The organism is Novosphingobium sp. Fuku2-ISO-50 (assembly GCF_001519055.1).
Lineage (GTDB): Bacteria > Pseudomonadota > Alphaproteobacteria > Sphingomonadales > Sphingomonadaceae > Novosphingobium.
On sequence record NZ_KQ954295.1, the window covers coordinates 56,642 to 114,312 of the forward strand.

Genomic DNA, 57,671 nt, shown 5'->3' on the forward strand with positions numbered 1-57,671 from the left:
CCGACGGCGCGGATTCTCGATGGCGCCGAAGTCAAGGCCGGGACCGACCTGTTCTTCCTGTCGGGCCAGCTTGCCTCGCCGATCGACCCGAAGAAGAGCTTTGCCGATGTGAAGTCGGTCGAGGATCTGGGCGATACCAAAACGCAGACGATCAGCGCGCTGGCCAAGATCAAGACCCTGCTGGAAAGCAAGGGCTACACGATGGCCGATCTGGTCAAGCTGACGCTGTTCATCGCGCCCGATCCAAAGCTGGGCAAGCTCGATTTTGCAGGCGCCAACGAAGGCTTCCTGCAGTTCTTCCGAACGAAGGACAACCCCACCACCGTGGCGCGTTCGGCGTTTCAGGTGGCCGCGCTCGCCGGCCCCTATTTCCTGATCGAAGTCGAAGGTATCGCTGCGAAGAAGAAGTAATATCCCGCGCTCCGGGGCATCGCGCCCCGGAGCGTTTCAAACTTCGGTGGAACGGATCGCTATGGCCGCAGCCGCAGCGCGGGTTTCGACGCCGAGCTTTTCATAGATCCGCTCGAGGTGCTTTTGCACGGTACGCGGGCTGATTTCGAGCACGTCGCTGATGTCGGCGTTGGACTTGCCATAGCTGATCCACAGCAGGACTTCGGCTTCGCGCTCGGTCAGCCCGAGCCGCGCCTGCAATCGCGTGGCATCGCCTGCGGGATCGACCTGATTGAGCCGGATCAGCACTTCGTTGTCGCGATATTGCGCGATCAGCACGAGTTCGAGCGCGAGTTCGCCGCCGTCCTCTCCAAAATCGATGCGCAGCGAATTGCCCGGCGTTTCGCGCCGTTGCAACAGCCGCTCGATCGTCTGGCGCACCTGATCGGGCAAATGCCCGCTTTCGCGATTCCAGCCCGGCGCCAGCCGCGCGATCGCGCGCTCGGCCATCGGCGTGCACCACAGGAACTGTCCGCCAAGGTCGGTCGACAGCATCATCCGCCCGGTCGCATCAAGCCCGACCGTGCTCGCCTGAACCACGCGGGCATGGCCCATGTGGACCCGCACCCGCGCCAGCAATTCATGAACATTGACCGGCTTGCGCACATAATCGACGCCGCCGACCTCAAACCCCTCGATAACGTGCTCGCTTTCGGTGAGGCCGGTCATGAAGATCACCGGGACATGGCGGCTGGCCGGATTGGCCTTGATCCGTACCGTTGCTTCAAACCCGTCCATCCCCGGCATGACCGCGTCCATCAGCACGAGGTCGGGGACAATATGGCCGATCAGGTCGAGCGCGGCCTGCCCCGAAGTCGCCACCAATACGGTAATCCCGCTGGCTTCGAGCGTGTCGGTCAGCATGCGCAGCGATTCCGGCTGGTCATCGACCACCAGTACCGTATCGCGATGAAGCGGAACGTCGGTCATTGTCAGGCCTTTTCCAACATGCGGGCGAGCCCTGAAAGATCGAAGCGGTCAAGGCAGTCATAAAGTTTCGATACGAACGCGCAATCCTTGCCTACGATCGCCTCGACCGCGCGGATTTCCGCCTCGATCCCGCGCACATGGCCAATCCGCACCCGTTCGCGCAAGCGGTCAAGATGGACCAATGCCGCATCGGGCAAGTCATCGCGTTCCGACTTCGCGGCGATCGCCCCGACTTTCGGTTCTGCCGGAACGGCCTGTGCCGTCGCCGACGCGAAGGTCCAGGTCAGGCCGAGCAATTCGCCGATCGTGTCGGCAAGCGTATCGATGTCGACCGGCTTGACCAGAAAACGGTCGTGCGCGGCGTCATCGGTCGGATCGGCCTGGCCGTGGCGCTCGTGGGCATTGGCCGAAAGCATGACGATACGCATGTCGTTTCCACCCAGCTTGCGCAGCGCGGCGGCTGTTTCCCAGCCTGACCAGCCCGGCATGGCAATGTCGAGCAAGGCAAGATCGAAACGCTGCGCCCGCGCCATCGCCAGCGCCGTCTCCCCATCCGCGACCGCCACGACATCGAAACCGAGATCGCCCAGCACCTGCCGGACAAAGGAAAGCTGGCGCGGATCGTCATCGGCGGCCAGAATCGAACGGCGCGGACCGGCATAGCCCGTCGCCACGCGCCGCGCACCGCCGACACCTTCGCCGGGCCCGTCGCGATGCCCGACCACTTGCCCCAGCATGACGCGCACGCGAAAGCACGAGCCCTGCCCCGGCACGCTTTCAAGCTCCAGCTCGCCGCCCAGGATCTGAATGATCGCGCGTGTGATCGGCAGGCCGAGCCCGATGCCGCCTGCCCGCGCGCCTTCGACACCGCGATCGAACGGTGCAAAAATGGCCTCTTGCGATTCGGGCGCAATGCCGGGGCCTGTATCGCGCACTTCGAACGTCGCGATTTGCGCGGCATAGCGCACCACCAGCACGACTTCGCCAGCCTGGGTATACTTGATCGCGTTGGAAATGAGATTGATCAGCGCCTGGCGCAGACGTTTCTGGTCGGCGCGAACATAATCGGGCAGCCGTCCGATGATTTCCGTGCGAAATGTCAGCCCTTTGGCTTCGGCTGCGGGGCGGAACATGCGGCCCACCTGATCGATGAACGACGGCAGCCGCACCGTGTCGGTCGATACGCGCATGATCCCGTTTTCGACCAGCGAGATGTCGAGCAGACCCTCGACCAGATCGTTCAAATGCTCCGCGCTGCGCCGGATCACGCGCGCGGCTTCGACCGTATCGATCGCCGAGCCGCGCTCAAGCAGTTGGGCATAGCCGTAAATGGCATTGAGCGGCGAACGGATCTCGTGGCTGACATTGGCGAGATAGCGGCTTTTGGCGGCACTGGCCGCTTCGGCGGCATCCCTTTCGCGCTGCAAAGTGCTGAGCGTGATATCTTTCGCGGGCGCACCCCAGCCGTTCATCCCATTGGTGCCGTCCATCCCGTCAGGACCGCGCGCCGCTTCGGCAAGAGAGCCGGGGGCAAGAGAATGCACCGTGGCAGCACGGGGCAGCCCCGTGCGTGCGCGGCGCTTCTCACAAGCGAGCGACCTGCGCAAACGGGACATTTTGCCAGGATTGCGATCGCAGTGCGTCATGGTCGGAATGCGATCTGCAACCGATGCCTGCGCTTCAAACGCGATATGGGGGCTTGGCGAACAAGCGCCTGCCCCGATCCGGCATATCCCATTCTTTTGTATTCGACCCCGTTCAATCCCGGGCCGTCACCAACTGCGACCCTGGCAACCGCCGGGATTGTGTGCACTGCAAACGTTACCGCTTCAACACCAAACCGCGCTGAACCGCCCCATGCATACGTGCGATGGCCGCAAGTTTGATGCGACAGCGTCTTTTTGTGATCCCTGTTTTTCTGTCTGCCGCCCTTGCCCGGGCGATCCGCCGCCTAGCGCCGCCCGTTTCCGGCATGCGCATTGCGCGGATGTCCTGCCGGAAAACGGGCACGGTTCAAATCAATTCCTCCTTTTGCAGGCGCTGCAGCAAGCGCACGGCCACCGAATGACGGATAGCCTTGCCTTCACGCAGCTTTACCCAGGTGTTCAGCCCGATCCCGAAATGGCTCTGAATCACTTCGGGTTTCTGGCATTGGATAATCGAGCGCATCTTGTCGACGACATTGGGCTCAACATAAGTCAGTTTCTGAACGCGCATCTTCCCTCATCTCGATAGCGTTGCGATGCCAGATTATGCGGCATTGCGTCATCGCCCATACGCATTTTGGCCCATGCCAACGGCGCCGACGACGCGGTATCAAGCGACACTTTACCAAATTCCGGGCCACATTCCGGAGTCGCCACATTCCGGAGTCGCCACATTCCGGAGTCGACTGTTCGATACGCTCCGATGCCCTGGCCCTCCCACTCCCCCGCCATCGCGCCAATTCGGCAATTGGCCTTGTGGCCGGGGTGACTTGCTTCACCGCGCTGGCTAGGGTCCACGTTCAGACGGGGGGCAAAGGCACGAGCGATGCCAAACACGAAACGAGTCCGGGCCGGATCAGGGCCGGGCTCGATCGGGGATCGCAACCAACGTTTCCCCCGCGCCATGATTGCGCCAGCCGGTCGAACGGACTGGATCAACGATTTGTGACGGGAACCTGGATGTCTGCCCTTTTGCTTCTTGCCGCGGCGCCCGCCGCCCTTGCCGCTTCGCTGGCGAATGCCGCACCGGCCCCTGCGCCCGGCACCGGCCCTGACACTGGCGCTGACACCGGCGCTGACACCGGCAATACGTCGTCGATCATCGTGACCGGACGCGCGCTGCCCGATCTGCCGACCAGCGCGGCCTATGAAGTGTCCGCGATCGACGCGGCGCGGATCGAGCAAGTGCCTTCGGGCCGGCTGGAAGATGCGTTGGCCGATGTCGCCGGGCTGCAACTGTTTCGCCGTTCCGACAGCCGCGCGGCCAACCCCTCGGCCGATGGCTTTACCTTGCGCGGGCTCGGCGGCAACGCGGCCAGCCGCACGCTGGTCCTGCTCGACGGCGTGCCGCAGGCCGATCCCTTCTTCGGTTCGGTGCCGCTGACCGCGATAAACCCGGCCCAGATCGCCGACATCCGCGTGATTCATGGCGGGGGCAGCGGCGCATTCGGCGCAGGCGCGGTGGCCGGGACGATCGACATGACCAGCGCCGGCGCATCCGATCGCGGGCTGGTTACCGGCGAAGCGCTGATCGACGATCGCGGCGACACGAGCGTCTCGGCCGGTGTCGCCCCGAAACTGGGCAACGGCTTTGCCGTGGTCTCGGGCCGTTGGGATCGCGGCCCCGGCTTCTGGACCACGCCGGTCAGCCAGCGCGTATCGGCCAGCGCCAAGGCCAGATATGGAAGCTGGTCGCTGGCCTTGCGCGGGGTGACCCAGGTCACGCCCGACATCGAACTGCAAAGCCGGATCGCCGCATTCGGCGACGCCCAGACGCTGCGCTATGCCCAGGCGCTGACCGGCATGAGCGGCGAAGATGCCTCGCTCCGGCTGGTCGGTCGCGGACCATGGCAGTTCGACGCGCTGATCTATGGCCAGTTGCGCAATTTCAACAGCATGACCTTGAGTTCGTCGACCACCCTGCCGGTCGACAACCAGTACGACACGCCCTCAAGCGGGGTCGGCGGCAAGATCGAGATACGCCCGCCGCTGGGCAAGGCCCATGCGCTGCGCCTCGGCGCCGATGCGCGCGAAGTGACCGGCTATGAAAGCGAAGATCTTTACACCAAGGGCGCGATCAGCAGCCGTCGCCGCGAAGGCGGCACCAACGACGATCTCGGATTCTATGCCGAAGAAGCCTGGACGATCGGCATTCTGCAATTGACGGCAGGCGGCCGGGCCGATCGCTGGACCATCCGCGATGGCGAGATCCAGACCTCTTCGCTGGCCGGAACGACACTGACCGACACCCGCTATCCCACCCGTTCGGGGTGGACCGGATCGTTTCGCGGCGGTGCGCTGCTGCACGCGACGGGCGCGCTCGATCTGCGCGGATCGGCCTATTCGGGAATGCGTCAGCCGACGCTCAACGAATTGTACCGCGCCTTTACCGTCTATCCGGTGACCACCCTGGCCAATCCCAATCTGGTCAACGAACAGTTGCGCGGGATCGAAGGCGGCTTTGACTGGCGCGCGCTCAAGGGGCTCCGGCTCAGCGTGACCGCGTTTGACAACAAGGTCGACAACGCGATCGCCAATATCACGATCAACGCCACGACCCAGATCCGCCAGAACGTTCCGGCCATCCATGCCCATGGCCTCGAAGCCGGGGCCGACGCGCATTTCGGCACCATTTCGCTGGGCGGATCGCTGGCCTGGACGATCGCCCGGATGGAAGCGCCGGGGCAGGCCTATGACGGTTTGCGCCCGCAGCAGGTTCCGCGCCTGTCGGCCAGCGCCAATGCCGCATGGACGCCGCGTCCGGGCTATACGCTGGGGGCAACGCTGCGCCATGTCGGCGTCGCTTTCGAAGACAGCCTGGCAACGGCCGCGCTGCCTGCGGCAACAACGCTCGGCGCCTATGCCTCGATGCCGCTGGCGGGGCCGTTCAGTCTGGTGCTGCGCGGCGAAAACCTGACCAACGTGACCGTCGTCACACGCAATTCGGGCGGCACCGTCGACATCGGCACCCCGCGCACCGTCTGGGCGGGGGTTCGCGTCGGAATCTGACGCTTTAACCATACGAATGCGCCCTTGCGAACGATTGCAGGGGTGATAGCAATCCTCTCGGTCAGACAATGCCGGTACGCGGCGAAAACCGCGAACCGGCATTTTTTTGCCCGGCCACCACTTGTTCGCTTGAAAGGCTGGTGAAAGCTGGCCTACCCAAGCCGAGGGAGAGGCTGCCGCTTTGCGCATCGTTCGATCCAGGAACAAGCGCGGCGCGGCTGCCGAAAAAGGCCGTGAACATCAGTCTGCTGGTGGGTGGCGCCCTGTTGCGCGACCGATTCGCAGGCGCTTGCCGAGGAACCGCGCCGCATGAGCCTTGACGTCCCGCTGAGCCCAGGCTCCAAAGCCGCCGATATCGACATCCATATCATCGACGTGCTGCGCCACAGGGTCGGCAAGGACGAACGCGCGGCCAAACCGCACGACTGGTATACCGCGACCGTGCTCACGCTGCGCGATGCGATCATCGACGTGTGGATGGAATCGACGCGCCACACTTATGAAACCGGGGGCAAGCGGGTCTATTACCTCAGCCTCGAATTCCTGATCGGGCGGCTGTTGCGCGACGCGCTGTCCAACATGGGCCTGACCCGCGAAATGGAACTGGCGCTGCGCGAACACGGCTTCGATCTTGCCGCGCTCGAAGAGCTTGAGCCCGACGCCGCGCTCGGCAACGGCGGTCTTGGTCGGCTGGCAGCGTGTTTCATGGAAAGCCTCGCCAGCCTCGACATTCCCGCTTACGGCTATGGCATCCGCTACAAGAACGGCATGTTCCGGCAGCGGATCGACGAAGGCTGGCAGGTGGAGCTGCCCGAAACCTGGCTGAGCCACGGCAACCCCTGGGAATTTCCCCGCCGCGAGAGCGCCTATCTGATCGGCTTTGGCGGCGAAGTGGTCGATCGCGGCGAAACGGTCGAATGGATTCCCGCCGAACAAGTCGAAGCCAGCGCCTATGACACCCCCGTCGTCGGCTGGCGCGGCAAGCGTATCAACACGCTGCGGCTGTGGACGGCGCGCGCGCTCGATCCGATTCAGCTCGACGCGTTCAATGCCGGCGATCACGTCGGCGCGCTCGTCGAAGAAGCGCGCGCCGATGCGCTGGTGCGCGTGCTCTATCCGGCAGACAACACCCCCGCCGGGCTGGAACTGCGCCTGAGGCAAGAGTTCTTTTTCACCTCGGCCTCGATTCAGGACATCGTGCGGCGCCATATCCAGTTCCACGGCGATGTGCGCACGCTGGCGGACAAGGCGGCGATCCAGCTCAACGACACGCACCCCTCGGTCGCGGTCGCCGAGCTGATGCGCCTGCTGGTCGATAGCCACGGGCTCGAATTCAACGAAGCGTGGGAAGTCACCAAAAAGACCATCGGCTATACCAATCACACGCTGCTGCCCGAAGCGCTCGAATCCTGGCAATTGCCGCTGTTCGAACGTTTGCTGCCCCGGCACATGCAGATCATCTATGCGATCAACAGCCGCGTCCTGCGCGAAGCGCGCCGCGCCGGCCTGAGCGATCAGCAGATTTCCGCGATCAGCCTGATCGACGAACATGGCGATCGCCGCGTGCGCATGGCCAATCTCGCCTTTGTCGGCGCGCACAGCGTCAACGGCGTCGCCGCGTTGCACACCGAACTGATGAAATCGACGGTTTTCGCCGATCTTCACGCGCTCTATCCGACGCGGATCAACAACAAGACCAACGGCGTCACGCCGCGCCGCTGGCTGCTTCAGTGCAACCCCGGCCTGGTTACCGTGATCAAGGACGCGATCGGCGACGCTTTCCTCGATGATGTGGAAAAGCTGGCCGATCTCAATGCGCTGGCGAACGACCCCGCGCTGGGCGAGCGCATTGCCGAAGTCAAGCGGTCGAACAAGGTCGCGCTTGCCGCGCATCTCAAGCAATTGACCGGGGTGCGGCTCGATCCCGACGCATTGTTCGACGTCCACATCAAGCGTATCCACGAATACAAGCGCCAGTTGCTCAATCTGATCGAGACGGTCGCGCTCTATGACCAGATCCGCAGCCATCCCGAACGCGACTGGGTGCCCCGCGTCAAGATCTTTGGCGGCAAGGCGGCGCCGAGCTATCACAACGCCAAACTGATCATCAAGCTGGCCAACGACATCGCCCGCCGGGTCAATTCCGACCCCTCGGTCGGCGGCTTGCTCAAAGTCGTGTTCGTGCCCAATTACAACGTTTCGCTGGCCGAACGGCTGATCCCCGCCGCCGACTTGTCGGAACAGATTTCGACCGCCGGAATGGAAGCTTCGGGCACCGGCAACATGAAATTCGCGCTCAACGGCGCATTGACCATCGGCACGCTCGACGGCGCCAATATCGAGATCAAGGATCATGTCGGCGATGACAACATCGTGATCTTTGGCCTGACCGCAGAACAGGTCGCCGAAAAGCGGGCCAACGGATACAACCCGCGCGCGGTGATCGATGGTTCGCGCGAATTGCGGCAGGCCGTCTCGGCGATTGCCAGCGGCGTGTTCAGCCCCGACGAGCCCGACCGCTATGCCTCGCTGATGGGTGGGCTCTACGACAGCGACTGGTTCATGGTCGCCGCCGATTTCGATTCCTATCATGCCGCGCAGCGCTCGATCGACGCCCGCTGGGAAGACCAGACAGCCTGGCGCGCCAGCGCGATCCGCAACATTGCCAATGTCGGATGGTTTTCATCCGATCGTACCATTCGCGAATACGCCACCGACATCTGGGGCGTCTGATACCCGTCCGCCCGCGCGGACAGGGAGAGGAAACAAGACCATGAAGCCGCCGGCCACCGCCATCGAAGCCTTGCTCGAGGGCACGCACGCCGATCCCTTTTCGCTCCTGGGAATTCACGAAGGGCCCGGCGGCAGCTTTGCCCGCGCCGTCCTGCCCGGCGCGGCCGAGGCAGAGGCGCAAAGCCTGTCGGGCGAGGTCTTGGGCACGCTTGCGCGGGTCGATGCGCGCGGCCTGTTCGAAGGGCCGGTTGCGGGCGCGCGCCAGCCGGTGCGCTATCGCTGTCGCAACGGCATTCATGAATGGTGGGTCACCGATCCCTATTCATTTGGCCCGGTGTTGGGGCCGACCGACGATTTCCTGATCGGCGAAGGCACGCATTACCGCCTGTTCGACAAGATGGGCGCGCATGTCATCGATCATGAAGGCGCGCGCGGCGTGCATTTCGCCGTCTGGGCGCCCAATGCGCGGCTGGTCGCGGTGGTCGGCGATTTCAACGACTGGGATTCACGGCGTCACCCGATGCGGCGGCGACAGGACACCGGGATCTGGGAAGTGTTCATCCCCGACATCGGCCTTGGCCGCGCCTACAAGTTCCGCGTGACCGGCCCCGACGGCGTGGTGCAACCGTTGAAAGCCGATCCCTTTGCGTTCTTTTCGGAACTGCGCCCCGCAACCGCCTCGATCGTCGCCGCGCCGGGCAAGCCCGAATGGGGCGATGCGCCGCACCGCGCCCATTGGGCGAAAACCGATCCCCGGCGCGAGGCGATTGCGATCTATGAAGTCCATCCCGGATCATGGCGCTACAGCCCGGGCCGCCTGTTCCCGACCTGGGACGAGCTGGCCGATCAACTGATCCCTTATGTCGTCGACATGGGGTTTACCCATATCGAGTTCCTGCCGGTCAGCGAACATCCCTATGACCCGAGCTGGGGCTATCAGACCACCGGGCTCTATGCCCCGACCGCGCGGTTTGGCGGGCCCGACGGCTTTGCCCGGTTTGTCGACGGGGCGCATCGCGCCGGGATCGGCGTGCTGATCGACTGGGTGCCGGCGCATTTCCCGACCGACGCGCATGGTCTGGCCCGGTTCGACGGCACCAGCCTTTATGAACACGCCGACCCGCGCCAGGGGTTTCATCCCGACTGGAACACCGCGATCTACAATTTCGGGCGGCGCGAGGTCGAAGCTTTCCTGACCAACAATGCGCTGTTCTGGGCCGAAGTCTATCATGTCGATGGCTTGCGCGTCGATGCGGTCGCCTCGATGCTCTATCGCGATTATTCGCGCAAGGCCGGCGAATGGATTCCCAACGAACAGGGCGGGCGCGAAAACTGGGAAGCGGTCCATTTTCTGCAAGGAATGAACCGCGCGGTCTATGGCCGTCATCCCGGTGTCATGACCATTGCCGAAGAGAGCACGTCATGGCCCGGCGTATGCCTGCCGGCGCATGAGGGCGGGCTCGGATTCGGGTTCAAATGGAACATGGGCTTCATGCATGACACGCTGAAATACATGGCGCGCGATCCGGTGCATCGTCGCTATCACCATGACGAGATCACGTTTGGCCTGGTCTATGCTTTTGCCGAGAATTTCGTCCTGCCGCTGAGCCATGACGAAGTGGTCCACGGCAAGGGTTCGCTGCTGACCAAGATGAGCGGCGATGACTGGCAGAAGTTTGCGAGCCTGCGCGCCTATTACGGGCTGATGTGGGGCTATCCGGGCAAGAAGCTGTTGTTCATGGGCCAGGAATTTGCCCAGCGCCGCGAATGGAGCGAAGCGCGCGAGCTGGATTGGGATCTGCTCGGCCATGCAGCCCATGCCGGGGTGCAGGCCTGGGTCCGCGATTGCAACCATGCCTATCGCCGCCTTCCCGCGCTTCACGCCCGGGATTGCGAAGGCGACGGCTTTGCCTGGCTGGTCGTCGACGACGCGGCGGCGAGCGTGTTTGCCTGGGTGCGCAAGGCGCCGGGCGCCAATCCGGTCGCCGTGGTCTGTAATTTCACCCCGGCGGTCCATGGTCATTATCGCCTGCCGCTGCCGCTCGACGGCGCATGGCACGAAGTGCTCAACAGCGATTCCGCCCTCTATGGCGGTTCGGGTCAGGGCAATCAGGGGATGATCGAGGTCAAGGACGGCGCGGCGCTGGTAGTGTTGCCTCCGCTGGCGACAGTGATGTTCGAATATGCCGGTCAGCAAGCATAGAGGTGGGGATGAGGGACAGGACAATTGGACAGCCGCTGGCGCGCGACGCCATGGCTTATGTACTTGCCGGCGGGCGCGGCAGCCGATTGAAGGAATTGACCGACAATCGCGCCAAGCCGGCGGTCTATTTCGGCGGGGTCAGCCGGATCATCGATTTTGCCCTGTCGAATGCGCTCAATTCGGGCATTCGCCGCATCGGCGTGGCCACGCAGTACAAGGCGCATTCGCTGATCCGCCACATGAACCGCGCGTGGAATTTCATGCGTCCGGAGCGCAACGAAAGCTTTGACATCCTGCCCGCCTCGCAGCGCATTTCAGAGCTGTTGTGGTATGAAGGCACGGCCGATGCGGTGTTTCAGAACATCGACATCATCGAAAGCCATGCGCCCAAATACATGGTCATTCTGGCGGGCGATCACATCTACAAGATGGACTACGAATTGATGCTGCAACAGCACGTCAATTCGGGCGCGGATGTCACCATCGGCTGCCTCGTGGTGGACAAGAAGGAAGCGTCCGGGTTTGGCGTGATGGCTGTCGACGAAGACAGCCAGATCACCGCCTTTGTCGAAAAACCGGCCGATCCGCCGACCATTCCGGGCGATGCGGCGCACAGCCTCGCCTCGATGGGGATCTATGTCTTCGAGACGAAGTTCCTGTTCGAACAATTGCGCCGCGATGCCGAAACGCCGGGATCGAGCCGCGATTTCGGCAACGACATCATCCCCTATATCGTCCGGCACGGCAAAGCGGTCGCCCATCGCTTTACCGACAGCTGCGTGCGCGCGTCCGAACAGACCGGCGAATACTGGCGCGACGTCGGCACGCTCGACGCCTATTTCGATGCCAATCTCGACCTGACCGACACGGTCCCCCATCTCAACATGTACGACCGCAACTGGCCGATCTGGACCGATCAGATCATCGCGGCCCCGGCCAAGTTCGTCCATGACGAGGATGGTCGGCGCGGCATGGCGATCTCCTCGCTGATCAGCCAGGATTGCATCGTCTCGGGCGCGCTCGCGCGGCGCAGCATGCTGTTTACCGGGGTCAAGATGGGGTCGTGGTCCTCGGTCGAAGAGGCGGTGATCCTGCCCTATTGCAACATCGGGCGTCACGCGCGGCTGAAACGGGTGATCCTCGATTCGGGCGTGCGCATTCCCGAAGGACTGGTCGTCGGCGAAGATCCCGAACTCGACGCACGTCGTTTCCGCCGTACCGAAAACGGGGTATGCCTGATCACCAAATCGATGATCGAGCGCATTGTCGAAGAACGCTGAACAGCCCCCATCCTCCGCGCCGCCCCGATCCGGGGAGGCCGATCCGGGGAGAATTGCGAAGGAATGCCATGACCATCCGGGTGCTGTCGATCGCTTCCGAAGCGGTGCCGCTGATCAAGACCGGCGGGCTCGCCGATGTCGTCGGCGCCTTGCCCGCGGCAGTTGCCGATCATGGCGTGGCGATGACCACGATGCTGCCCGGTTACCCGGCCGTCATGGCTGCGCTGGGCCATGAAAAGGCGGGCCGGGTAAAACATGTTCACGCATGGCCCTCGCTGATCGGCGAACCGGCGCGGCTGATCGCGGGCACGATCGGCGATCATCCGCTGCTGGTGCTCGATGCGCCGGGCCTGTTCGGGCGTGACGGCGGGCCCTATGTCGATGGCACGGGGCGCGACTGGGCGGACAACGGGCTGCGCTTTGCCGCCTTTGCCCGCGCGGCTGCCGATGTCGCCTGCGGCGCGGTGCCGGGCATGACGTTCGACTTGGCCCATGCCCATGACTGGCAGGCCGCGCTTGTGCCTGCCTATTTGCGCTTTGCCCCGGCGGGCGATGCCCCGCCGAGCGTCATAACCATTCACAACATGGCGTTTCAGGGGCACTATCCCGCCGCACTGTTCCCCCGGCTTGGCCTGCCCGATGCGGCCTGGTCGATCCATGGTGTCGAATACCACGGCGGCGTCGGGTTTCTCAAAGCCGGGCTCGAATCCGCCTGGGCCATCACCACGGTCAGCCCGACCTATGCGCGCGAGATCCGCACCGCAGAATTCGGCATGGGGCTCGAAGGGCTGATCCGCGCGCGCGCGGGCCACGTCCACGGCATTGTCAACGGTATCGACAGCCGCGAATGGAATCCCGCCGACGATCTTGCGCTCGCCAGTCCGTTTACCGCGCGCACGCTCGCCCGTCGCGCCGCCAACAAGACCGCGCTCGAAGCCGAATTCGACCTCGAACCGGGGACCGGCCCGCTGTTCGTGGTGATCAGCCGGCTGACCTGGCAAAAGGGCATGGACGAACTGCTCCACGTGCTCGACCACCTCGTCGCCTCGGGCGCACGGCTCGCGCTGCTGGGATCGGGCGACCGCGCGCTTGAGGCGGGGTTCGTGGCGGCAGCCGGGCGCCATCCCCGGCGCATCGGCGTGCGCATCGGCTATGATGAAAACCTGTCGCACCGCATGCAGGGCGGCGGCGATGCGATTCTCGTGCCCAGCCGCTTCGAGCCGTGCGGGCTGACCCAGTTGTATGGCCTCGCCTACGGGTGCGTGCCGGTCGTGGCGCGCACGGGGGGGCTGGCCGACACGGTGATCGATGCCAATCTGGCCGCGCTGGCCACCGGCTGCGCCACCGGCATTCAATTCAACGCGGTGACTCATAACGCGCTGGTCGAAGCGATCGACCGCACGGGTGAGCTGTATCGCGATCCCCGCGTCTGGCAACAGGTCCAGCGCGCCGGGATGAAGTCCGATTTCTCGTGGGGTCGCAGCGGCAAGGCCTATGCCGACCTCTATGCCAGTCTGGTGGAGGCCCGATGATCGTTACCGTCCCGAGCACGCCATTTGCGGGGCAAAAACCCGGAACGTCGGGCCTGCGCAAGAAAGTGCGCGTGTTTGCGCAGCCCAATTATGCCGAAAATTTCATCCAGTCGGTGTTCGACGTGGTCGAACGCGCGCCGGGCGCCACATTGGCGATCGGCGGCGACGGACGCTATCACAACCGCACCGTGATCCAGGCCGCGATCCGTATCGCCGCCGCCAATGGCTATGGCCGCGTGCTGGTCGGGCGCGGCGGCATCCTGTCGACCCCTGCCGCCAGCCACATCATTCGCAAATACGGCGCGAGCGGGGGCCTTATCCTCTCGGCCAGCCACAATCCCGGCGGGCCCGATGAAGATTTCGGCATCAAGTACAACATCGCCAACGGCGGCCCCGCGCCCGAAAGCGTGACCGAGGCGATCTATGCCCGCACGCAAACGATCGACCGCTGGCTGACTGTCAAAGCCGACGATGTCGATCTCGATACGTTGGGCGATACGCGGATCGAAGGCCTGGTCGTCAGCGTGATCGATCCGGTGGCCGATTATGCCGACCTGATGGAGACACTGTTCGACTTTGCGGCGATCCGCGCGGCGGTTGCCAACGGGCTGACCATGACATTCGATGCGATGAGCGCGGTGACCGGCCCTTATGGCATCGAGATTCTCGAACGTCGGCTCGGCTTTCCGGCGGGCACCGTGAAAAACGGCGTCCCGCTCGAAGATTTCGGCGGGCACCACCCCGACCCCAACATGGTCCATGCCAAAGACCTGTTCGACACGATGTTCGGCCCCGAGGCCCCCGATTTCGGTGCGGCCTCGGATGGCGATGGCGATCGCAACCTGATCGTCGGGCGCGGTCGTTTCATCACCCCGTCGGACAGCCTCGCCATGCTCGCGGCCAATGCCCATCTGGCGCCCGGCTATGCGGCGGGGCTCAAGGGCATTGCCCGCTCGATGCCGACGAGCGCGGCGGCGGATCGCGTCGCTGCGGCTCTGGGCATACCCTGCTACGAAACGCCGACCGGCTGGAAATTCTTCGGCAATCTGCTCGACGCCGGCATGGCGACGATCTGCGGCGAGGAAAGCGCAGGCACCGGGTCAGACCACGTCCGCGAAAAGGACGGGCTGTGGGCCGTGTTGCTGTGGCTGAATATCCTCAGCGTGCGACGGATCAGCGTCGATGAGATCGCCCGCGAACATTGGGCGACTTATGGCCGCAACTATTACGCGCGCCACGATTACGAGGCGCTGCCGACCGAGGCTGCCGATGCGCTGATCGCCGAGCTGACGGCGAGCCTGCCCGACCTGCCCGGCACCGTGCCGGGCCCGTTGACCGTCGCCGTCGCCGACAGCTTTTCCTATCTCGACCCGGTCGACGGCTCGATCAGCGCCAAACAGGGCCTGCGCATTCTGTTCGAAGGCGGATCGCGCATCGTGTTTCGCCTGTCGGGCACCGGCACCGAAGGCGCGACGCTGCGCGTCTATCTCGAACGCTATGAACCGGCGGACGGCGCGCTCGATCGCGATACCGGCGTCATGCTGGCCGACCTGATCGCGGCGGCCGAAACGCTCGCCGGGATTGCGCGCCACACCGGTCGCACGCAGCCCAGCGTGATCACATGACCGCAGTATCCGGGCCGGGCTCGACCCGGTTCCAGGTACGAGCCCCGCGTGCCGAGGCGGTGTGGCTGTGCCTGTTTGCCGACGATGCGGAGCGCCGCGTGCCGATGGCGCGCAGCGATGATGACTGGATCGTCGATGTGCCCGGCGATCTTGCGGGCGCGGCTTACGGCTTTCGTGCGCAAGGGCCGTGGGCACCCGAACAAGGGCTGTGGTTCGATCCGGCCAAGCTGTTGGTCGATCCGCACGCGGTCGAGCTCGATCGTCCGTTTCGGCAGAACCCTGCGCTCGCGCAGCATGGCGTCGACACCGCGCCATGGGTGCCGCGCGCGCTGGTCCCTGGCGTCCTGCCCCCCGGTGCCCTGCCCGAAGCGCCCCCTGCCCCGCCGCTGTTTACCCCCGGCGGGCTGATCTATGAAGTCAATGTGCGCGGCCTGACCATGCTTCACCCGGCTGTGCCCGAGGCGCTGCGCGGCACGATTGCGGCGCTGGCGCATCCGGCGATCATCGCGCATCTCAAAAAACTGCATGTCGCCGCCATCGAACTGATGCCGATCGTCGCCTGGATCGACGAGCGCCACTTGCCCCCGCTCGGCCTTGCCAATGCCTGGGGCTACAATCCGGTCGTGCCTATGGCGCTCGATCCGCGCCTGTGTCCCGGCGGTGTGGCCGAACTCGCCGCCACGGTTGCCGCGCTCAGAGCCGAAGGGATCGGGGTCCTTCTCGATCTGGTGTTCAACCATACCGGCGAAAGCGACGAACACGGCCCGGTGCTGTCATTGCGCGGGCTCGACAATGCGGCCTATGCCCATGCGGACGACGGCTCGCTGATCAATGACACCGGCTGCGGCAACACGCTCGACTTTGCCAATCCGGCGGTCCGCGCGCTGGTGCTCGATACCTTGCGCCATTTCGTGCGTCATGCGGGTGTCGACGGATTCCGCTTTGACCTCGCCCCGGTCATGGCGCGCGGCCCCGGCTTTGCCGCCGACGCCCCGATCTTTGCCGAAATCGCCGCCGATCCCGCCTTGCGCGACCGGGTGCTGATCGCCGAACCATGGGACATCGGCCCCGGCGGGTATCAGCTCGGGCAGTTTCCGGCGAACTGGCTCGAATGGAACGACCGCTGGCGCGACGACGTGCGGCGGTTCTGGCGCGGCGACTCAGGGGTCGGCCTGCTCGCCCGGCGCATGGCCGGATCGTCGGACCTGTTCGGGCCTTGCGCCCATGTTCCGTGCCGCTCGGTCAATTTCCTCGCCGCGCATGACGGCTTCACGCTCGCCGACACGCTCGCCTATGTGCATCGCCACAATCAGGCAAACGGCGAAGACAACCGTGACGGCCACGGCGAGAATTTCAGCTGGAACAACGGCGTCGAAGGGCCGAGCCACGACGCCGCTGTCCTCGCCCGCCGCGCCGCGTTCGCCCGCGCCATGCTGGGCACGCTGTTTGCCTCGACGGGGACGATCATGCTGACCGCTGGCGACGAATTCGGGCGCAGCCAGCATGGCAACAACAACGCCTATGCGCAGGACAACCCGCTGACCTGGATCGATTGGGCCCATCGCGACACCGCGCTGGAAGATCATGTCGCCACGCTCGCCGCCTGGCGCGCCGCGCATCACCCGGCGCGCGCGCTGTTCCCCGAAGACGGCGCCTGGCTGACTCTCGCCGGCACGCCGATGACCGCCGCCGATTGGGACGCACCCGACAATGCCGGGTTTGCCTGGCGCACGGCCGATGGCGATGGCTATGCCATCGACCGCACAATCCCGGCGGTCATTCCCAACGCAGCAGCGGCGCTTCCTGCGGCATGATCGCCACGGGCGTGTCGCCAGCCGCCGCCCCTGCGGTCATCATCGGCGGCACCGACAACGGCGAAAGCTGCTGCAACAGCGACAGGCCATGCGCCCATTCGCCGATGCCGGAGCGCGCGTTGACATGGCCGATCGCGCCCGCATCGACAAAGCGCGCGCCCCACCGCTGCGCCATCTGGCGCGCCTGCGACAGGCCGAGATAGGGGTCATCGCGGCTGGCCGCGACGATCGAGGGAAACGGCAAAGGCGATGGCGGCAACGGGGCAAACCGGGTCAACCGGCGGTCCAGCGGGCGCTCTTCGACATCGGGCGGCGCCACCAACAGCGCGCCGATCACCGGGCATGGCTCTCCCGCGCGCACATGCGCATGGAACGCCGCCTCATATTCGGCCCACCAGGCAATGACATGGCACCCCAGCGAATGCGCCACGAGGACCACCGGCCGCTCGGCACGACCGATCGCCAGCGCCAGCTTGCCAACCCAGGTGTTGCGATGGGGATCGTCCCACAGCCCGAGATCGACTCGTCGCGCACGGGGCAGCGTCTGCTCCCAGATCGTCTGCCAATGCCCCGGCCCGCTGTTGCCCAGCCCCGGAACCATGAGAATATCGGGGATCCCCTCCCGATCGGCCCTCGTCGACGTCGTATGGTCAATGTTCAGGTTGGCCATGTCACAGCCTTTCGCCATGGAATGTGTGCCGGTCGACTCGGAAGCCGTACGGTCACCGGCAAAGAATATTTCAACTTTTTAAGTAGACAATAGCCCAGGCGGCAGAACGCCGCGTACAGGCGTCAGGCGGTTGCATCGGTCTTGCACATTTTCGTTGCAAAGTGAGATGGGTTGCGACAGTCCGGCCCCCCGAATGGCCATGACATGACCGCGACCCCGCCATCCCTTGCCCCGTCCGCCGGACGCGCGGCTGTCAAACCTTTTGACAAACCCGGTGCGAGCCGGCGCTTGCTGGTGTCGATTCACGATGTCTCGCCGCGCTCGGAAAGCGCCGTCGACGCGCTGGCCGACCGGCTGCAGCGCCACCTCGGGGGCGCGAACTTTGCCATGCTGGTGATCCCCGACCATTGGCGCGAAGCGCCGATCGCGGGCAACGCGGCATTCCATGCCCGACTGCGTCACTGGGCGGATCAGGGCATCGAAATGTTCCTGCACGGCTGGTGCCATCGCGACGAAACCCCGGCGCAAAGCGGGCTGTCGGGCTTCAAGGGCAAGCACATGACCGCCGGCGAGGGCGAATTCCTCAGCCTGTCGCAAACGGAAGCGACGCGGCGCATGCGCGAAGGCAAGGCGCTGCTCGAAGACATTCTCGGCAAACCGGTCGCAGGCTTCATCGCGCCAGCCTGGCTCTATGGGCCGGGCGCGCTTGCCGCGCTGGACGACATCGGCTTTGCGCTGGCCGAAGATCACATGAAAGTCTGGGAACCGGGCAGCCGACGCGTGCTCTCGCGCGGCCCGGTAGTGACCTGGGCCAGCCGCAGCCCGGGGCGTATCCGTTCGTCGCTGTGGTTTGCCGCACTGGCCCGGCGCGCGCTGCCGGTGCTGCCGACCTTGCGCGTTGCGGTCCATCCCGGCGATGTCACCGTGCCCGCTCTGCTCGGCTCGATCGACGCGACGCTGGCGCGCTTTGCCGCGTCGCACCGGCCCGCGCGTTATGCCGAGCTGCTCGCATGATGGCGCGTGCGGCGGATATTTCGCGTGGCGACTGGACCAGCGGCATCAAGCTGCCTAAACGCGACGCGATGGCCTGGGGATGGGGACTCCCGGCATGCCAGACGGAGCAACGCACGACCATGATCATTCCTGCCAGGGCCGCCGTGGGGATCGCCACCGACCCGGCTGCGAACCTCGCGGCTCCGGAAGGATCGCGCCGGTGAACGATCCCATCGCAGCAGAACCCATACCGGTCGCGCTTCCGCAGTCGAATCCGACCTCGGGCTGGCGTCGGCTGGCCGCGCTGATCGGCCCGGTCATCTCGATCGCCATTCTGGGCGGGGCGCTGTGGCAGGTCCACGCGCTCGACTGGCGCACGCTGATCACGTTCATCCCGACATCGCCGTGGATCTGGATCGTGCTGGGCATCAATTACCTCAGCGGCCCGATCGGCGACTGGGTGATCTTCCGCAAGCTCTGGAAGATTCCGGTCGAAGGGATCTTTCCGCTGGTCAAGAAGATGATCGGCAACCAGATCCTGCTCAGCTATGTCGGCGAAGTCTATTTCTACGACTGGGCGCGCCGCCATGTGAAAATGGAAGGCTCTCCATTCGGCGCGGTCAAGGACGTGGCGATCCTGTCGGCCATCGCGGGCTATGCGATGACATTGCTCATGCTGGCCATGGCCTGGCCTTATGTCACGAAATTCGGTTTCGGCATCAATGGCACCGAATTGCAATGGTCGATCGCGATCATGCTGATCACCGGCCTTGCCATCACGCTGTTCCGCAATCGCCTGCTCAGCCTGCCGCGGCCGGACTTGCTGTTCGTGCTGGGCGTGCACATGGTCCGCCTGCTGGTCAACACCGTGCTGACCGCCGTGTTGTGGAGCCTGATGCTGCCGGCCGTGCCGCTGTCGTCCTGGCTGATCCTGTCGACCGGGCGGCTGCTGGTCACGCGCCTGCCGCTGATTCCCAATCAGGAAATCGCCTTTGCCGGGGCGCTGGCGCTGCTGGGCGGACCTGTCGACAAGACTCATGAAATGATCACGGTTATTGCCCTGTTCATAACGGCTATCCATATTGCCGTTTTCATAGCGATGTTGCTGCTCGACTTGGTGCAAAGGGAACGCAACGCATGATCCGACTGCTGCTGCTGCCAGCCATGCTCGTGATGCTGACAGCGGCCTTTATCCCCTCCAATCCCGACCTCGGCACCGCCGAGGCGCAGTGCCGTCCGGGCGAGGCCGGCACCGAGCTGATCGTCGAGATCGCAGGGCTCAAGGATCGCGTCGGCAAGCTCAAGGTCGAAGTCTATCCCGGCACCGAAGGGGATTTCCTTGCCGATGACAACATCCTGCTGATGGCCGGCAAGACCTTTCGCCGTGTCGAAGGCGCGGTGCCGAGCGAACACAATCCGCATGTCTGCGTGCATCTGCCCGGCCCCGGACGGATTGCCGTGATGGTCCTGCATGACCGCGATTCAAATCACCGCTTCAACTGGCAACGCGACGGCGTCGGGTTTTCCAACAATCCGCGGCTGGGCTGGTCGAAGCCAAGGGCGGACGCGGTCGCCGTCAATGTCGGCGCCGGTGTCACATCGCTGCGGGTCGTGATGAATTACCGTAACGGCTTCTCGTTCGGGCCGATCGCGGGCAGCCGATGAAACTCGTCGATGTCTGCGCCTTTTATGCCCCAAAGGGCGGCGGCGTACGCACGTATGTCGACCGCAAGCTCAAGGCGGGCGCAGCCATGGGCCACGAAGTCGTGGTCATTGCGCCGGGCGCGCGTGACGAAGTCGAGGAACGCGGCCCCAATGCGCGGATCATCTGGCTGAAATCGACGGTCTTTCCGCTCGATTTCAATTACCGCTATTTCAGCGACGTGCCCGCGCTCTATGCCGCGCTCGACCGTGAAAACCCCGATTTTGTCGAGGCCTCGTCACCCTGGCGCAGCGCCAGCATCATTGCCGAATGGCCGGGCGCCGCGCCGCGCTCGCTGATCATGCATGCCGATCCCTTGTCCGCCTATGCCTATCGCTGGCTTGACCCGGTGGCGACGCGCGACACCATCGACGGACTGTTCGACCGCTATTGGCGCCATTTGCGCAAGCTCGATGAAGTCTATGACCTGATCATCTCGGCCAGTCCGGGGCTGTCGGCGCGATTGACCGCTGGAGGGCTGAAGCGCGTGGTGACCAACCCGATGGGGGTCGATCCGGGCGTGTTTTCGCCGCAGTTTCGCGATCCGGCCCTGCGCAAGGGCCTGCTGGACTTGTGCGAGCTGCCCGAAGAGGCAACGCTGCTGGTCGGCGTCGGACGCTTTGCTCCGGAAAAGCGCTGGCCGATGCTGGTCGACGCCGTCGCCGCTGCGGGCGCGCGCAATCCGGTGGGGCTGGTGCTGGTCGGTCAGGGCCGCGATCTCAAGACGATCGAGCGGCGCATCGGCGGCAATCCTCATGTGCGCATCCTCGCCCCGATCACCGATCGCCATGAACTCGCGCGAGTCATGGCCAGCGCCGATGCCCTGCTCCATGGTTGCGAAGCGGAAACCTTCTGCATGGTCGCCGCCGAAGCGCGGGCCAGCGGCCTGCCGCTGATCGTGCCCGATGAAGGCGGCGCTGCCGATCAGGCGCGCGCCTGCGGCGGATGGATCTACAAATCGGCCGATACCGCCGCCGCCGCCGAAGCGATCACGGAATATTGCATCGGCCGCGAAGCGGGAGTCGCCGGCCCCAGCGCCGACATCCCCCCGCCACGCACGATGGACGACCATTTCCGCGAACTGTTCGACACATACGAACGCCTGATCGCGCCCAACGCCCGCGCCGCGTGAATCGCGCCCACTTTTCAAGTTTTCCAAATAAAGCCATCGAGTTTATCGCGATTTTTGTTGCGGCCGACACCGGCTAAGGCTGCGCACCACACCTCACGGAGCACAAAATGACCGAACGCACCGCCGACCCCCGCATTGTTCCCCTGATTGTCGAGCGCTGGTCGCCGCGCGCTTTTGACGGCACGGCCCTGCCCGCAGCCGACCTCGCGGTGATTCTCGAAGCCGCAACGCTGGCGCCTTCGGCCTACAATTATCAGCCCTGGCGCTTCCTCCACGCAACGCATGGCGATGCCAACTGGGACCGCTTTCTGGCCCCGCTGATCCCGTTCAACGCGGGCTGGGCCAAGGATGCCGGGGCGCTGATCTATATCGTCTCCGACACGCTGATGCGCGGCCCGGGCGGCGCGAATCCCAATCACAGCCACAGCTTTGACGCGGGCGCCGCCTGGGCCTTGCTCGCGCTGCAGGCGACCGCGCTCGGCTATCATGCGCATGGCATGACCGGGGTCGATTTCGCCAAGGCGCGCGCAGACTTCGGCGTACCCGACGATTTCCGCATCGAGGCGGCGATCGCCATCGGCCGCAAGGACAGCCCCGATCGCCTGCCCGAACCGCTGCGCGAACGCGAAGTGCCGAGCACGCGCAATCCGGTCGCAAACGTCGCCGTGGCCGGATCGTTTGGCGACTTGCCCACCGCCTGATCGGCACTTTCGCCTGCTGCATCGCAACACAAAGCAACCGGGATTGGCGTTGGCCGACCCCGGTTCGCTGCGTCAGGCGTGCCGCAAATCAACGCCTTGCGGCACGGATTGCACGTTTTATCGCAAGGATCGACGCAAAAGCTGGCCATTGCGCACCACGGGATGGTAGAGAGGCAGCCAATTGCCGGACCTTTGCGCACCTCTATCCGCCCTGCCGGGCGGATGCGGGCACAGACCCGGCGGGTCGATAACCACGGGGTTTTGCACGATGAATGTCGGCAGGCGCCGGTTCCTCGGGGCTTTTGCCGGGACCGCAGCCACCGTCCTTTTGCCACGCGGCGCTCTCGCCGCGATCACGCCTGCTGCGGCAGGTGCTGATTCGCGCGCCTGGTCGCCCTGGCCGATGTTGCCGCCCGAAACGATGACGCCCGATGCTGTCGTCGGCGACCCCGCCCCTTCGCTATTGCCCCGCGCACTCGCCGCGCTCGACACCCATGCCGGTCGCATCCCCGATCGCAGCCTGGTCGGGCTGGTCGATTTCTCGGTCCCTTCGCGCATCCCGCGGCTGCACATTGTCGATGTCGCAGGCGGGCGCGTGGTGTCGAGCCATCTGGTCGCACATGGCCGGGGCTCGGACCCTGCAAACAGCGGCTGGGCCGAACGTTTTTCAAACCGGCTGGGCTCCGAAGCCTCGTCGAGCGGCAGCTTCGTCGTCGGCGAGACCTATTTCGGCAAGCATGGCCGGTCGCGTCGCCTGATCGGGCTCGACCCCGACAACGATCAGGCCGAAGTGCGCGGCATCGTCATTCACGCTGCCAGCTATGTCGGGTCCGATTTCGCTGCACAATATGGCCGGATCGGCCGCAGCCAGGGCTGCTTTGCCGTCAGCGCCAACGAAATCGCCACCGTGCTCGACCGACTCGGCCCCGGCCGGATGCTGTTCGCCGCGCGCTAACGGCAAGCCGCTCTTCCACACGGAAATTCGGCAAGCGGCCCATCGGGCAAAACAAAGGTGTAGATCGATACCCGTTCGGTGGCTAACCCGCCGAACGAGCTAAGGTCGGCAGGCGATCGCGGCCGAACAACCATTGAAGGCCTGACTTTGCGCCGATCGTTTCCTTCTGCCGCCGCGATTGCCCTTGCCGCGGCCCTGCTGTCTTCATGCGGCGGCCAGCCGGCCCCGACGCCGCCTCTGCCCAAAGTCGGCGTCATCGTGACGCAGGCCGGCGCGATCCCGCTGATGACCGAACTGACCGGGCGCACGATGCCTTCGGAAACCGCCGAAGTGCGCCCGCAAGTCTCGGGGCTGATCACCGCGCGCCTGTTCACCGAAGGCAGCCAGGTCGAAAAAGGTCAGGCGCTCTATCAGGTCGATCCCCGGCCTTATGCCGCAACCGATGCGCAGGCGCGCGCCGCGCTCGCCAATGCGCAGGCCGCGGTCGAAGCAAACCGGCTCAAGGCCGAACGCTATCGCACGCTGTCCGCGACCGGCGGGATCAGCAAGCAGGACGCCGCCGATGCCGAGGCGAGCTGGCAACAATCGCGCGCGCAAGTCGCCGCTGCGCGCGCCGCGCTCGATGCCGCGCGCATCAATCTCGGCTTTACGCGGATCATCGCCCCGATCAGCGGACGGATCGGGCAATCGAGCGTGACTCGCGGCGCACTCGTCACCAGCGACCAGCCGACGGCCCTGGCCAAGATCCAGCGGCTCGATCCGATCTGGGTCGACATCCAGCAATCGAGCGCCGATTTCATCGCCTTGCGCCATTCGCTCGAATCCGGCCAGTTAACCAGCGCCGGCTCGGCCCCGGTACACATCGTGCTGTCCGACGGCACCGAGTGGCCCGGCACCGGCCAACTCGATTTTGCCGACATCGATGTAAACGAACAGACCGGCACGGTAACCTTGCGCGTGACCGTGCCCAATCCGCGCGGCGATCTCCTGCCGGGCCTGTTCGTCAAGGCCCGACTGACGCAAGGCATGGTCCGGGGCGGTATCCTCGTACCGCAAGCGGCAGTCACCCGCGATCAGCGCGGCAATCCGGTCGTGCTCATCGTCGGCAAGGGCGATGTAATCGAGACCCGCGCCGTGACCACCGCGACGACATTCGGCCCCAACTGGCTGGTCACCGGCGGGCTGCGCCCGGGCGAACGCGTGGTCACCGAAGGACAACTGACCGCGCGCCCCGGCACGCGGGTCAAAGTCATGCCGGCAAGCGCGTCGCCGACCGAAAAAGGCGGATAACCCGCCATGTTGTCGCGCTATTTTGTCGATCGCCCGATCTTTGCCTGGGTGCTGGCGATCCTCGTGATGATCGGCGGCGGCATTGCCATTGCCAGCATGGGGGTCGAACAGTTCCCCGACATCGCCCCGCCGACGATCAGCGTCAACGCCACGTATCCCGGCGCCGACGCGCGGACAGTCGAAAACACCGTGACCCAGGTGCTTGAGCAACAGCTCAAGGGCGTCGACGGGCTGATCTATTTCACTTCGAGCAGCAGCAACGGCTCGGCACAGATCGTCGCCACGTTCAACAAGGGCGTCAATCCCGATACCGCGCAAGTGCAAGTGCAGAACGTGCTGTCCAAGGCCGCGACGCGCCTGCCCGCGCAAGTCCAGGCGCAAGGGCTGCAGATCAACAAGGCACAGGCCGACTTGCTGTTGATGGCCGCGCTGTACGATTCCACCGGGAAAAGCAGCCTCGCCGATGTCGCCGACTATGTCGCCGTCCATATCGCCGACCCGGTCTCGCGCATCAACGGGGTCGGCTCGGCCGATGTCTGGGGCACGCAATACGCGATGCGCATCTGGCTCGATCCGGTAAAGCTGGCTGCGGTCCACCTCATGCCGCAGGACGTGATTTCCGCGCTCAATGCCCAGAACGCGCAGATTTCAGCAGGCGAAGTCGGCATGTTGCCCGCCCCTGCAACCCAGGCGCTCAACGCCACAATCACCTCGCGCTCGCGCCTCACCACGGTCGATCAGTTCAACGCCGTCGTGCTGAAAACCGGGATCGACGGCTCGCGCGTCCTGCTCAAGGATGTCGCGCGGGTCGAACTGGGGCAGGAAAACTACACCTCTATCAACGAACTCGATGGCTATCCGGCAGTCGGCCTCGGCGTCAGCCTGGCCTCTGGCGGCAATGCCATGACCACCGCGCTGGCGGTCAAGCAGAAGATCGCCGACCTGTCGCGCGACATGCCGCCGGGCTATCGCATCACGTATCCGCGCGACAGCAGCGTCTTCGTCAAGATCTCGATCGAGGAAGTGGTCAAGACACTGTTCGAAGCGATCGGACTGGTTGTGATCGTGATGTACGTGTTCCTGCAAAACTGGCGCGCGACGCTGATCCCGGCGATTGCTGTCCCCGTCGTGCTGCTCGGGACATTCGGCATTCTGGCTGCGGTCGGCTATTCGATCAACACGCTGACGATGTTCGGGCTGGTGCTGGCGATCGGTCTGCTTGTCGATGACGCGATCGTCGTTGTCGAAAACGTCGAGCGCGTGATGCGCGAAGAAGCCCTGCCGCCGCGCGAAGCGACGATCCAGTCGATGACCGAGATCACCCCCGCGCTGATCGGCATTTCGCTGGTGCTGGCGGCGGTGTTCGTGCCCATGGCCTTTTTCGGCGGGTCGACCGGCACGATCTATCGCCAGTTCTCGATCACCATTGTCTCGGCGATGGGCCTGTCGGTCCTGGTGGCGCTGATCCTCACACCGGCGCTGGCGGCCACGCTTTTGCACCATGGCGATCATGTCGCCGGCGACGAGCCGATCGCGCGCGATCTGTTTCGCGGGTTCAATCGGACTTACGAGGCCTTGCAACTGGGGTTTCAGGCGCGTTTGGCGCGCTTTGTGCGGGCCCCCGGGCTGTGGCTGGCGGTGTTTGCGGGGATCGCCGTGATCAGCGCCCTGCTCGACATGCGCATGCAGACCGGTTTCCTGCCCGAAGAGGATCAGGGCAATCTCAGCTATGCGATCACCATGCCCGCAGGCGCGACGATCAACCAGACCCGTGTTTTCGCCGAAGACGTCACGCGCTATATCCGCGAGACCGAAAAGGCCAATATCGACCATATTTTCCTCTCGCTCGGTCGCAATCAGGCCGCCGGAACCGCGCAGAATGTCGCGCAAGGCTGGCTCAATCTGCGCACCTGGGACAATCGTCCCGGCTCTGCCAACAGCGCTGCCGCAATCGCCGCCCGGCTCAATCAGCATTTCATGACGCTTTATCAGGGGCAGGCCGTCGCGCTCGCCCCACCTGCCGTACGCGGCCTCGGCACGTCCGCCGGGTTCGAGATGTGGTTGCAGGACGCGGGCGGGCACGGCGCCCAGGCCTTGTCCGCTGCGCGGCAGGACTTGATGGCGCAGGCCATCGCCGATCCGAAACTGGCGCAGATCCGCTATGGCGGGCTTGAAGATACGCCCCAGCTTCAGGTCGATCTCAACGACGCCGCCATCACCGCGTTCCAGGTCAAGCCCGACGATGTCAACGCCACGCTGTCGACCGCGTGGGGCGGGACGTATGTCAACGATTTCCTCGATCGCGGGCGGGTAAAGCGGGTCTACGTTCAGGGCGATGCAGCGTTCCGCATGACACCGGAAGCCATTGGCCAATGGTATGTGCGCGGCGCCAACGACGACATGGTGCCGTTTGCCGCGCTGGCACAGCCGCGCTGGACTTCGGGATCGAACCTCTTGCGCCGGTTCAACGGCTTGCCCGCGCAACAAGTCGTCGGCACCGGCGGCACCGGGGTCAGTTCGGGCGCGGCCATGGCGGAAATGACCGGGCTGGCCGGTCGGCTCGGCGGCGGCTTCACGCTCGCGTGGAGCGGCTTGTCCTATCAGCAGCAAGTCGCCGCCGATCAGGCGCCGGCGCTGTTCGCCGCGTCGATCCTGTTCATTTTTCTGTGCCTTGCCGCGCTGTATGAAAGCTGGTCGGTGCCGGTTTCGGTCATGCTGGTGATCCCGCTGGGGATCATCGGCGCGGTCACGGCGGCGACTTTGCGCGGGCTGTCCAACGACATCTTTTTTCAGGTTGCGCTGCTCACCACGATCGGGCTTTCTGCCAAGAATGCCATCCTGATCGTCGAATTTGCGCAAAGTTCGCTCGATCGCGGGCTCTCCCCGCTGGATGCCGCGCTCGATGCGGCGCGGCTGCGTTTTCGCCCGATCGTGATGACCAGTCTGGCGTTTATCGCCGGGGTCGTCCCGCTGGTCCTTGCCAGCGGCGCCGGGGCCAACGGGCGTCAGGCGATCGGCACTGCCGTTTTGGGCGGGATGATCTCGGCCACGGTGCTGGCAGTGTTCTTCGTTCCCCTGTTCTTCATCGTCGTGAAAACCCGGTTCGCCAGAAAGCCGAAAGCGGCTGCCAAGACAGGTCCGGCAGCATGAGACGGGGCGCAACAGCATGGGCGATGGCGCTCGCCCTGACCGGATGCAGCATGGCGCCGACCTATCAGCGCCCCGCCGCCCCGGTTCCCGCCGCCCTGCCCCAGGGCGCGAGCTATCCGGCGCTGCAGCCGGGCGACGGCGCGGTCGATGCGATCGGCTGGCATGCCTTTTTCACCGATGCGCGATTGCAGCGGGTGATTGCGCAGGCGCTGGCCCAGAACCGCGATTTGCGCGCCAGCGTCGCCAATGTCGCCGCAGCGCGCGCGCAATACCGCGTCGCCAACGCAGCGCGCCTGCCCGCGATCACCGCCGTTCCCGCAGTCAGCCGGTTTCACGGCACGGTCGGTTCGGGCGGATATACCGGCGGCTATGGCGATGCCACCGGCGGCCCCACTGCCGATGCCTTCGGGATTTCCGGAGGGGCGGCCTCGTTTGAGATCGACTTGTGGGGCCGGGTGCGCAGCCTGAGCCGCGCCGCGCTGGAAAGCTGGCTGGCAAGCGATGAGGGCCGCAAGTCGGCTGAAACCGCGCTGATTGCCGAAGTCGCCCAAGCCTGGCTGACGATCGGCGCCGATGCCGATGCGCTGGGTATCGCGCGCGCCACGCTCGCCAGCCGCGAAGCGACGCTGACGATCGCCCGCCAGCGCGAGGCGCAAGGGATCGGCACGACGCTCGAAACGGCGCAGGCCGAAACGCTTGTCGCGGGCGCCCGATCAGACACTGCCGCCTATTGGACCGCGCTCGAACAGGCGAAAAACGCGCTCACGCTGCTGGTCGGCGCATCGGTCGCGACAGGCGATATTCCCGACACGCTGGGGCCCGACACGCTGGGGCAGAATGATGCGGTGCTGACCACGCTGCCGGTCGGGCTCGATTCGGCGGTGCTGCTGCGCCGACCCGACGTGCTGGCGGCCGAGCATCAGCTGAAAGCCGCCAACGCCAATATCGGTGCCGCGCGGGCCGCGCTGTTTCCGACCATTTCGCTGACCGGGCTGGCCGGGGTTGCCAGCGCATCGCTCGGCGGGCTGTTCGATCAGGGCGGAACCTATAACTGGGGCATGGCCGCCAGCGCGACGCAAACGCTGTTCGACGGCGGGGCCAAGGCCGGAAACCTTGCCGCGGCCAAGGCCCGGCGCGATGCGGCAGTGGCGATCTATGAAAAGGCGGTGCAAAGCGCGTTTATCGACGTTGCCAATGCGCTCGCCCGGCGCGGCACGATCGACGCGCAATTGGCGGCACAGCGCGACAATCTCGCCAGCGCGGAAAAGGCCGCCGCCATTACCGACGCGCGCTATCGCAATGGAGTCGACACCTGGCTGGCCGCGCTCGATGCGGCGCGCAGCGCTTATGCCGCGCGCCAGTCGCTGGTCAGTGTGCGGCTTGCCCGTGCAACCAACATGGTCGCACTCTACGAAGTGCTGGGCGGCGGCCTGAAGCCCTGAATTCCCCGCGCTGAATTTCCGGCCGCGACCGGCAGCGGCGCCGCAATTCCTCCGAAACCGGGCCGAAGCGGCGCTATCCCTGCTTGCCGCGATCCGGTGCATTGGCAAAGCTCGGGTCATGGCCAGACCGGATTTCCCCCTGCGTCGTCGCGACCTGCCCTCGCCGTCCTCCGCCGTCTGCGCGGCGGGAGCGTTTGGGGCGATCAAGCCATGAAAATCGCGCTGCTCAACGTGAAATTCAGCCCCAATCTGGGCGATGGCCTGCTGTCCGAATGTCTGGAACGCGAACTCGCGGTCGCTCTGCCTGGGGTCGAAGTCATCGTGATCGACCTTGCCGGGCGGAGCCATTATCGCGGCCACGGCCCCAGCCGACGCGGCCCGGTGATCGCGCTGCTCGAGGTGCTGCCGCGCTGGGCCCGGCGCCATGCGGTGCGCGTGGCGCTTGCGGCTCTGGTGCAATTTCGCCTGCGACGCCATGTTCGTGATCGTTTGGCCGGGGTCGATGCGGTCATTGTCGGCGGCGGCAATCTCCTGTCGGACAGCGATCTCAATTTCCCGATGAAGCTCGCCGGCGCACTGGGCGAAGTCGCGCGGGCGCGATTGCCGGTGGCGGTCCACGCCGTGGGGGTAAACCGCCGCTGGTCACGCACCGGGCACCAACTCTTCGTTCGGGCGCTGCGCAGTGCGGCGCTCGTCGCGGCGACAGTGCGCGACAAACGCTCACAACAAGCCTGGCGCGACTTGCTCGAACCGCATGGCGTTCCGGCGGCAGGACTTGCAGGCGATCCAGGCCTGCTCGCGCGGTGTCATTTCGATCCGCCGACGCGCGTCGTCCCCACGGCAAATCCGATCATGGTCGGCCTTTGCGTCACCTCGCCTCTGGCCGTGCGGTATCATGCCGGGGGCCAGCCCCCCACGGTCGACTTTGCCGCGTGGTATCAAGCGTCCACGCGCGCCTTGGTCGCAGCCGGCATGCACGTGCTGCTGTTCACCAACGGCAGTCCGGAAGACCGCGCCTTTCTGGCCCGGCACGGCCCCGAATGGTGCATCGCCCCGCCCCCCGATCGCTCGGCGCCCCCCTCATCGAGCATACCCGTGACGATCGTACCGGCGTTCACCACGCCGGACGAACTGGTGAATTTCATCGCCGGATGCGATGTGATCATTGCCCACCGGATGCACGCCTGCATCGTTGCCCATTCCTTTGCCATCCCCGCCATCGGCCTGAAATGGGACGTAAAGCTGGAAAGCTTTTTCGCGCTCGCCGGGCGAGAAGCCTTTATCGCCGATTGCGCCGATCTCGATCCGGCCACGTTGACCGCGCTGACCTGTCGGGCCTTGGCGACCGGGGTTGACCACGAAAAGCTCGACCGCCTGATCGCCATGACTCGCGCGGATATTGCACGCCTGGCCGATCGTATCGCCATGGCCATCGGCTCCAGCGCAATGCCCTGTCCGACGCCCGCGCCGCAAGACCCTGCGCCCGCCCGGCGCGCCATGCCATGACCGTCATCCCCCCTCCGCTCAGCCTCACCACACCGCCATTGCCCCGCTCATCCGCCACCCGACAGCCGATCGACAGAATCGTCGTCATCAACGACCTGTCGCATCCGATGGGCGGAGCGAGCGCGCTGGCCGTGCAATCCGCGCTCGGCTTTGCGCATATCGGATACCCCGTCACATTCCTGTCAGGCGATGCGCCCCCGCCAAAGGGCATGGGCCATCGCGCGATCGAGACGATCGGGCTGGGCCAGGGCCGGTTGCTCGACCGCGGCGCACGCGACGCGCTGATCACCGGCTGGTGGAACCGGGCGGCGCTGGCCATGGTGCGCCACTTCATAGCCACCCGCGACACGCCCGGCACGGTCTATCACCTGCACGGCTGGTCACAGATCCTGTCGCCCGCGATCTTTGCCGCGCTGGCCCCGGTGCGTGACCGGCTGGTCATTTCGGCGCACGATTTCTTTCTGGTCTGCCCCACCGGTGCCTATGCCGATTTGTCGAGCGGCGCGCCGTGTACGCGCGTGCCGCTGAGCGCGGCCTGCTGTCTGGCAGGCTGCGACCGACGCAGCCGGATGCACAAGATATGGCGTCTGGTCCGCGCGACCATCCAGCGAGCGATGCTGGACCCGCAGAACAGTCCGCCGATCCTGGCGATCCACGCCGCAATGACCCCCGGACTGCAACGCGGCGGCATTCCCGCCCAGGCGATCCGCGTCGTGCCCAACCCGGTCGTCCCGTGGAGCGCCACAAGGATCCATGCAGAAGGCAATCGCGACGTGCTGTTCGTCGGTCGGCTGGAACAGCCCAAGGGGCCGGACCTCGCGCTGGCCGCCGCGCGCGCGGCGGGCGTGTCGATACAGGTGGTCGGCGACGGCGCGATGGCGGCGCAGTTGCGCAGCGAATATCCGGAAGGCAAGTTTGCGGGCAAGCTTGATCCCGCCGCAATCGCCGTGCTCGCGTCACAGGCGCGCTTGCTGGTCATGCCCAGCCGCGCGCCCGAACCCTATGGATTGGTGGCAATGGAGGCGGTCCGCGGCGGATTGCCCGTGGTATTGCCGCCCAGCGCGTTGCTGTCCGCTGACATCGCCCGGATCGGCGCCGGGGTTGCGGTCGAACCGCGCGACACGCCTGCCTTTGCGGCGCTGCTGCGAAGGCTTGCCAAAGACGACTGCGCTATCCGCGCGATGAGCGAGGCGGCCTTTGCACACGGCGCCCCGCTGGCGCTCGATCCCGACGACTGGCTCGATCGGCTACTGGGCCTCTATCGCGAACGCCTGGGGGATGTCGCCAGCAGCCGCGCCTGCCCCTCGATGTCGGCCTGCGCCGGGGGAACCTGATCGGCAGCCCCGGCCGTTGCCCGGCGGCGCCAGGCCGCGCCAGGCCCGCTGCGCGGCCGGCCCCAATCGCGGTCGCCTAGCCGACGCCAGGGATTGGCCCGGGCCTGCGCGCGAAAATGCGATACGCGGGTCAGGATCAGAACCAACGCCAGCGCGGCCAGACCCATGGCCCACCGCCACAGCGCAAATTGCCCGGTGCGGCTGGCAGCCATGAATTCACAGGTCGTCAGCCAGATGGCCACCGCGCCAAGCAATTCCGCCCCGCGCTGCTGCGGCGCCGCAATCAACACCGCGACCCCCAGCATCAGCGCGATCCGACCGGCATCGCTATCGCCCATGCCGCCGCCAAGATAGTCGTGCGTCGCCAAAGCCCCGATCGCCAAAACGGCGATCTGCGCGCCATGGACAATGGTCCCTGCCGGCAATCGCCGGGGATCAAGCCGATGCGTTACGCGGGAAAGCAGACGACGGTTCATGGACAGATGGCTGCGCCCAAGACGCCAACAAATGCTTGCCCACGCTGGTTAACCGGCATTGCTCCGTAGTATCACCTACTAAATTTCGGATCGAACCAACCGGTTCGGCCCAAAACGCGCGGCGCCGAGTATGAAACCCTCAGTAATATCTCGGATACGGGGCTAATTGACCGCACATCGTCCGGCTTCGGTGATACCTGAAATGCCTCCCCGGCGGGCAAGGTTCTGGAGGCAATTCGATGAATGGTTGGCGCTCTCACGCTTCACGGCGGGCAAACAGGCGATGGCGCACGGGACTGGCGCTCTGTGCGCTGGCCGTGCCCGTGCATGCGGCGGCGCAACAAGTGGTCGACACGCGCATGGAAAATGACACGGCCGCTTCGCGCCTGCGCCCGGAATATGATCAGCCGGGCATACCGGCGGCAACGTTCCTGCTGTTTCCCACGCTGAGCGCCGAAGCCGCGTACAACGACAACATCTATGCGCGCAGCGACATCAAGACCGGCGATGCCACGCTCGTCCTGCGCCCGGCGATCAATGTCCGGTCGCAATGGTCGCGCAATCAGTTTGACGTGATCGCTCGCGGCGAATTCGATCGCTATGCCAAACATGCCGGCGAAAACGTCGAAACCGGGGCTATCGGCGTCGATGGCCGGATCGACATCGATGGGCAGATGACGCTTTCGGCCGATGCCATGCTGGCCGGGAATATCGAGCCGCGCGGATCGACCGGCGACACGCTGTTCGGGGCAAAGCCGGTCGCCTATGGCCAGATCACCGCCAATCTCAAGCTGGATCAGGCGTTTGACCGTACCCGGCTGACGCTGTCGGGCCATCTCGACCGCTATCGCTATGTTGCGCGCGAACTCGACGGCGTGCCGATCGACATGTCCTATCGCGATTTCAATTATCTTGAAGGCAAGGCCCGCGTGGCGCAGGCGCTTTCGCCCGGTGTCGCCGCCTATGTCGACCTCGAACTCGACAACAACACCTACAGCCACCTGACCCCCGGCACCGGGCAGCGCGATTCCACGCAATATGCCGCGCTGTTCGGCTTTGCCTTCGGGATCAACCGCCTGCTCCAGGGCGAGGCGGCGGTCGGCTATTTCCATCGCGATTTCCGCGACAATGCCTATCGCGCGGTATCCGGGCTCGACTACAATGTTGCGCTGGCATGGAGCCCGACCCGGCTGACCACGGTCAACCTGACCGCCGACAAGGCGTTTCAGCGTGCGCCGATGCTCGGTGTCGCAGGCTTTGAGCAACAGGACTTCGGCGTCGCGGTTGTGCACGAATTGCTGCGCAACATACTGCTGCGTCCGGGCGCCACCTATAGCCTGTCGGAATATGTCGGCTCGCCGTTTCACGACCGCTTTGCCAGCGCCCAACTTGGCGCCACCTGGCTGCTCAGCCAACACTGGCAAGTCGATGCCAATGTCACACACCGGCTTGGCCGTTTTTCCGATCAGGCGCTGGCTGCGCGCAATTTCAATCAGAACCGCGTCAGCCTCGCACTGACGTATCGCTTCTAGGCGCGCGCAATGGCCAGCCTGCCGCTCGGAGAGACATCCCTGCCCGCTGCGCCGGCCCAGTCCGGCATCGTCGTTCATGCCGATCGCACGGCTTTGATTGCGGCGCGCAGGCGCGGTTCGCTGCGCCTGATCATGGCGCGCTGTGCCACACGCCCGTTCGCCTGGCGCATGGCGATTGCGCTCGCTTTCGTGTTTGCCCTCGTGCGGCTGATCAATGCCTATCCTCTGCCCCATGGGCTGCCCGCGGTGCGCCTCTCGTTGACCGAGAGGCCCGGCATCGTGTCGGCGCCGCTTGGCAGCGAGCAAACCGACCTGCCCGCGCCGCCCGGCCCCGGCGCGCTGCTTGCGCTTGATCCCGATCAGGCCCGCTCTTCCAACGCCGCAGTCGCGCCGCAGCCCTTTTCCGAAATTGCGCCCCCATTCCGCGCGGCAGACATGGCCGCCGATGCTCGCGGGCGCGCGGTCGACTGCCTCGCCGCCGCCGCGTGGTACGAAGCGGGCGACAATCCGCCGGGCGAACGCGCCGTGGCCCAGGTCGTGCTCAACCGGGTGCGTCACCCCGCCTTTCCCAAATCGGTCTGCGCCGTGGTGTTTCAGGATTCTGCGCGCAGCAAGGCCTGCCAGTTCACCTTTGCCTGCGATGGCTCGCTGTCCGCGCGTGTGCCGGGGGCGGCGGCATGGACCCGCGCCCGCGCCATTGCGCTCGCCGCCCTGGCCGGAATGGTTGACAGCACCGTCGGCCTCGCCACGCATTACCACGCCGATTATGTCGTGCCGCGCTGGCGCGACAGCCTGATCAAGATGGCTGCGGTCGGACCGCACTTGTTCTATCGCTGGCCCGGCACCTGGGGCTCGCTTGCCGCGCTGCGCCCCCTACCGCCGGGCAGCGACGAGCCCCACGTGCTCAGCCTCGCGCGCCTGTCGCCGGCGCATGTCCCCGCGCTGCCCGATGACGACTCGGTAACCCAGCCCCGGCTTGCGCCGCCCGCGCCCTTGGCCACGCGCGCCCTCGCCGAAATCGCGCCCGCGGCAAAGCCCACGCCAACCGCCCGCCTCGCCGCCGACCCAATCGACCTCACGCTCGATCCCGCCGCCTTTCCCGGCAGCTATGCCGTGCGCGCCTATGCCTTGTGCAAGGATCGCCCCCGCTGCCTCGTGCTGGGCCACACCCCGGCGGCAGGCGAGGCGATCCCCTTCCTGTTCCTCCACGATGCACGCAAAGGCGTCGACACCGCGCTATGGAACTGCGCCCGCACCCCCCGCCCGGACCGCTCGCAATGCCTCCCCGGCCCAGCCGCCACCGCGCGCCTGATCGCCAACTGGCAGCGCTGACCGCGCCGAGCTTGCCGGGACAGGTCTGCCTGACTGACATTGCAGACAGGCCCAGACGTTTCGAGAATGATGGCCATGGAGCGAGCGCAACGGTGCGCCATAGCCGAGCCCACTCGCGCCGCCGGTGATCAGGACCGGGTGCTTGAAAGCTTCATGGCCTGTCTCAGCCGCCCGGTGCCTGCAGAGCGGGATAGCCGACGGATTGGGCAAACAGCACGCGTCGATCCGCGCCCAATTGCAGTCGCTCGACCAGCGCGGCCTTGTCGCAATTGTGAAACCAGGCGGCCAGCTTCCGCGCGGCTGCAAAAAGATAGACATTGCCCGCAATCAGGCCGGTATCGACGAAGTAATAGGATTTCTGCACTTCGGCATCATGCAGGCCCGGCTCGTCAAAGCCTGCGGTGTGCGTCAGACGATGCAAATTGGCGACATAGATCAATTGCACCGGTGCGGTCGCGGGCACGGGCTGATGCGGCGTCATCGCCAGCTTGCGCCAATCGCCCGCGCACACCGGGCCCAGCCGGTGGCCGTGCGGCTGATAGAGGAACAGCCCGCTGGCCGTTGCCAGATAGACATCGATTTCCTGCGAATTGCTGGCCGATCCTGCCGTGAGCCCGGCTGCGCCGAACGGCCCCGCCGCACGGTTCACGCCGCAGGCCGCCCACAGCAGATCCGACAAGACCGACAAGGGCAGCGGCTGCGTGTCGATGTCCCGAATCGTGCGTCGTTCGTGCAGGGCGGCCCAGACCGAAAGGCCCGTCTGCTCACCTGGGTCGGGAAGATCGATCGTCTGAAACGAGAGTGCGTCGCTGGTCATTGCCATTCCCCTCGGCGCGGATCGCCAAGGCCGTTTCGATGCACAGCCCTGTCCGCAACTCGACAGACTTACGCCCGACGTTTCGGATTTCCATCGACTGGCGCAAAATTCGGCATTGAAAACGATTCAGGCAAAGCGCTTTGCGCCCGCGACACTGCCCACGGCAATCAAGGTCACCACCATCATCAGCGGGGCCACCGGCTCACCCAGGACAACCGACGCAAGCCCAAGCCCCATGAAAGGCTGCAACAACTGCAATTGCCCGACACTGGCAATGCCGCCCAGACTGAGCCCGCGATACCAGAAGACAAAGCCGATCAGCATGGAAAACACCGAGACATAGCCCAGCCCCAGCCAGCTTTGCCAACCGACCATGCCCAATCCATCGGCAGGCCAGAACACCGCCGTCCCCACCGCCGCCGCCGGCACACACAGCAGCAGCGCCCAGCTGATCACCTGCCACCCGCCAAGTTCGCGGGTCAGCACGGCGCCTTCGGCATAGCCCAGCCCGCACACGACGATCGCCGCCACCATCAGGCCATCGCCCAAAGCCGACGACTGCGCGCCGCGCGCCAGAGCAAAACCGGCCACGGCCGCCGCCCCCGCCAAAGCAAAACCCCAAAAGGCCGCCGCCGGTCGCTCGCCGCCGCGCACCATGGCGAACACCGCCGTACTGAGCGGCAACAGCCCCACAAACACCAACGACCGCGCCGACGTGATATGCTGCAAGGCAAGCGCCGTAAGCGCAGGAAAGCCCAGCACGCAGCCGCCCGCGACCACCAGCAGTTGACGCCATTGGCGGCCATTGGGCCAAGGTTGCCGCGTCACGGCCAGCATCAGGCAGGCCAGAATACCGGCAATCAACGCCCGCGCGCTGGTCAAAAGCAAGGGCGAAAAGCCGATGACGGCAAGCCGCGTGGCAGGCAGAGACCCGCTGAAAATGGCCACCCCCAACAGGCCATTGCCCCACCCCCTGAAACGGCTCTGCAAGGACAAACTGTTCGGCAAGGCCGCCTCCCCTGATGCGAAAGGCAACCGCCTAGGCAGGGACGGCGGACGCAACAAGTGACGGAACGGACACAATTTGCCCGATCTGTACCGGGAGAACGACCGTACAGTTGTGCCCACGCACCGGAAATTGACGGTAATTACGGAGCGGCGTCTATTAAGCGCAGCTTTAATGTACTTCCTATTTAGGGATTATGTAAGGCGTCACCGTAACCCCTCCTCCACGGAGCGGCGTCTATTAAACGCAGCTTTAATGTACTTCCTATTTAGGAATTATGTAAGACGTCACCGTAACCGGACCGCCGCAGACCCTCCGCCGACCGCTGGAACGGTGCGTAACGTTCACTACCGACACACCATCGAACGCAACACCGCACCACGTTTGGGGCATTCAGGTTAGCGCGCGCCGGAAGACGTCCCTTGACGGGAGAGTTTGGGGATTTTCGCACCTGTCACGGTAATTCCAGATATAACGCGCGATCCGCATCCTCGAAAAATATCGGCAAGCGACGGTTGCCACGCTGTGTAACGTGGTGCGCCACTTCGGGGATCACTATGCGCGCAAGCCTTGCCATGGGCCAAACGTGACATCTAGGCGCTCTGAGGTCAATTGGATATTGCGTCCCCGGAACTTCCAATTGGATATTGCGTCCCCGGAACTTCCCTTGGATATTGCGTCCCCGGAACTCCCGCGTCCCCGGAACTCCGCCAATTGGATATTGCGTCCCCGGAACTCCGTTGCGTCCCCGGAACTCCGCATCGGTGGTTGCGCGCTGCCAACTATTGTTTTCAATCGCTTGCCCGGTTTTCTGGCAGTGTCCAACCACCCGCCGCACGCAGGAACGGTGCGTAACGTTCACTCGAGAATGCAATGATGGATGCCACTGGGAGCCGTCTACGCCATCGATCGGGGTGCCTTGTTCCGCTTCGCGCGCATCCCGGTGTTGACGGAAAACATGACCAGGCCAGAAACCCACTTCTGCGGGGTGGCGCCATTTTGGCACCGGCACTTATGGCATAACATCAATGGGTTATGGCGCTGGCGTCAAAACGGTGCCAGTCCACCCCTGCGAATCTATGGCGCAATATCAGAGCGTTACGAGCCAAAATGGCTTACGGGGGACCGTGTTAGGTGTACCCTGTTTAGGAACTGCTCCACCACGTCGATATGGGGTTGGCGATCAGCTATCAGCGCGCCGATTGTCGCCCCGGTAAGGCAGGCGGCTAATTACGTGCACTGTCACCGGAACCCCACCGCCGTAATTCCCATCCGCCGGAACCAGAGACCCGTTACGCAATATCGTTGCCGTCTCCCAGAAATCGAATATTTCTCAACCTTTTCCTAAAAAAAGATCGCAATAGCTTAATACCAAAAAATATAGGTGCCAAAAAAACAAATGTTAATGACAATAATTTAAAGACATCAGATGCAGCCCACCTTGTATAAAACGCATTTGAAGCAAGCAATGTTATGAATATCGTTGAGAAACAAAAAACTGACACATAAATAAACACATTGCATATCATTATGCTGAATTTATAGAAATCTTCTGCAAGGGGGTTATTTTTGTCGATTTCATCAAAATTACGATACGATTTAATCCTAGCCATTTTATTGACTCCCTACTCCGAAGTATGGCACCACTCATCCCGATGGGCCAAGTTTATGATTTACAGCCATATTCCAAAGTGAAGTCCCCGTAATTGTGAGTGTAGTGCTTCCTTGAAAACCTACGAATGCGCCGCCACCTTCACCCGGACCAAGGCCAGCTTTACTAATTCCCGCCGAGGTGACGTTGCCCTTATAATCCACCGTTGCCGAGGCCGATCCCTGCGCAAGCCCAAAGGCGCTATCCGCTTCAGCATAGGATGACGTACCCCAGTCGAAAATCGTGTTGGGTACAGTTTTGGCGTACTGCCCAGTCACCCCCAAGCCTCCACCGACGTACTTTCCGATGGCCGCGCCATAAGCTCCTTGCAGGGTCACAACTACGCCAAAATCTCCCGGGTGAAGCGCGCTTGGGGCATTGACAACCGCCGAAAGCTGGCCGCTTCCGCCGACACCTCCAATTGCAGCGGCACTAAGGGTGGCGCCAGCCTGAACATTTCCATTCCCAAAGACAATTGGCGCGTAGTTTCCTGTTAAATTTATATTTACAGCCAGATCCGTCTCTGCAGCCACTAGGCTAAGTGTATATCCTGGATTCTGAGATTCAAATTGTACTTGAGACGCCACCCATGCATTATCGATAGGATGAAAAATATTTTCTGAATTACTATAGGACATCGCCTGTAGCTTTGACTCCAAATTGCTATTGCCGTTCTCAGTTGTAGGTATTGCCGTTACAAGTGTGGCAGACGATCCATCCCCAGTAGGCGGCGTCACCCCCCCGGACTGATCGAGAGCGCGCACGTTAACTGAAGTGGTCGATGTGGTGCCGTCTGCAAGAGTGACTGTTAATTGACCAGGAGTGTATTGAGTTGATCCATCTTCGGCCTCAATCGCGGTCGGAGGCGTAAACGCAGAGGTTGCACCACCCGCCTGTGCATATTGAACCCCGCCCGAGGTGTATGTCACCGTTGGCTGTGGCACCTGGAGCGCCTGCGCGCTGGTATCCTGGCTCCCACTGATACTCCCGGCGACGGCATTACCGATGGTATTGCCAAGTATATGTGACCCGGCAGGGTCATAGCTCCATATACGATTTATTTCTTTGCCATACAGTCGGTTATGCCACGCATTGCCCGACACGAAACGGCGGGCACGGATTTTACTCCCAAACGCGGTCTTGGGCGCGGGAGGCCCAATGGGCCGAGATGGGATGATGCGGACAGCCCCGGTCATGCATCGGAGTGTGCCGCGATCCCTGCGCGACGGCAAGAGGAGTAACGGGCGAAGTTCACCGAATTCGGCAAGGTCAATGCGCCCAATTCACTTGGCGATCAGCGGCTTCCCGGATCAAGGCCGGAAAGAGCCCTACAACAGCGGCCCGGCGAGGCGGAGGAGGTTTTCGAGGAAGCGTTGAGCGCGCGGGCGGGCGGACCAGGCGGCTTTGTCGATCATCGTGCTGCGCGCGGCATAAGTGTCGATGATGGTATCGAGATCGGCGCTGATCTGACGGTCATAGAGGATCAGGCTGAGTTCGAGATTCAGGTAAAAGCTGCGCATGTCCATGTTGACTGTGCCGAACAGCGTGACGCCTTCGTCGATCAGGACCGCCTTGGCATGGAGCAGTCCGCCGGTGAACCGCCCGATGGCGACGCCCGCGCCGAGCAATTCCTCGTAAGACGCCTCGCTCGCATATTGGCCGATCCGCGTGTCGACTTTTTCGGGAACGATGATTTCGACGGCGACGCCGCGTTTGGCCGCCGATTTCAGCGCAAGCAGAACGGCCTGATCGGGGATGAAATAGGGCGTGACGATGCGCACGCGGCGGCGCGCGTTGAAAATGGCGGCGACGATGAATTCAAAGATCGTCGCATCGGCCATTTCCGGCCCCGACGGCAGCAACTGCATCAAGATCCTGCTGTCGGGAGAGGCCGCCTTGCGCGCGTCGAAGGGCAATGCCGGCAAGTCCCTGTCCTGAGCCCTGTTGCCGATAACCGTGCGCCAGTCTTTGGACTCGGGCGTATCAAGCAGGGCGTCGGCATTGAACACACAGGCAATCGCATCGACCATCTGCCCCTCGACGCGCATCATCAGGTCGATCCATTCGCCGACGTGGCTGCCGGATTTGAACAGATGCGGATCGACGAGATTGAAGCTGCCGGTATAGGCAACCGACCTGTCGCAGATCAGCAGCTTGCGATGGTTGCGCAAATCGGATCGCTTCGAAAACGACTTGATCACCGCGACCGGCAGCGAGTGGATCACGTTTACCCCTGCGGCCCGCAGGCGCGCGGGCCATACCGAGCGAAAGAACGGCTTGCTGCCGTAATCATCGGCCAGGATCGTGCATGAAACGCCGCGCGACGCCGCCCGGAGCACCGCGTCCAAAATCGCTTCGACCCGCCCGCTCGGATCGATGATGTAGAATTCCAGGCAGCAATCGCTTTGCGCCCGATCGATGTCGCGGCCCATGCTTTCCAGAATTTCGCCTGCATCGGTCAGGATGGTATACGCATTGCGCGCCAGCACGGGAAAGCCGCTCTCGCGCGCGATCGATCCTGCCAGCGCACCGAACGGTTCGGCGATCCCCGCGAGATCTACGCCGTCCGCGCGTGCAACCGCATAAGCCTTCTGGTAATAGCGGCGAATGCGCTGGCCGATTTTCAGCCGGCGCTGGCCAAGGCTATGCGCGCCAAACAGGCCATAGAGCACCGGCCCGGCGATCGGCATGGCAATCAACACGACAATCCATGCCAGTGCCGTATTGACCTGCAGCTTGCGATAGAGAATGCGCAGCGACAGCGCGAACGCCAGACCGACGTGGATCAGGAGCGGGGCTGAAATCGATGAGATCAAGTCTGCTCCCCCACAATTCCGCAACGGCGCCCTACCATGTCTTTGCCCGGAACAGCGTCTTTCCGCAAACGGCGAAAGTCGACCGCCGATGAAGCTGCTGACATGGAACATCCAGGCCGCCATCGGCACCCGGCGCTATCGCGATTACCTTTTGCACGCGCACCGGCAAATGATCCACACCCCGTCCAAGGCGCTTGCCTTGCGCGCGATCGCCCGGGAAATCGCGCCATTCGACGTGATCTGTCTACAGGAAATCGATCTGGGCGGGCGGCGCGCGGGCTATCGCTCGCAAGTCGAGACAATCGCGGCGGAATCGGGGCATGCCCATTTCGCCGTGCAACAGAACAGGATCGTTCCCGGCATTTCGCGCCATGGCAACGCCATTCTCAGCCGCTGGCCATTGCATCTTGTCCACGACATCAAACTTCCGGGCCGGGTTCCGGGGCGCGGCTGCCTGATTGTCGATATTGACGGTCCTGCGGCGCTGCGCGTCGCCTGCCTGCATCTGAGCCTGGGCGCGCCGTCGCAATTGGCGCAGCTTGCCGCCGTTGCCGATGGCCTGCGCGCGGCGCGCGACTGGGTGGCGATGGGCGATTTCAATTGCGGGGTCGGCAGCGCACCGCTCGACGCCTTTTGCACGATGGCGGGCGGCAGGCTGGCGCCGTCATCGCCCGATACGTACCCCTCGTGGCAGCCGCGCCGCGACTATGACCATATCGTGAGCAGCAGCGAGCTGCCCCTCACGCACTATCGCGCCGAAACCGCGATCCTGTCGGACCATCTGGCGGTATCGGCGCGTGTCGCGGTTCCCGACCTGTCGGCACGGAAAGAATGATCGAGGAGGCATGATCGCGGGGGGGATGATCGCGGGGGCTGGGCGCGCGATACGCGCTCGGCCCCCGACCGGGTCATTACATCCGGTCGCGCTGTTTGCGCGTGGCGGCGAGGACGGGCGAGGTTTCAAGCGGCTGAAGGCCGACGCTGGGCTTTGACTTGGCGGCCTTGGGCTTGCGGACTTCGCGATTGCTGCGCTTTTGCGATTTGGCCATGGTGAAAAATGTCCTGTTGGATGCCGGATCGACATCAGGGGGCGCAAACGCTGCCCCACGTTCGCGGGCGGACCTGAGTCCAAAAATTCCGCGATGCGCCATCATAGCACCGATCGGGCAAGTCCCGGCATCAATTCGCCGCCGCGATCATCCGAGCCGGTCTTCATCGGTATAGATTTCAAAGCGGGTCAGCGTAACCGGCCCGAACGTGGTGACCAGCGCCGCATCGGCCGCATCGCGCCCGCGCGCCATCAGGATACGCCCGCGCCGGGGGAAATTGTGCCTTGCGTCGAACACATACCAGCGCCCTTCGAGCCAGACTTCGAACCAGGCGGAAAAGTCCATGTCGCCGACAATCGCCGGCAAATCCATGTCGCCCAGATAGCCGGTGCAATAGCGCGCCGGAATGTTCATGCACCGGCACAGCGCGATCGCCAGATGCGCATAATCGCGGCACACGCCGACTTGTTCGTGAAACACGTCCCACGCGGTCTTGGTCGGGCGCGCGGCCAGATAGTCAAAGCGGATGCGTTCATGAACAAACGTCACGATCGCCTGCACCATGCCCCAGCCCGGCTGTACGGTCCCGAACAAGTCCCACGCGATCTGGGTCAGCCGGTCGGTTTCGCAATAGCGACTGGCGAGAAGATACATCAGCACTTCGTCGGGCAATTCGGCCAGCGGTACGGCCCGCGCATGGGGCACGACGGCATCGGGCTCAAAGCTGTCCTCGATCACGAAACCGCACGAAATGGTGATCCCGCCGGGCGGCATGGTAAACCGGCTGCAGATATTGCCGAAGCTGTCGACATAGTCGTAAATCGGCACATCGGGCGTCGTGAAAATGCGCTGTGCGGTGCGCAAATCCTTGTTGCGAGAGGCATGGACGCTCAGGTTGGCGAGCATCGGCACCGCCTGTTGCGACGCAAAACCGATGTCATATCCGGCGCGGATCAGCATGGCGGCAGGCTTTCATGAGAGAGTGAACCGCACCCTCGCACCGCCCGCCCCGGCTGGCAACGGCCTTGAACGCGCCCCTGGTCATGTGCCGACGCTTCGTTTCAGCAAGAGCGGCACGGTCAGCCCCTGAACAAAGATCGAAAAGGCGACAACGGCAAAGGCCGCGCCGACCAGCGCGTCATGCTCGGGCAGGCTGACCGGCGCGCCCAGGGCCAGCGCCAGCGCCAGCGCGCCGCGCAATCCGCCCCAAAACAGGATGTGTTGCGTCAGGCGGTCGACCGCCAGACGGCTGTTCCGGAACAGCCGGGCAATCGGATAGATCGCCGCCGCGCGCCCGATCAGCACCGCCGCCGTGCCGATCACCGCCGGGAGCCAGTACGAGCCGAGCGGCTGCGCCCCTTCGCGGCAGCCGATCAACAGGAACACCACCGAATTGGCCAGGAACGCCGCAAAATCCCAGAACCGGATCACGGCTACGCCGCCCGCCTCGGTCAGCATGCGCCCCTTGCCCCAATTGCCCACCAGCATGCCCGACGACAGCGTCGCCAGCACGCCCGAGACATGCAGTTCCTCGGCCAGCAGGAATGCGCCATAGGCCGCCAGCATGGTCAGCGTGATCTCGACAAGATGATCCCCCGACCGTCCCGCGACCATCATCATCGCGCCCCCCACCGCCAGCCCGAGCAGAACCCCGCCGCCCACCGTCATGATCAGCGCGAGCGCGATGGGGCCGGGCCCGACCGCCGAGCCCGCGATCCATGCGGCGACCAGGGCAAACAGCACCGCCGCCGCACCGTCGTTGACCAGGCTTTCGGCCTCCATCAGAAAGTGCAGCCGTTGCGGCGCAGCCTGATCCTTCATCATCGCGATCACCGAAACCGGGTCGGTCGCCGCGATCAGGCTGCCGAACAACAGCGAAGCCGGCCAGCCCCAGCCTGCCGCCAAATGCATGCACAAGGCCACCACCAGCGCCGACAGCAAGGTGCCGCCAAACGCCAGCGACAAGACCAACGCGCTCTCGCGGCGAAACTGCGCCCAGCCGAGATGCAGCGCCGCTTCGAACACCAGCGGCGGCAAAAGTACGGTAAACACCAGTTCCGGAGTCAGCTCGATGCCGCTCTTGTACCCCGACAGGCTGAGCCCCACCCCCGCAATCACCAGGCCGATGGCATAAGGCTGCCCCAGCCGACGGCACACGGTCGCCACCAGACAGGCGATGAACAGCAACAGCCCGAGCGCAACGATGTCGACGTGATGCATGGCGAAGCGCCTCTCGTGTACGCGCGCTGGTTACCAGCCGAAGGCGGACGGGTCAGAATCCGCCATGGAACAGCCCGATGGTCAAGGCGATACCGATGCCGACGACGACAAAGCGCAGCGCGCGTTCATTCACGCGGCGCAGCATGTGCGCGCCGAGCCAGCTGCCGGCGAGCGCGCCGACCATGGCGACCGTCATCGCCAGCCAGCGCACTTCGCCCGACACGAGGAAAATCAGCACGGCGGTAAAATTCATCACCCCGGCCAGCATGTTCTTGGTCGAAGCCGCCGCGCGCACCGGCACACCGCTGAGCGCCAGCGCGGCCATCATCAGGAAACCGATGCCCCCGCCGAAATAGCCGCCATAGATCGCGATCCCCATCTGCACCGCGCCCGCCGATACCGGCCCGAGCGGGCGCGCGCCGCCGCCTTCGTGCGGCGCCTTGCGAAAGAACGAGCCCCAGGCAAAGGCGGCGGTGGCAAACAGCACCAGCCACGGCACCATGCGGGCAAAGACCTGCGAAGGCGTCAAAAGCAGCAGGACCGCGCCAAGCACCCCGCCGATCAGGCTGATCACGGTAAGCGCGCGCAACGACAGGCTCGCCGTACCCGAAGCATGCGCCCGGCCAAGCCAGCCACCCGTCACCTGCCCCGGAAACAGCGCCACGGTCGAGGTGATATTGGCCGCGCGGGCGTCCATCCCGGTCAGCATCAGCACCGGCAAAGTGATGAACGAGCCGCCGCCCGCCAACTGATTTTGCGCACCCGCCCAGACCGCGCCGACCAACAGCACGCCAAAGTGAAACAGCAAGGGTGAATTCATCGGTACGCTCGCAGGAAAAAGGGGATCGCGGGCGCGGTACTCCCGATCGGGAGCGATGAAAACCCTTTACAATCGGTCAGATCAGATCGAGCCGCGCCGGGGCCACGCCCGGAAAAATCGTCGCCAGTTGCGCCTTGTTCAGCCCGTATTGCCGATGCCACAGCCCCCCGATCAGCGCGCGATAGTCGGTCAGGACCGGCAAATCACGACCCTGGTTCAAGGTTTCGGGGGCCACGCGCACTTGCGGGCCAACCATGCGCCCGCCCGCGACTCCGCCACCCAGAACCCAATAGATGCTGCCATGGCCATGGTCGGTGCCGCGATTGCCGTTTTCGCGGAATGTACGGCCAAATTCGGAAAGCACCACGACCACGCTCTGCCGCCAGGCCTCGGGGCCGAGCGCGGCGGCATAAGCGGCAAGGCCGCGCCCCAGTTCGCCGACCCGACCCGCCAGTTGCCCTTGCGCGCCGCCCTGGTTGACGTGCGTATCCCACCCGCCGACATCGACAAAGGCAAGGTTGTATGTGTCGCGCATGACCAGCCCGATGCGCTGCGCCGCCGCCTCGAACCCGCGCGCGGCAATCGCGCCGCGCCCACTGCTGCGCATGTCTTCCTCGATCGTATGCCAGACGGTGTCGCGCGCAGAAAAACCGGCATGGATCGCCGCATCGAGATCGATCCCGCCCAGCCGCTGTCCGCGATACATCGCGGCGATCATCGCGGTTTCGGCATCGTCGATCGGCGGCTTGCCATTGCCGCCAAGCGCCAGATTGGGGATCATCGGCCCGCCGCGCAGGATCAGCGGCAAAGTGTCGGAAAAAGCGATCGTGCGTTTTCCGCCTGTACCGAGCACATCGGCCAGCCGCCCCATGAAACCCGAGCCATAGCGGCGTGAAGCCTGAACGGGCTGGCCCATCTCGATGGTATCCTGCGTTTCGAAATGGCTGCGGCTCATGTCGTCGGTCCCCGCGAACGGGACAAAGGCGATCTGCCGCGCCGCCCACAGCGGGGCCATGCTGTCGCGCAAGGCGGGATGCAGGCTCCAGTCGGCATCGAGCGGCAAGGCCGCCTGCGGATTGGCCGGATCGGGCGCCGCAAGCGCGATCGTCGGGCGGGCCTGATGGTAAAAGGCATTGCCGGTCGGCGCGATCACATTGGCCGCGTCATAAGCCCCGCGCAGAAACACGAGCAGGAACCGCGTGCCCGATGCGGCAGGCGCGGCGATGGCCCCGCCCCCCAGCAGCGAAAGTCCGACGCCACCGGCCAACATGGTGCGACGATCAAGCATCATCGGTCCTCCTTCATCGCCGCATGAATTCGGGGCTGGCCAGCAGCAGCATGTTCCACTGCGGCGAGGACACCGCGCGGTCGAGCACGGCGCGGGTCTGCGCGCCGATGGTGCGGTCAAACCCGGCAAACCACAGCGCATTCTGCAATTGGGGAAAGGCCGGTTCGTCCGCCCCGCCCGGCTCTCGCGCCTTGAACAGCCCCGCCGAGCCGTTGCCGATCGCCTTGGCGATTTCAAAGCGCGTTTCCATCTGCCCCGGTCCCGTCCAGGCCGCAGCGTCAAGCGGCCAACCGTCGGGCGTTTCGCGGCCATAAGGCGCCTCATCCATGCGGCGCAGCCAGTTCAGGATCGGATCGGCATTGCGGATCACCCGCCCGCCATAGGCATAGCGCACGGCCGAAAGGACATAATGCATCGGATCCTTGAACCCCTGCCCCAGCGAGGCGCGAAATTCATCGGAGCGCAAGACCACTGCGACGACGCGCGCGATCGTGCCGTCGCTCGCCTGCCATTGCGCGCCCATCGCATCGACCAGCGCGGGCGACGGATCATGGCCGAGCAGAAACAGCGCCAGCTTGCGCGAAACATGCGCGCGCGTCGCCGGGGCATCGGCCAAGATGCGGATTGCCTGCGCCACTTCGCCCCAGCCGGAGCCGTGGATGGTCTGGCCGAGCAGTACCTTGTCGCCGAAATCATGCCGCGCCGGATTGAATTCGAACAGCCCGTCGCGGATATAAAGCGCGGCCTTGTCCGGCGGCAGGCGCGGCGCATCCGGAGTCAGCCGCACGCCCACGCCCGTCAGGATGCGCGCCAGTTCCTGCACGTCCTTCTGGCTATAGCCCGATCCGACGCCAAGCGTATGCAGCTCCATGATTTCGCGGGCATAGTTTTCGTTGATATGCCCGGCGGCGTTCTGATCGTTGTCGAGATATTGCAGCATCGCGGGCTGGGTCACCGTCGCGGCCAGAAGATCGCGAAAACGGCCCAGGGCATGGCTGCGCAAGGCATCGTCCCACCCGCCGAGCATCGCGCGAATCTCCCGCTTTTGGCCATGCACGCTGAAATGGTTGGCCCAGAACCAGGTAAGCTGTTCGCCCAATTGCGCCGGGGAATAGAGCGCGCGCACAATCGCGCGCGTCGTCGCCTCGCGGTAGAGATCGGCCATATCGGCCTGCCACTGCTTGTCGGCGGCGGCCTTGGCATCGGGGTCGGCCATCGCGGCGATCGCGCGGCGCCGCTCGGTCATGTCCATGACGATCTGCGCCATCGGCTGACGACTGATCCGCATGTGCGCAATCGCCTGCGCAGCGGCGGGCGGCAGGGGCGCATCGATTGGCACGGCCAGCGCGGCAACCGGATCGCCCGCCGTCGGTGCGGGTTCATCGCCGCGCGGGCCCCAGCTCAACCGCTCGGCCATCACCAGCCGCGACGGGGTGAGTGGCGACGGGGCATCCGCCGCATCGGCGACCGAGGCGCACAGGACCAATCCGGCAGCAAGGACGCGTGTCCCGATCATACCCACACCATCCAGCAATCGGCACCGATCCGGATGATAGCGCGGCAATGTTTAGCGGGACGTGAACCGCACGATCAGTCGTCTGTCAGGCGATAATGCAGCGTGACGCGGCCACGCGCGGGAACCGCCAGGGCCCAGACGCGATGTCCATCCTGCAGGCCAAGCGGCGCAGAGGAATCGCGGATCGCCGCCGATGGTGTCTGCCTGAACGTCCCTTCGAAACGGATCGCAAAAGGATTGGCATTGCTGACCGTGACGGCCATCATGCGCCCGTCCTTGCGCCTGTGCGTGACGATCTGCCGCACGGTCACGTGCGGCGTCTGGGCGGTGCCGATGTCCACCCGGTCGCCGAGCGCGCGATCGTCGAGCGCGCCCTCGCCGACCACCAGCGCACCCGCTCCCCGATCCAGCAGCACGCGCACCCGCCCGCCGGGCAGCGCAAGACCCAGCCCCTCGGCCTTCCGGTTGCGTGTGCGCACCATCAACCGCGCCGGGCCCTGACCGATCAATGCGTCGAGCGCTGCGGTATGCAGCACTTCGACCGCAATCGGGCGCGGCTCGAACAGCGCGACCTGTTTCTGGCCGCGCGCCGCAACCATCGTCGGCAGCGGCAGGCGATAGAGCTTCAGATCGCCAAGATCTTCCGCCTCGGCCACGACCGCCTTGCGCATCGCCGTCACCATGATCTCCGCCCTCGCCATGGGGGCCGGCACCGCCATCGCGATGACGGGCGGCGGCGGAGCAACTATCGGCGGTGACGGCGTCGCGCGCGGGAAACACTGATACGTCAGGTCGCCGTCATCATCACGCCGATCGCGCGTCTCCGAAAAATGGGGCTTGCCCGCGACGACCGCCGCCATGGTGTGCGGAAAGCTGGTGACATCCGCGCTCGCCAGCGTGACCCAGGCGCTCAGTGTGGCGTGCCGCAGGTCGGGCGCGAGCTTCAGCACATAGTCCGCGCGCCAGTCATAGTCCCACGCCAGATAGGCCAGCCGGACCCGCACGTGCGCGGGCGCCGGGGCATCGGTCGCGATCGACAGCGTGGGCGAGGCAAACAGCCCCTCGGGCACGCCCGGATAAGCGATCGAATCCGAGAATGGGCCGCAAGTCATCGCTTCAAAGCCATGATCAGTCTCGACAATCGCCCCGCCATCGGGGGCCGAACGGATCACCGCGCGCTCTTCGCGGGTCTTGCCGGTGGCCGGGTCCTGCCGCCGCAAAGTGACCGGGCGCCCGAACCATCCCGCATAAAGATGGCGCGGCGAAAGCGCCAGCGCATCGAGGTTCTTTTCGCGCACGCCTGTGGGCAGCCCCGACACGATCACGCTTTCCGCCAGCATCCCCGCCGCGACACCGGGGAAGCGGATGACCGCAGGCCCGGCGGGCAGATCGATGTCGCGCACCTCGCTGATCAGCGCGTAGCCCTGCAACCAGCGCGGCGGATTGCGCGCATCGGTCGCCGCAGCACCGAACCGATCGTCCGGCGCGCGATAGATCGTGACACTGGTCTCGAGCGGCGCCGAGGCCGCGACGACCGCCGCCTCCCCGCCCACCGCGCGGACGGGAAGCAGCAGGAGCCCGGCCCAGAACAGGCGCGCACAATAAGCCACGGCGATCAGTTGCGCGTATCGAACGTGACGGTCAGCACGGTTTCGCCTTGCGCAGGCACCGCCACTTGCCAGACGCGTTCGTCGAGCGTGCGCTGTTCGCCGGGCAGGCTTTCCTGCGGCACGCGGGTATCATGCCAGCCGGTATCGAGCCCGGCTTGCGCGACTTCGACCGTGATCGGCCGGGCCTGCGCATTGGTGACACGATATTGCATCGTCGTCTGCCAATGCGTGACCGCCATATCGACTGTCGCAATTTTGGGCGCCTTGCCCTCGCCGGTCACGCGCCAGCGTGCGACCCGCTCCCATTCGCCCGCCTCGATCTTCGCGCGCTTGACCAGTGTCGGCTGAACCTTGACGTCGAAGGCCTCGCCCGTGGGCAGCGCGAGCGTCGATCCCATCGGCGTGTGTTCGATCGCCTGTTCGCCGATGAACTGCGGCTGCCCGCGCGCATCGCGCATATAGACGCGCACCATCCCGGCGGGCAGTGCATCGCCGACGCCGTCCTTCGCCCCGGTCGAAAACCTGATCACGCTTTGCGCGCCCTGCGGGTCGGCGGCATTGCCCGGCCCGTCGTTGCGCCAGTCGTTGCGATAGCGATAGATCTTGCGCGCCGGGGCTCCTTTCACGTCGAGAAATGAAACCTGCTTCTGCTGCGCATTGGCGAGCGTGGTGCGCCCGGCGATGGGGTAGACATAGAAATCGCCCAGCCGTTCGCGCCCGCTCGCTTCGGTGCCCGCGACTTCCATTTTCGGCGCGCGCGGCATGTACCGGCGGTTGGGCACATTTTCGCCGTCCCCCAGCGTATTGGCGACTTCGCCCGCCACGAGCAGGACATGCGCCCGGTCAAAACTGGTCCCGGTGGTGTTGTTGAGCGTGATCCAGCCCTGCACGTCGATATGGCCCGCCCCGTCCGCGCTGCCCGTCTGATCGAACAGCGCAACATAGTCCGCCTTCCACGAAAAGCCGTGACTGAGATAGCTGAGCGTGACCGCGCGCGCGCCCGAATGCCCCGAATCGAGCCGCACCGACAGCGTCGGTCGTGCCTTCAGCCCCGGCGGCAATCCGGGAAAGACCAGCCGCGAATGGCCGATGTCGCCCAGCACTTCGATATGCCCGCCGACCTCGATCAGCGTGCCGTCATTGTTGGCCAGCACTTTGGCCGGTTCGCCGCTATCGACGCCGGTCGTCGGATTGGTGTGCATCAAGGTGACCGTCTGGCCCACCGTCTTGTCGAGCAGGCGCGCCGGCGACAGCAGGTCATAGTCGAAATTCTGTTCGAGGATCGTTGCCTCGGGCACGGTCAGCGTCACCGTTTCGGGCTGAATCGCCGCCGAGACATCGGGAAAGGCCAGTTCCACCTCGCCTTTGCCCGGATCGATCCGCCGCACGTCCTCGATCAGCGCGAGATCGTTGTTGTAGATCGTGACGGATACATCGCCCTGCGCAATCGCCTGTACGGTCGATTGCGCGTTCGCCGCCCCGGAAAGCAGCGCAAGGAGCCCCGCGCCTGCCATTCGTGCCATGCCCGTCATCGTCTCGTCCCTTCGCCAGCCTTGGCCTGCAAGGCTAGCGCGGGCCGCGAAGAACCACGAGCAAATTGTTGTGCGTCAACGTGTTCTGGCAATCAGGCCAGACGTTCCATCCGGCGCAGCGCCTTGCGCAAGGGGGCAAAATCGAGCACCAGCAGCACGATCCCATAGGCAAGCAGCCCGACCGCGCCCGTGGCAATCGCCATGACTTGCCACGGCGCGCCCCACAACGCCCCCTGCCCCGCTTGCCCAAACCGGGCGCGCAACACCATGACCACCGCAGCCAGCGCCATCGCGGCGGCCAGCGGGCGCCAGGCCTGACGCCACAGATCGGCCCGCGACAGCCGCGCCACGCGCCCGAGCACGACCACCGTGATCGCAAAGACCAGCACCACCGCCAGCGCACGCGCCATGATCGCGCCATAAAGCCCGAACCGCAAAATCAGGATCAGCGCAGCGGGCAGCTTGATCACCATTTCGGCAAAATTGATCCACCAGGTCAGCCGCGTGCGCCCTTGCGCCATAAGCAGCGCCGAGGTGACCGGCGTGACAAACACCGGGATGATCAACACCACGAGGTATTGCAGGTAATCGGCTGAAACCGCCCATTTTTGCCCGAGCACCATGATCACCAGCGGTCGCGCCAGCAGGCTGGCGAGGATACACACCGGCAAGAGCAGCGCGATCAGGATGGCACACGTCGCCAGCACTTTGTCGCGCGGCGCCTCCCCCTTGCGATTGATCACCGAAAAGGCCGACATCAGCGGGCGCCACAGCGGCACAAGGATGATCTGATTGGGCAAGTTGGCGAGGTCGCTCGCCATGCTGAACGCACCGAGCGAGGCGGGCGAGACAAAGCGGCTGAGAATCAGGCGGTCAAATTGCCAATTGAGCGCGCTGATGATCTGCGATGCGGAAACCCAGCCGAGAATCCCCATGAATTCGCGCCAGCGCGCCAGGCTCAGCCGGGGCACCATCGGCGCGATCAGGTATGAAACGACCATCATGACCAGCGGCCCGGTCACCGTGCCCGCCACGATCGCCCAGTAATTGCGCAAGACCAGCGCCGCGATCACTGCAACGACCAGCGCCGCAAACTTGCCCGCCAGTTCGATCGCGACATCCTGACGAAAATTGAGCGCGCGCGAATAGAACGCCAGCCCCGGACTGAGCATCCCGCGCATGAACGGCGACAGGCTGAGCACGAGGATCAGCGCGGCCAGCCCCGGCTGACGAAAGAACATCGCCGCAGGCCAGGCGATCAGCGCCATGACCACGGCAAGCGCAAGCCCCCGGATCAGGCTGAGCGTGAAGGCCGTATCGAGCATCGCCCGATCAGGCTCCTGCGCGCGCACCACGACTTGCGCCACGGGCAGTTCGAAAACCGCCTCGATCACCTGCATCAGCGACATGGCAATCGCCACCAGCCCGAAATCGGGCGGAGTCAACAACCGCGCCAGCACAAGCAGGGCCGCAAAATCGAACAAGCGCGACACCAGCCGCGATCCGATCAGGAGTATGGCCCCTTTCGCGGCGCGCTGCCCGACTTGCCCGCCATGATCTTCCGACACAGCCTGCACCGTCATGCCCGCGCCGCCGCGCCGCAAACCGCCCGCGCGCGATCAGCCACAATGCCCGCCGGGGCGATAGGCATAGACATGGACGTATTTCACATCGAGCACCGATGGGTTTGGCGTATTTTCGATCGAATACCCCGACCCCAGCGCCAGATTGACCAGCGGGATCAAGGGAAAGACATGGCTCTTGGGCGTATCGGTCTGCCACACGAGCCGCCGATCGAGATAATAGCCGATCGTTTGCGGGGTCACCTTGATGCCATAATCGTGGAATGCGGTGACCAGGCTGTCGGGACGGACGGAAACCGTCGATCCGCCATGAAGCTCGGTCGCCTTGTCATGCGTCCACAGATGCAATGACGTGTGATAGGTCTCTGGAAACTGGCCGTAATATTCGATCACGTCGAGTTCGAGCGAGGGGCGCTTGTCCCCCTGAGGGCGCAAACTCGCAAGCCAGAACGCGGGCCAGGTGCCCGGCCCCGGCGGCATTTTCATGCGCGCCTCGAAATAGCCATAGCGTTCGCCATGGCCGTGCCCCGCGCCGTCGCCCGCCGCAATCAGCCCCGATTGCCAGCGACCATTGGCCATTTTGCGCGCGGTGATGTGCAACAGGCCATGGTCGACTGCAAACGGACCATCGGGCCCGGGATCGGCAAAGCGCGCATCGCCGAAATCGCCATTCCACGGGGTATGGGCGATCCAGTTCGCCTTGCCCGCGGTGTCTTTCCCCCCGGCCGCTTTACCCCCGACATCCTTGCCGCCCAGATCGCGCGCAACCACGCGAAAGTCGGCGAAATCCTCAAAGAAACTGGGGGTCATCCCGCACATGTCGAGTTGATCCCGTTCGGGGCGGGCACTGGCCGGGGCCATTGCGCCAAGGCTTGGCAGGAGCAGGCACAGCGCAAGGCGCAATCCGGGCAGTCGCATGATAATTCCTTGAAAGACGCAATGCCGTGAGTGTCGACCCGAGCACCGGCGCAAAACCGCCCACCCTGATCACCCGGCAGGGATCAAACTGTCGCCAGCGTGGCGACCGGCGACAAATCGAGCACTGACCGGCCGACGCCGCGCGCGCTGCGGCTGCGCAGCGCCAGCGCCGCGCCGCTGAGCAAGGCAAAATCGCTGCCCGGATCGCAATTGGGCGCCGTCACGCCGGCTATCACGATCGCCATCAGCATGGCCCAGGCACAAGCCCCCGCCACCGCCAGGTCCGGGTCGGCGATGGGGATATAGGTCGACCAGCGCAGCGGCTTGAACGCGGTCAGGCAATGCGCGGCGAGCGCAACCGCGCCGATCACCCCGACACAGCCGAGCACCGCCGTAAACAGGCTCGACGAGCGGAAGCTGCCCGGCCCGACGCCGATGCCCCAGGTTTCGACAAAGGCCTGATACCCCTGCATGGCCCAGAACCTGCGCTGAATCCCCGATTCCGAAGACATCTTGTCGAACAGCAAATGCTGCGCAAACGTCATGATCCGTTCGACCAGTTGCGGCTGCCAGATCAGCACGAGCCCGCAAGCCACGACCGCGCCGATCGCCAAGGCCCCGAGCCAGAGCGCGCGATCCGCCGGCATCGCCCCGGGAATGACCAGACTGCGCAAGGCCAGCAGGCCAAACCAGACGGCAAGGGCAACATAGGCCGTGGCCGACGTGCTGGCGAGCAGAGCCGCCCCAAGGCACAGCGCCGCCGCCCCCGTCAACACCGGCTCCACCCGGCGCAGCCAGCATTCGGCCAGAAACACGAACCAGATCGCGCCATAGGCGGCATAGCTGGACGGTTCGGGCGAAATCCCCGACATCCGCGCCACGCCTTCGATCTGCTGATCGAGCTGCGCATAGCTGCCGTTGCGGAAAAACCCGAGCGCGAGGTCGATCGCAGTACCCTTGCCGAGCACCGACAGAAAGCCGACCGCGCAATGGATCAGGCCGACCACCGCCATCGTGCGTACCAGCGTGACGCGGCCCGCCGGCGCCTTGCACGCGACATGGGCCACGACCGCCGCCGCGAATGTCCCCATCAGATAGACCGACGAGGTCAGATTCTGCGCCGAGGGCCCAAACGGCCGCGTCGCCAGCAGATAACTGAGCCGACTGGTATAAGTCGCCCCGCTTTCGGCGCGCAGCGGAGCAAAATCGAACCGCCCGCCAAACAGGCGTGGCCCGATATAGGCCATGATCACGCCATAGGCGACAAACACCAGCAGCCAGACATTGGCTTCGACCGCGCGCGCCGTGGCGCGAAGCTGGCCCGACCCCGGCACGAGCAGGCGCATGGCCATGAACAGCAGCGCGAAATCGAGCGGCGGGATCGACGACCCCGATCCGAGCGAGCCCAGCACGATCGCCGCAGAACCGGCAAACAGCGTAGTGACCAACAGGAAGGCAAACATCGCCTCGACACTGCCGGCCAGAAACAGGGCCAGGCCGACAAGGATCTGGATGGCGCCGATGATTGTCAGTTGCATGACCGAAATCCCGGTAAGAGGTGCCCGCGCTCAAGGGTGGCTGACATGATCGGTGCGCAGAAGCCCGGAGGTCTCTGGCCGATCGTCCACCCGATGCGGATCGAAGGCGCAGGCTGAAAAGGCAGCGGGCGATGGCGGCGGTGGCCCGTGAAGGGATACGCGATGGAACCCGTGGCCAACCGCTGCCGACGTCCGTCCCGGCCCCGGCATCAGGCCGGGCAACCGGGTCTGGCGAGCAGGAAGCATGCCTCCTGCCCGCCATGATCGATCAGGAATAATAGCGGCGATAGCTGTGGTAGAAGGCATCTTCGCCATAGCCGAACCGCGCCTGTTTGCGCATGTCGACCCGAGTCAGCGCGACGCCTGCCAGTTGCACCCGGTTACCCGGCAGCAGGCGCAGCGCCGCCCGCAGCGCGCTGTCGGGTGTCTTGCGCCAGCGGACCACGAAGACCGAGGCGTCGGCCTTGCCCAGCACCAGCCGCGCATCGGCAATCGGCAGCACCGGCGCGGTATCGATGATCACCGCGTGATACTTCGCACGCGCCGTTTCGAGCAGCCGATCCATCTCGTCCCCGGTCAAGAGCTCCGGCGCGTCGGTCGTGTCGCGCGAAACCGGCAGGATCGCGAGCCCGGTTGCCGGATCGACCGAGATGGCCGCATCGAGTTCGACTTCACCGCGCAGCACTTCGATCAATCCGGGGCGCCCTTCGCGATCGGGCACGAATTCGCTGACCCCCTGGCGGCGCAAGTCGCAATCGATCAGCAGCACGCGGTCGCCCGAAGCCGCCATCGAGCGGGCAAGGCAGATCGAGGTGGTGGTCTTGCCTTCATCGGGCAGCGACGAGGTGATCGCGATGACTTTGGCGTTGGTCGTGTTCATCGCAATCGAAGCGCGCAGCGAGCGGAAGCTCTCGGCAAAGGCCGAGCGCGGGCTCTCGATCAACGCCTCGGTCGGACTGGCCTTGCGACCGCGCACCATGACCGAGCCCAGCGACGGGATCGAGCCGAGATAGCGCACGCCAAGCCGTTGTTCGATGTCATCGCCAGTCGTGATCCCGCTATAGTTCAGCTCGGCCAGAAACGCGGCGGCGACCCCCAGCCCCAACCCGACCGCAAACGACAGGATCAGGTTGATCAGGACATGCGGGCTGTCGGGCACGAGCGGCACCGAGGCCGGATGCAGCATCTCGGCGTCGGCCTGTTCGGTGCCTTCGCGCGCGGTCAGTTCCTTGTAACGGTTGAGATAGCTTTCGTAGAGCGCGTTCGACGTTTCGGCCCGCTTTTCCAGATCCTGCAACCCGGTCTTGGCCGAATTGCTGATCGCCAGCGCGCCGCGCGACTGTGTCAGCGAGCCCGACAGCGAGGCCAGCCGCTGGTCCGAAGCTTGCGCCTTGGCCTCAAGCCCGGCGATCACGCGCCGGGTTTCACCGGCGACCTGTTCGTCGAGCGCGCGCAGCGTGGCGCGCGCCTTGATCACATCGGGATGGAGGCTGCCATAGCGTGCCTGGAGCGAGGCGAGCTCGCCGGCCGCCGTCGCCTGTTGCGCGCGCAGCGCGGCAATTGCGGGCGAGGCGAGCGTTTCGCCGACATTGCCGCCGTTGGCCGCACCGGCCTGCTGGTGCCGCGCCGCATCGAGCCGCGCCGCATCTTCGGCCTGTTCGGCGCGAGCGCGCGCCAGTTCCTGATTGTAGGCAGAGATTTCCTGCTCGGTCAGCGTGCCCTGGTTGGTGCTGAGCAAGTTGTGCGCGATGCGATAGTTCTGTTCGGCGGCACTGTCGGCCAGCGCCTGGCTGCGCAGTTGATCGAGCCG

General features: G+C 64.9%; 44 protein-coding genes (2 of these 44 running past the window's edge). 22 read left to right on the plus strand and 22 right to left on the minus strand.

Going from position 1 to position 57,671, the window contains the following annotated elements; genetic code table 11:
• On the plus strand, positions 1-411 hold the 3' portion of the coding sequence (locus AQZ50_RS14035; protein WP_067747099.1) for a Rid family hydrolase. It extends 105 nt beyond the left edge of the window; the window shows 411 of its 516 coding nt (coding positions 106-516); its start codon lies off the left edge, out of view; the stop codon is at positions 409-411.
• Positions 412-447: 36 nt separating this feature from the next.
• Here the strand turns inward: AQZ50_RS14035 and AQZ50_RS14040 are convergent, their stop codons facing one another.
• The 3 genes from AQZ50_RS14040 to AQZ50_RS14050 all read right to left on the minus strand — a co-directional run bounded on the left by AQZ50_RS14040 (position 448) and on the right by AQZ50_RS14050 (position 3,597).
• Complete coding sequence (locus tag AQZ50_RS14040; RefSeq protein WP_067747100.1) at positions 448-1,380, minus strand: response regulator transcription factor; 933 nt, start codon at positions 1,378-1,380, stop codon at positions 448-450.
• Between the two features lie 2 nt (positions 1,381-1,382).
• The gene (locus AQZ50_RS14045) at positions 1,383-2,924 is read right to left on the minus strand and encodes an ATP-binding response regulator (protein WP_231730303.1); all 1,542 of its coding nucleotides are present in this window, start codon (positions 2,922-2,924) and stop codon (positions 1,383-1,385) included.
• 469 nt (positions 2,925-3,393) lie between these two features.
• A complete protein-coding gene (locus AQZ50_RS14050; protein WP_067747101.1) occupies positions 3,394-3,597 on the minus strand; it encodes a hypothetical protein in 204 nt (67 codons plus the stop codon).
• Positions 3,598-4,046: 449 nt separating this feature from the next.
• Here AQZ50_RS14050 and AQZ50_RS14055 point away from each other — a divergent pair, with 449 nt between their 5' ends.
• On the plus strand, positions 4,047-6,095 hold the full coding sequence (locus AQZ50_RS14055; protein ID WP_067747262.1) for a TonB-dependent receptor: 2,049 nt from the start codon (positions 4,047-4,049) through the stop codon (positions 6,093-6,095).
• 61 nt (positions 6,096-6,156) lie between these two features.
• Here AQZ50_RS14055 and AQZ50_RS14060 read toward each other — a convergent pair whose 3' ends face one another.
• Positions 6,157-6,336: a hypothetical protein gene (locus AQZ50_RS14060; protein ID WP_067747102.1), complete on the minus strand. Its 180-nt coding sequence runs from the start codon at positions 6,334-6,336 to the stop codon at positions 6,157-6,159.
• Positions 6,337-6,404: 68 nt separating this feature from the next.
• Here AQZ50_RS14060 and AQZ50_RS14065 point away from each other — a divergent pair, with 68 nt between their 5' ends.
• The 6 genes from AQZ50_RS14065 (at position 6,405) to glgX (ending at position 17,282) form a co-directional block, all read left to right on the plus strand.
• Positions 6,405-8,828 (plus strand): glycogen/starch/alpha-glucan phosphorylase, encoded by a 2,424-nt coding sequence (locus AQZ50_RS14065; RefSeq protein WP_067747103.1) that lies wholly within the window; start codon positions 6,405-6,407, stop codon positions 8,826-8,828.
• A 40-nt stretch (positions 8,829-8,868) separates the two neighbouring features.
• Positions 8,869-11,031 (plus strand): 1,4-alpha-glucan branching protein GlgB, encoded by a 2,163-nt coding sequence (glgB, locus tag AQZ50_RS14070; protein WP_067747104.1) that lies wholly within the window; start codon positions 8,869-8,871, stop codon positions 11,029-11,031.
• Between the two features lie 8 nt (positions 11,032-11,039).
• Positions 11,040-12,311: a glucose-1-phosphate adenylyltransferase gene (gene glgC / locus AQZ50_RS14075; RefSeq protein ID WP_067747105.1), complete on the plus strand. Its 1,272-nt coding sequence runs from the start codon at positions 11,040-11,042 to the stop codon at positions 12,309-12,311.
• A 68-nt stretch (positions 12,312-12,379) separates the two neighbouring features.
• Positions 12,380-13,843 carry a glycogen synthase GlgA gene (glgA, locus tag AQZ50_RS14080; RefSeq protein WP_067747106.1) on the plus strand — a complete coding sequence of 488 codons (1,464 nt, stop codon included), beginning with the start codon at positions 12,380-12,382 and terminating at the stop codon, positions 13,841-13,843.
• A complete protein-coding gene (locus tag AQZ50_RS14085; protein ID WP_067747107.1) occupies positions 13,840-15,468 on the plus strand; it encodes an alpha-D-glucose phosphate-specific phosphoglucomutase in 1,629 nt (542 codons plus the stop codon). Before glgA ends, AQZ50_RS14085 begins: the two co-directional genes overlap by 4 nt.
• Complete coding sequence (glgX, locus tag AQZ50_RS14090) at positions 15,465-17,282, plus strand: glycogen debranching protein GlgX (protein ID WP_067747108.1); 1,818 nt, start codon at positions 15,465-15,467, stop codon at positions 17,280-17,282. Before AQZ50_RS14085 ends, glgX begins: the two co-directional genes overlap by 4 nt.
• Here the strand turns inward: glgX and AQZ50_RS14095 are convergent.
• On the minus strand, positions 17,245-17,952 hold the full coding sequence (locus AQZ50_RS14095) for an RBBP9/YdeN family alpha/beta hydrolase (RefSeq protein ID WP_067747109.1): 708 nt from the start codon (positions 17,950-17,952) through the stop codon (positions 17,245-17,247). The genes glgX and AQZ50_RS14095 overlap by 38 nt on opposite strands.
• A 204-nt stretch (positions 17,953-18,156) precedes the next feature.
• Between AQZ50_RS14095 and AQZ50_RS14100 the strand changes: the two genes are divergently transcribed.
• From AQZ50_RS14100 to AQZ50_RS14155, 11 genes are all read left to right on the plus strand, one after another.
• Positions 18,157-18,966 (plus strand): DUF2334 domain-containing protein, encoded by an 810-nt coding sequence (locus tag AQZ50_RS14100; protein WP_082703661.1) that lies wholly within the window; start codon positions 18,157-18,159, stop codon positions 18,964-18,966.
• A 199-nt stretch (positions 18,967-19,165) separates the two neighbouring features.
• Positions 19,166-20,086 carry a hypothetical protein gene (locus AQZ50_RS14110; protein ID WP_067747111.1) on the plus strand — a complete coding sequence of 307 codons (921 nt, stop codon included), beginning with the start codon at positions 19,166-19,168 and terminating at the stop codon, positions 20,084-20,086.
• The gene (locus tag AQZ50_RS14115; RefSeq protein ID WP_067747112.1) at positions 20,083-20,610 is read left to right on the plus strand and encodes a DUF2141 domain-containing protein; all 528 of its coding nucleotides are present in this window, start codon (positions 20,083-20,085) and stop codon (positions 20,608-20,610) included. The genes AQZ50_RS14110 and AQZ50_RS14115 overlap by 4 nt, the downstream gene beginning before the upstream one ends.
• Complete coding sequence (locus tag AQZ50_RS14120; RefSeq protein ID WP_067747113.1) at positions 20,607-21,779, plus strand: glycosyltransferase; 1,173 nt, start codon at positions 20,607-20,609, stop codon at positions 21,777-21,779. The genes AQZ50_RS14115 and AQZ50_RS14120 overlap by 4 nt, the downstream gene beginning before the upstream one ends.
• A 107-nt stretch (positions 21,780-21,886) precedes the next feature.
• Positions 21,887-22,480 (plus strand): nitroreductase family protein, encoded by a 594-nt coding sequence (locus AQZ50_RS14125; protein WP_067747114.1) that lies wholly within the window; start codon positions 21,887-21,889, stop codon positions 22,478-22,480.
• A 268-nt stretch (positions 22,481-22,748) separates the two neighbouring features.
• A complete protein-coding gene (locus tag AQZ50_RS14130; protein WP_067747115.1) occupies positions 22,749-23,435 on the plus strand; it encodes a murein L,D-transpeptidase catalytic domain family protein in 687 nt (228 codons plus the stop codon).
• 147 nt (positions 23,436-23,582) lie between these two features.
• Complete coding sequence (locus AQZ50_RS14135) at positions 23,583-24,725, plus strand: efflux RND transporter periplasmic adaptor subunit (RefSeq protein ID WP_067747116.1); 1,143 nt, start codon at positions 23,583-23,585, stop codon at positions 24,723-24,725.
• Positions 24,726-24,731: 6 nt separating this feature from the next.
• Positions 24,732-27,875: an efflux RND transporter permease subunit gene (locus tag AQZ50_RS14140; RefSeq protein ID WP_067747117.1), complete on the plus strand. Its 3,144-nt coding sequence runs from the start codon at positions 24,732-24,734 to the stop codon at positions 27,873-27,875.
• Positions 27,872-29,317 carry an efflux transporter outer membrane subunit gene (locus AQZ50_RS14145; protein ID WP_067747119.1) on the plus strand — a complete coding sequence of 482 codons (1,446 nt, stop codon included), beginning with the start codon at positions 27,872-27,874 and terminating at the stop codon, positions 29,315-29,317. Before AQZ50_RS14140 ends, AQZ50_RS14145 begins: the two co-directional genes overlap by 4 nt.
• A 210-nt stretch (positions 29,318-29,527) precedes the next feature.
• On the plus strand, positions 29,528-30,823 hold the full coding sequence (locus AQZ50_RS14150; protein WP_082703662.1) for a polysaccharide pyruvyl transferase family protein: 1,296 nt from the start codon (positions 29,528-29,530) through the stop codon (positions 30,821-30,823).
• The gene (locus AQZ50_RS14155; RefSeq protein ID WP_082703663.1) at positions 30,820-32,157 is read left to right on the plus strand and encodes a glycosyltransferase family 4 protein; all 1,338 of its coding nucleotides are present in this window, start codon (positions 30,820-30,822) and stop codon (positions 32,155-32,157) included. The genes AQZ50_RS14150 and AQZ50_RS14155 overlap by 4 nt, the downstream gene beginning before the upstream one ends.
• Here the strand turns inward: AQZ50_RS14155 and AQZ50_RS14160 are convergent.
• On the minus strand, positions 32,082-32,633 hold the full coding sequence (locus AQZ50_RS14160; protein WP_156427369.1) for a hypothetical protein: 552 nt from the start codon (positions 32,631-32,633) through the stop codon (positions 32,082-32,084). The two genes, AQZ50_RS14155 and AQZ50_RS14160, sit on opposite strands and share 76 nt — an antisense overlap.
• A gap of 359 nt (positions 32,634-32,992) precedes the next feature.
• Here AQZ50_RS14160 and AQZ50_RS14165 point away from each other — a divergent pair, with 359 nt between their 5' ends.
• Both AQZ50_RS14165 and AQZ50_RS14170 read left to right on the plus strand, forming a co-directional pair.
• Positions 32,993-34,165: an outer membrane beta-barrel protein gene (locus AQZ50_RS14165; RefSeq protein ID WP_231730304.1), complete on the plus strand. Its 1,173-nt coding sequence runs from the start codon at positions 32,993-32,995 to the stop codon at positions 34,163-34,165.
• Positions 34,166-34,174: 9 nt separating this feature from the next.
• On the plus strand, positions 34,175-35,497 hold the full coding sequence (locus AQZ50_RS14170) for a cell wall hydrolase (protein WP_067747122.1): 1,323 nt from the start codon (positions 34,175-34,177) through the stop codon (positions 35,495-35,497).
• Between the two features lie 163 nt (positions 35,498-35,660).
• On the opposite strand, the gene AQZ50_RS14175 is transcribed toward AQZ50_RS14170, so the two are convergent.
• The 4 genes from AQZ50_RS14175 to cls form a co-directional block, all read right to left on the minus strand.
• Entirely contained in the window at positions 35,661-36,314 is a 654-nt protein-coding gene (locus tag AQZ50_RS14175; RefSeq protein WP_197412497.1) for a nitroreductase family protein, read from the minus strand.
• A gap of 126 nt (positions 36,315-36,440) precedes the next feature.
• Positions 36,441-37,349, minus strand: coding sequence for a DMT family transporter (locus tag AQZ50_RS14180; RefSeq protein WP_369801428.1), 909 nt, complete (start codon positions 37,347-37,349; stop codon positions 36,441-36,443).
• A 1,618-nt stretch (positions 37,350-38,967) separates the two neighbouring features.
• Positions 38,968-40,167, minus strand: coding sequence for a phage tail protein (locus tag AQZ50_RS20520; RefSeq protein WP_231730306.1), 1,200 nt, complete (start codon positions 40,165-40,167; stop codon positions 38,968-38,970).
• A 132-nt stretch (positions 40,168-40,299) separates the two neighbouring features.
• Positions 40,300-41,787: a cardiolipin synthase gene (cls, locus tag AQZ50_RS14185; RefSeq protein ID WP_067747127.1), complete on the minus strand. Its 1,488-nt coding sequence runs from the start codon at positions 41,785-41,787 to the stop codon at positions 40,300-40,302.
• A gap of 88 nt (positions 41,788-41,875) precedes the next feature.
• Between cls and AQZ50_RS14190 the strand changes: the two genes are divergently transcribed.
• Positions 41,876-42,622, plus strand: coding sequence for an endonuclease/exonuclease/phosphatase family protein (locus AQZ50_RS14190; protein WP_067747128.1), 747 nt, complete (start codon positions 41,876-41,878; stop codon positions 42,620-42,622).
• Positions 42,623-42,698: 76 nt separating this feature from the next.
• On the opposite strand, the gene AQZ50_RS20755 is transcribed toward AQZ50_RS14190, so the two are convergent.
• From AQZ50_RS20755 to AQZ50_RS14250, 12 genes are all read right to left on the minus strand, one after another.
• On the minus strand, positions 42,699-42,836 hold the full coding sequence (locus tag AQZ50_RS20755; RefSeq protein WP_197412498.1) for a hypothetical protein: 138 nt from the start codon (positions 42,834-42,836) through the stop codon (positions 42,699-42,701).
• 147 nt (positions 42,837-42,983) lie between these two features.
• Positions 42,984-43,796: a transglutaminase-like domain-containing protein gene (locus tag AQZ50_RS14200; protein ID WP_067747131.1), complete on the minus strand. Its 813-nt coding sequence runs from the start codon at positions 43,794-43,796 to the stop codon at positions 42,984-42,986.
• A gap of 81 nt (positions 43,797-43,877) precedes the next feature.
• Positions 43,878-45,056 (minus strand): cation:proton antiporter, encoded by a 1,179-nt coding sequence (locus AQZ50_RS14205; RefSeq protein ID WP_067747132.1) that lies wholly within the window; start codon positions 45,054-45,056, stop codon positions 43,878-43,880.
• A 52-nt stretch (positions 45,057-45,108) separates the two neighbouring features.
• Positions 45,109-45,876: a sulfite exporter TauE/SafE family protein gene (locus AQZ50_RS14210; protein WP_067747134.1), complete on the minus strand. Its 768-nt coding sequence runs from the start codon at positions 45,874-45,876 to the stop codon at positions 45,109-45,111.
• 76 nt (positions 45,877-45,952) lie between these two features.
• Positions 45,953-47,167 carry a DUF1501 domain-containing protein gene (locus AQZ50_RS14215; RefSeq protein WP_067747136.1) on the minus strand — a complete coding sequence of 405 codons (1,215 nt, stop codon included), beginning with the start codon at positions 47,165-47,167 and terminating at the stop codon, positions 45,953-45,955.
• Positions 47,168-47,177: 10 nt separating this feature from the next.
• A complete protein-coding gene (locus tag AQZ50_RS14220) occupies positions 47,178-48,680 on the minus strand; it encodes a DUF1800 domain-containing protein (RefSeq protein ID WP_067747138.1) in 1,503 nt (500 codons plus the stop codon).
• 74 nt (positions 48,681-48,754) lie between these two features.
• The gene (locus AQZ50_RS14225; protein ID WP_231730307.1) at positions 48,755-50,290 is read right to left on the minus strand and encodes a DUF4139 domain-containing protein; all 1,536 of its coding nucleotides are present in this window, start codon (positions 50,288-50,290) and stop codon (positions 48,755-48,757) included.
• Between the two features lie 5 nt (positions 50,291-50,295).
• Positions 50,296-51,813 carry a DUF4139 domain-containing protein gene (locus tag AQZ50_RS14230; RefSeq protein ID WP_369801429.1) on the minus strand — a complete coding sequence of 506 codons (1,518 nt, stop codon included), beginning with the start codon at positions 51,811-51,813 and terminating at the stop codon, positions 50,296-50,298.
• 101 nt (positions 51,814-51,914) lie between these two features.
• Positions 51,915-53,405: an oligosaccharide flippase family protein gene (locus tag AQZ50_RS14235; RefSeq protein WP_067747140.1), complete on the minus strand. Its 1,491-nt coding sequence runs from the start codon at positions 53,403-53,405 to the stop codon at positions 51,915-51,917.
• Positions 53,406-53,441: 36 nt separating this feature from the next.
• Positions 53,442-54,323, minus strand: a complete 882-nt coding sequence (locus AQZ50_RS14240) for a glycoside hydrolase family 16 protein (protein ID WP_067747141.1) — start codon at positions 54,321-54,323, stop codon at positions 53,442-53,444.
• 83 nt (positions 54,324-54,406) lie between these two features.
• Positions 54,407-55,861 (minus strand): hypothetical protein, encoded by a 1,455-nt coding sequence (locus tag AQZ50_RS14245; protein ID WP_067747142.1) that lies wholly within the window; start codon positions 55,859-55,861, stop codon positions 54,407-54,409.
• A gap of 268 nt (positions 55,862-56,129) precedes the next feature.
• On the minus strand, positions 56,130-57,671 hold the 3' portion of the coding sequence (locus tag AQZ50_RS14250; protein WP_067747143.1) for a GumC family protein. It continues 654 nt past the right edge of the window; only the last 1,542 of its 2,196 coding nucleotides appear in the window; its start codon lies beyond the right edge, outside the window — the gene reads right to left on this strand; it ends in the stop codon at positions 56,130-56,132.

Bases quoted from the DNA above. Each gene is read 5' to 3' on its own strand.
- AQZ50_RS14040 (WP_067747100.1), bottom strand. From the start codon at position 1,380: ATGACCGACGTTCCGCTTCATCGCGATACGGTACTGGTGGTCGATGAC.
- AQZ50_RS14050 (WP_067747101.1), bottom strand. From the start codon at position 3,597: ATGCGCGTTCAGAAACTGACTTATGTTGAGCCCAATGTCGTCGACAAG.
- AQZ50_RS14055 (WP_067747262.1), top strand. From the start codon at position 4,047: ATGTCTGCCCTTTTGCTTCTTGCCGCGGCGCCCGCCGCCCTTGCCGCT.
- AQZ50_RS14060 (WP_067747102.1), bottom strand. From the start codon at position 6,336: ATGTTCACGGCCTTTTTCGGCAGCCGCGCCGCGCTTGTTCCTGGATCG.
- AQZ50_RS14065 (WP_067747103.1), top strand. From the start codon at position 6,405: ATGAGCCTTGACGTCCCGCTGAGCCCAGGCTCCAAAGCCGCCGATATC.
- glgB (WP_067747104.1), top strand. From the start codon at position 8,869: ATGAAGCCGCCGGCCACCGCCATCGAAGCCTTGCTCGAGGGCACGCAC.
- glgC (WP_067747105.1), top strand. From the start codon at position 11,040: ATGAGGGACAGGACAATTGGACAGCCGCTGGCGCGCGACGCCATGGCT.
- glgA (WP_067747106.1), top strand. From the start codon at position 12,380: ATGACCATCCGGGTGCTGTCGATCGCTTCCGAAGCGGTGCCGCTGATC.
- AQZ50_RS14085 (WP_067747107.1), top strand. From the start codon at position 13,840: ATGATCGTTACCGTCCCGAGCACGCCATTTGCGGGGCAAAAACCCGGA.
- glgX (WP_067747108.1), top strand. From the start codon at position 15,465: ATGACCGCAGTATCCGGGCCGGGCTCGACCCGGTTCCAGGTACGAGCC.
- AQZ50_RS14095 (WP_067747109.1), bottom strand. From the start codon at position 17,952: ATGGCCAACCTGAACATTGACCATACGACGTCGACGAGGGCCGATCGG.
- AQZ50_RS14100 (WP_082703661.1), top strand. From the start codon at position 18,157: ATGACCGCGACCCCGCCATCCCTTGCCCCGTCCGCCGGACGCGCGGCT.
- AQZ50_RS14115 (WP_067747112.1), top strand. From the start codon at position 20,083: ATGATCCGACTGCTGCTGCTGCCAGCCATGCTCGTGATGCTGACAGCG.
- AQZ50_RS14120 (WP_067747113.1), top strand. From the start codon at position 20,607: ATGAAACTCGTCGATGTCTGCGCCTTTTATGCCCCAAAGGGCGGCGGC.
- AQZ50_RS14125 (WP_067747114.1), top strand. From the start codon at position 21,887: ATGACCGAACGCACCGCCGACCCCCGCATTGTTCCCCTGATTGTCGAG.
- AQZ50_RS14130 (WP_067747115.1), top strand. From the start codon at position 22,749: ATGAATGTCGGCAGGCGCCGGTTCCTCGGGGCTTTTGCCGGGACCGCA.
- AQZ50_RS14140 (WP_067747117.1), top strand. From the start codon at position 24,732: ATGTTGTCGCGCTATTTTGTCGATCGCCCGATCTTTGCCTGGGTGCTG.
- AQZ50_RS14145 (WP_067747119.1), top strand. From the start codon at position 27,872: ATGAGACGGGGCGCAACAGCATGGGCGATGGCGCTCGCCCTGACCGGA.
- AQZ50_RS14150 (WP_082703662.1), top strand. From the start codon at position 29,528: ATGAAAATCGCGCTGCTCAACGTGAAATTCAGCCCCAATCTGGGCGAT.
- AQZ50_RS14155 (WP_082703663.1), top strand. From the start codon at position 30,820: ATGACCGTCATCCCCCCTCCGCTCAGCCTCACCACACCGCCATTGCCC.
- AQZ50_RS14160 (WP_156427369.1), bottom strand. From the start codon at position 32,633: ATGAACCGTCGTCTGCTTTCCCGCGTAACGCATCGGCTTGATCCCCGG.
- AQZ50_RS14165 (WP_231730304.1), top strand. From the start codon at position 32,993: ATGGAAAATGACACGGCCGCTTCGCGCCTGCGCCCGGAATATGATCAG.
- AQZ50_RS14170 (WP_067747122.1), top strand. From the start codon at position 34,175: ATGGCCAGCCTGCCGCTCGGAGAGACATCCCTGCCCGCTGCGCCGGCC.
- AQZ50_RS14175 (WP_197412497.1), bottom strand. From the start codon at position 36,314: ATGACCAGCGACGCACTCTCGTTTCAGACGATCGATCTTCCCGACCCA.
- AQZ50_RS20520 (WP_231730306.1), bottom strand. From the start codon at position 40,167: ATGACCGGGGCTGTCCGCATCATCCCATCTCGGCCCATTGGGCCTCCC.
- AQZ50_RS14190 (WP_067747128.1), top strand. From the start codon at position 41,876: ATGAAGCTGCTGACATGGAACATCCAGGCCGCCATCGGCACCCGGCGC.
- AQZ50_RS20755 (WP_197412498.1), bottom strand. From the start codon at position 42,836: ATGGCCAAATCGCAAAAGCGCAGCAATCGCGAAGTCCGCAAGCCCAAG.
- AQZ50_RS14200 (WP_067747131.1), bottom strand. From the start codon at position 43,796: ATGCTGATCCGCGCCGGATATGACATCGGTTTTGCGTCGCAACAGGCG.
- AQZ50_RS14205 (WP_067747132.1), bottom strand. From the start codon at position 45,056: ATGCATCACGTCGACATCGTTGCGCTCGGGCTGTTGCTGTTCATCGCC.
- AQZ50_RS14210 (WP_067747134.1), bottom strand. From the start codon at position 45,876: ATGAATTCACCCTTGCTGTTTCACTTTGGCGTGCTGTTGGTCGGCGCG.
- AQZ50_RS14215 (WP_067747136.1), bottom strand. From the start codon at position 47,167: ATGATGCTTGATCGTCGCACCATGTTGGCCGGTGGCGTCGGACTTTCG.
- AQZ50_RS14220 (WP_067747138.1), bottom strand. From the start codon at position 48,680: ATGATCGGGACACGCGTCCTTGCTGCCGGATTGGTCCTGTGCGCCTCG.
- AQZ50_RS14230 (WP_369801429.1), bottom strand. From the start codon at position 51,813: ATGGCACGAATGGCAGGCGCGGGGCTCCTTGCGCTGCTTTCCGGGGCG.
- AQZ50_RS14235 (WP_067747140.1), bottom strand. From the start codon at position 53,405: ATGACGGTGCAGGCTGTGTCGGAAGATCATGGCGGGCAAGTCGGGCAG.
- AQZ50_RS14240 (WP_067747141.1), bottom strand. From the start codon at position 54,323: ATGCGACTGCCCGGATTGCGCCTTGCGCTGTGCCTGCTCCTGCCAAGC.
- AQZ50_RS14245 (WP_067747142.1), bottom strand. From the start codon at position 55,861: ATGCAACTGACAATCATCGGCGCCATCCAGATCCTTGTCGGCCTGGCC.